The sequence below is a fragment of the Curtobacterium sp. P97 genome (assembly GCF_023712445.1).
Classification (GTDB): Bacteria; Actinomycetota; Actinomycetes; order Actinomycetales; family Microbacteriaceae; genus Curtobacterium.
On the sequence record NZ_JAMAYF010000010.1, the window covers coordinates 113754 to 170609 of the forward strand.

Annotated in this window: 54 protein-coding genes (2 of these 54 running past the window's edge); 17 read left to right on the forward strand and 37 right to left on the reverse strand. The window is 72.9% G+C overall.

What is annotated here, in order from left to right; genetic code table 11:
• Positions 1-1609: the 5' portion of a glycoside hydrolase family 65 protein gene (locus M3677_RS12165; RefSeq protein WP_066657193.1), read on the reverse strand. 902 nt of this gene lie to the left of the window's left edge; only the first 1609 of its 2511 coding nucleotides appear in the window; its start codon is at positions 1607-1609; its stop codon lies off the left edge, out of view.
• Positions 1610-1694: 85 nt separating this feature from the next.
• The gene (locus M3677_RS12170) at positions 1695-2456 is read right to left on the reverse strand and encodes an HAD family phosphatase (protein ID WP_081985144.1); all 762 of its coding nucleotides are present in this window, start codon (positions 2454-2456) and stop codon (positions 1695-1697) included.
• Between the two features lie 165 nt (positions 2457-2621).
• On the opposite strand from M3677_RS12170, the gene M3677_RS12175 reads away from it, so the two are divergent.
• Positions 2622-3971, forward strand: a complete 1350-nt coding sequence (locus M3677_RS12175) for an APC family permease (RefSeq protein WP_209684866.1) — start codon at positions 2622-2624, stop codon at positions 3969-3971.
• Positions 3972-4047: 76 nt separating this feature from the next.
• Here M3677_RS12175 and M3677_RS12180 read toward each other — a convergent pair whose 3' ends face one another.
• From M3677_RS12180 to M3677_RS12230, 11 genes are all read right to left on the reverse strand, one after another.
• On the reverse strand, positions 4048-4770 hold the full coding sequence (locus M3677_RS12180; protein WP_209684865.1) for an alpha/beta hydrolase: 723 nt from the start codon (positions 4768-4770) through the stop codon (positions 4048-4050).
• On the reverse strand, positions 4767-5897 hold the full coding sequence (locus tag M3677_RS12185) for a bifunctional GNAT family N-acetyltransferase/class I SAM-dependent methyltransferase (protein ID WP_251160670.1): 1131 nt from the start codon (positions 5895-5897) through the stop codon (positions 4767-4769). Before M3677_RS12185 ends, M3677_RS12180 begins: the two co-directional genes overlap by 4 nt.
• Positions 5898-5958: 61 nt before the next feature.
• Positions 5959-8094, reverse strand: a complete 2136-nt coding sequence (locus M3677_RS12190) for a glycosyltransferase family 39 protein (protein WP_251160671.1) — start codon at positions 8092-8094, stop codon at positions 5959-5961.
• A gap of 56 nt (positions 8095-8150) precedes the next feature.
• Complete coding sequence (locus tag M3677_RS12195) at positions 8151-8636, reverse strand: GNAT family N-acetyltransferase (protein ID WP_209684862.1); 486 nt, start codon at positions 8634-8636, stop codon at positions 8151-8153.
• The gene (locus M3677_RS12200; RefSeq protein ID WP_066657202.1) at positions 8623-9144 is read right to left on the reverse strand and encodes a helix-turn-helix domain-containing protein; all 522 of its coding nucleotides are present in this window, start codon (positions 9142-9144) and stop codon (positions 8623-8625) included. The genes M3677_RS12195 and M3677_RS12200 overlap by 14 nt, the downstream gene beginning before the upstream one ends.
• An 82-nt stretch (positions 9145-9226) precedes the next feature.
• Entirely contained in the window at positions 9227-9928 is a 702-nt protein-coding gene (locus tag M3677_RS12205; protein WP_209684860.1) for a response regulator transcription factor, read from the reverse strand.
• On the reverse strand, positions 9925-12417 hold the full coding sequence (locus M3677_RS12210; protein ID WP_251160672.1) for an ATP-binding protein: 2493 nt from the start codon (positions 12415-12417) through the stop codon (positions 9925-9927). Before M3677_RS12210 ends, M3677_RS12205 begins: the two co-directional genes overlap by 4 nt.
• A 204-nt stretch (positions 12418-12621) precedes the next feature.
• Complete coding sequence (kdpC, locus tag M3677_RS12215) at positions 12622-13227, reverse strand: potassium-transporting ATPase subunit KdpC (protein ID WP_251160673.1); 606 nt, start codon at positions 13225-13227, stop codon at positions 12622-12624.
• Between the two features lie 3 nt (positions 13228-13230).
• Complete coding sequence (kdpB, locus tag M3677_RS12220) at positions 13231-15360, reverse strand: potassium-transporting ATPase subunit KdpB (protein ID WP_251160674.1); 2130 nt, start codon at positions 15358-15360, stop codon at positions 13231-13233.
• A complete protein-coding gene (kdpA, locus tag M3677_RS12225; RefSeq protein WP_251160675.1) occupies positions 15360-17042 on the reverse strand; it encodes a potassium-transporting ATPase subunit KdpA in 1683 nt (560 codons plus the stop codon). Before kdpA ends, kdpB begins: the two co-directional genes overlap by 1 nt.
• A complete protein-coding gene (locus M3677_RS12230; protein ID WP_058729515.1) occupies positions 17042-17131 on the reverse strand; it encodes a potassium-transporting ATPase subunit F in 90 nt (29 codons plus the stop codon). The genes kdpA and M3677_RS12230 overlap by 1 nt, the downstream gene beginning before the upstream one ends.
• A gap of 359 nt (positions 17132-17490) precedes the next feature.
• On the opposite strand from M3677_RS12230, the gene M3677_RS12235 reads away from it, so the two are divergent.
• Entirely contained in the window at positions 17491-18495 is a 1005-nt protein-coding gene (locus tag M3677_RS12235; protein ID WP_251155159.1) for an Abi family protein, read from the forward strand.
• On the opposite strand, the gene M3677_RS12240 is transcribed toward M3677_RS12235, so the two are convergent.
• Positions 18485-19441, reverse strand: a complete 957-nt coding sequence (locus M3677_RS12240; protein ID WP_285844765.1) for a WYL domain-containing protein — start codon at positions 19439-19441, stop codon at positions 18485-18487. The genes M3677_RS12235 and M3677_RS12240 overlap by 11 nt on opposite strands.
• Before the next feature lie 53 nt (positions 19442-19494).
• Here M3677_RS12240 and M3677_RS12245 point away from each other — a divergent pair, with 53 nt between their 5' ends.
• A complete protein-coding gene (locus M3677_RS12245) occupies positions 19495-19914 on the forward strand; it encodes a VOC family protein (RefSeq protein ID WP_066657230.1) in 420 nt (139 codons plus the stop codon).
• A 38-nt stretch (positions 19915-19952) separates the two neighbouring features.
• Here the strand turns inward: M3677_RS12245 and M3677_RS12250 are convergent, their stop codons facing one another.
• A complete protein-coding gene (locus tag M3677_RS12250; protein ID WP_251160677.1) occupies positions 19953-20828 on the reverse strand; it encodes a putative RNA methyltransferase in 876 nt (291 codons plus the stop codon).
• 34 nt (positions 20829-20862) lie between these two features.
• Here M3677_RS12250 and M3677_RS12255 point away from each other — a divergent pair, with 34 nt between their 5' ends.
• The 5 genes from M3677_RS12255 to M3677_RS12275 all read left to right on the forward strand — a co-directional run bounded on the left by M3677_RS12255 (position 20863) and on the right by M3677_RS12275 (position 27543).
• Positions 20863-21618 (forward strand): SDR family NAD(P)-dependent oxidoreductase, encoded by a 756-nt coding sequence (locus M3677_RS12255; protein ID WP_251160678.1) that lies wholly within the window; start codon positions 20863-20865, stop codon positions 21616-21618.
• Positions 21619-21714: 96 nt separating this feature from the next.
• Complete coding sequence (locus M3677_RS12260; protein ID WP_251160679.1) at positions 21715-22326, forward strand: hypothetical protein; 612 nt, start codon at positions 21715-21717, stop codon at positions 22324-22326.
• A gap of 73 nt (positions 22327-22399) precedes the next feature.
• The gene (locus tag M3677_RS12265; protein WP_251160680.1) at positions 22400-23059 is read left to right on the forward strand and encodes a 4-phosphopantetheinyl transferase; all 660 of its coding nucleotides are present in this window, start codon (positions 22400-22402) and stop codon (positions 23057-23059) included.
• Between the two features lie 47 nt (positions 23060-23106).
• Positions 23107-26460 carry a carboxylic acid reductase gene (gene car, locus M3677_RS12270; RefSeq protein WP_251160681.1) on the forward strand — a complete coding sequence of 1118 codons (3354 nt, stop codon included), beginning with the start codon at positions 23107-23109 and terminating at the stop codon, positions 26458-26460.
• 144 nt (positions 26461-26604) lie between these two features.
• On the forward strand, positions 26605-27543 hold the full coding sequence (locus M3677_RS12275) for an aldo/keto reductase family oxidoreductase (protein WP_209684849.1): 939 nt from the start codon (positions 26605-26607) through the stop codon (positions 27541-27543).
• A 189-nt stretch (positions 27544-27732) separates the two neighbouring features.
• On the opposite strand, the gene M3677_RS12280 is transcribed toward M3677_RS12275, so the two are convergent.
• Entirely contained in the window at positions 27733-27936 is a 204-nt protein-coding gene (locus M3677_RS12280; protein ID WP_066657251.1) for a hypothetical protein, read from the reverse strand.
• Between the two features lie 154 nt (positions 27937-28090).
• Between M3677_RS12280 and M3677_RS12285 the strand changes: the two genes are divergently transcribed.
• Genes M3677_RS12285 through M3677_RS12295 form a run of 3 tightly spaced genes read left to right on the forward strand, consistent with a single transcriptional unit; the run spans position 28091 to position 32114 of the window.
• The gene (locus tag M3677_RS12285) at positions 28091-29356 is read left to right on the forward strand and encodes an ABC transporter ATP-binding protein (protein ID WP_251155583.1); all 1266 of its coding nucleotides are present in this window, start codon (positions 28091-28093) and stop codon (positions 29354-29356) included.
• Entirely contained in the window at positions 29353-30255 is a 903-nt protein-coding gene (locus M3677_RS12290) for a hypothetical protein (protein WP_209684848.1), read from the forward strand. The genes M3677_RS12285 and M3677_RS12290 overlap by 4 nt, the downstream gene beginning before the upstream one ends.
• Positions 30252-32114 carry a methyltransferase domain-containing protein gene (locus tag M3677_RS12295; RefSeq protein ID WP_251160682.1) on the forward strand — a complete coding sequence of 621 codons (1863 nt, stop codon included), beginning with the start codon at positions 30252-30254 and terminating at the stop codon, positions 32112-32114. The genes M3677_RS12290 and M3677_RS12295 overlap by 4 nt, the downstream gene beginning before the upstream one ends.
• 116 nt (positions 32115-32230) lie before the next feature.
• Here M3677_RS12295 and M3677_RS12300 read toward each other — a convergent pair whose 3' ends face one another.
• The 5 genes from M3677_RS12300 to M3677_RS12320 all read right to left on the reverse strand — a co-directional run bounded on the left by M3677_RS12300 (position 32231) and on the right by M3677_RS12320 (position 37285).
• Positions 32231-32422, reverse strand: coding sequence for a hypothetical protein (locus M3677_RS12300; RefSeq protein ID WP_066657254.1), 192 nt, complete (start codon positions 32420-32422; stop codon positions 32231-32233).
• A gap of 78 nt (positions 32423-32500) precedes the next feature.
• Positions 32501-34216 carry a serine/threonine-protein kinase gene (locus tag M3677_RS12305; RefSeq protein WP_251160683.1) on the reverse strand — a complete coding sequence of 572 codons (1716 nt, stop codon included), beginning with the start codon at positions 34214-34216 and terminating at the stop codon, positions 32501-32503.
• Between the two features lie 10 nt (positions 34217-34226).
• Positions 34227-35111, reverse strand: coding sequence for a phosphatase PAP2 family protein (locus M3677_RS12310; RefSeq protein ID WP_209684845.1), 885 nt, complete (start codon positions 35109-35111; stop codon positions 34227-34229).
• A gap of 138 nt (positions 35112-35249) precedes the next feature.
• Entirely contained in the window at positions 35250-36935 is a 1686-nt protein-coding gene (locus tag M3677_RS12315) for a bifunctional 3'-5' exonuclease/DNA polymerase (RefSeq protein ID WP_066657263.1), read from the reverse strand.
• A gap of 101 nt (positions 36936-37036) precedes the next feature.
• A complete protein-coding gene (locus M3677_RS12320) occupies positions 37037-37285 on the reverse strand; it encodes a hypothetical protein (RefSeq protein WP_251160684.1) in 249 nt (82 codons plus the stop codon).
• A 116-nt stretch (positions 37286-37401) separates the two neighbouring features.
• On the opposite strand from M3677_RS12320, the gene M3677_RS12325 reads away from it, so the two are divergent.
• Entirely contained in the window at positions 37402-37623 is a 222-nt protein-coding gene (locus M3677_RS12325) for a hypothetical protein (RefSeq protein ID WP_066657269.1), read from the forward strand.
• 55 nt (positions 37624-37678) lie between these two features.
• Here the strand turns inward: M3677_RS12325 and M3677_RS12330 are convergent, their stop codons facing one another.
• Complete coding sequence (locus M3677_RS12330; RefSeq protein ID WP_066657280.1) at positions 37679-39052, reverse strand: L-serine ammonia-lyase; 1374 nt, start codon at positions 39050-39052, stop codon at positions 37679-37681.
• Positions 39053-39139: 87 nt separating this feature from the next.
• Here M3677_RS12330 and M3677_RS12335 point away from each other — a divergent pair, with 87 nt between their 5' ends.
• Positions 39140-39958 carry a shikimate 5-dehydrogenase gene (locus tag M3677_RS12335; protein WP_251160685.1) on the forward strand — a complete coding sequence of 273 codons (819 nt, stop codon included), beginning with the start codon at positions 39140-39142 and terminating at the stop codon, positions 39956-39958.
• Between the two features lie 53 nt (positions 39959-40011).
• On the opposite strand, the gene M3677_RS12340 is transcribed toward M3677_RS12335, so the two are convergent.
• The 3 genes from M3677_RS12340 to M3677_RS12350 all read right to left on the reverse strand — a co-directional run bounded on the left by M3677_RS12340 (position 40012) and on the right by M3677_RS12350 (position 42803).
• Positions 40012-40455 (reverse strand): SRPBCC family protein, encoded by a 444-nt coding sequence (locus M3677_RS12340; protein ID WP_066657286.1) that lies wholly within the window; start codon positions 40453-40455, stop codon positions 40012-40014.
• A 3-nt stretch (positions 40456-40458) separates the two neighbouring features.
• Positions 40459-41904 (reverse strand): NAD(P)/FAD-dependent oxidoreductase, encoded by a 1446-nt coding sequence (locus tag M3677_RS12345; RefSeq protein WP_251160686.1) that lies wholly within the window; start codon positions 41902-41904, stop codon positions 40459-40461.
• A 212-nt stretch (positions 41905-42116) separates the two neighbouring features.
• Complete coding sequence (locus M3677_RS12350) at positions 42117-42803, reverse strand: hypothetical protein (protein WP_066657291.1); 687 nt, start codon at positions 42801-42803, stop codon at positions 42117-42119.
• A gap of 116 nt (positions 42804-42919) precedes the next feature.
• Between M3677_RS12350 and M3677_RS12355 the strand changes: the two genes are divergently transcribed.
• A complete protein-coding gene (locus M3677_RS12355) occupies positions 42920-43195 on the forward strand; it encodes a hypothetical protein (RefSeq protein WP_209684843.1) in 276 nt (91 codons plus the stop codon).
• Positions 43196-43243: 48 nt separating this feature from the next.
• Here the strand turns inward: M3677_RS12355 and M3677_RS12360 are convergent, their stop codons facing one another.
• From M3677_RS12360 to M3677_RS12395, 8 genes are all read right to left on the reverse strand, one after another.
• A complete protein-coding gene (locus M3677_RS12360) occupies positions 43244-43771 on the reverse strand; it encodes a GNAT family N-acetyltransferase (RefSeq protein ID WP_066657295.1) in 528 nt (175 codons plus the stop codon).
• A gap of 274 nt (positions 43772-44045) precedes the next feature.
• Positions 44046-45149 carry a glycine betaine ABC transporter substrate-binding protein gene (locus tag M3677_RS12365; RefSeq protein WP_251160687.1) on the reverse strand — a complete coding sequence of 368 codons (1104 nt, stop codon included), beginning with the start codon at positions 45147-45149 and terminating at the stop codon, positions 44046-44048.
• Positions 45146-45853, reverse strand: coding sequence for an ABC transporter permease (locus M3677_RS12370; RefSeq protein WP_066658832.1), 708 nt, complete (start codon positions 45851-45853; stop codon positions 45146-45148). The genes M3677_RS12365 and M3677_RS12370 overlap by 4 nt, the downstream gene beginning before the upstream one ends.
• 68 nt (positions 45854-45921) lie before the next feature.
• A complete protein-coding gene (locus M3677_RS12375; protein WP_066657297.1) occupies positions 45922-47199 on the reverse strand; it encodes an ATP-binding cassette domain-containing protein in 1278 nt (425 codons plus the stop codon).
• On the reverse strand, positions 47186-47833 hold the full coding sequence (locus M3677_RS12380; protein WP_251155594.1) for an ABC transporter permease: 648 nt from the start codon (positions 47831-47833) through the stop codon (positions 47186-47188). Before M3677_RS12380 ends, M3677_RS12375 begins: the two co-directional genes overlap by 14 nt.
• Positions 47834-48131: 298 nt before the next feature.
• A complete protein-coding gene (locus M3677_RS12385; protein WP_251155595.1) occupies positions 48132-48752 on the reverse strand; it encodes a hypothetical protein in 621 nt (206 codons plus the stop codon).
• A 57-nt stretch (positions 48753-48809) separates the two neighbouring features.
• Positions 48810-49688 (reverse strand): aminoglycoside phosphotransferase family protein, encoded by an 879-nt coding sequence (locus M3677_RS12390; RefSeq protein WP_251160688.1) that lies wholly within the window; start codon positions 49686-49688, stop codon positions 48810-48812.
• 115 nt (positions 49689-49803) lie between these two features.
• Complete coding sequence (locus M3677_RS12395; RefSeq protein WP_251160689.1) at positions 49804-50469, reverse strand: ScbR family autoregulator-binding transcription factor; 666 nt, start codon at positions 50467-50469, stop codon at positions 49804-49806.
• A 79-nt stretch (positions 50470-50548) separates the two neighbouring features.
• Between M3677_RS12395 and M3677_RS12400 the strand changes: the two genes are divergently transcribed.
• Entirely contained in the window at positions 50549-50980 is a 432-nt protein-coding gene (locus M3677_RS12400; protein ID WP_251155597.1) for a hypothetical protein, read from the forward strand.
• Positions 50981-51029: 49 nt separating this feature from the next.
• On the opposite strand, the gene M3677_RS12405 is transcribed toward M3677_RS12400, so the two are convergent.
• Positions 51030-52181, reverse strand: a complete 1152-nt coding sequence (locus M3677_RS12405) for a GAF domain-containing SpoIIE family protein phosphatase (protein ID WP_251160690.1) — start codon at positions 52179-52181, stop codon at positions 51030-51032.
• Positions 52178-52954, reverse strand: a complete 777-nt coding sequence (locus M3677_RS12410) for a ThuA domain-containing protein (protein WP_251160691.1) — start codon at positions 52952-52954, stop codon at positions 52178-52180. Before M3677_RS12410 ends, M3677_RS12405 begins: the two co-directional genes overlap by 4 nt.
• Positions 52955-53063: 109 nt before the next feature.
• On the opposite strand from M3677_RS12410, the gene M3677_RS12415 reads away from it, so the two are divergent.
• Entirely contained in the window at positions 53064-53516 is a 453-nt protein-coding gene (locus M3677_RS12415) for a DUF3817 domain-containing protein (RefSeq protein ID WP_251160692.1), read from the forward strand.
• A 192-nt stretch (positions 53517-53708) separates the two neighbouring features.
• Here the strand turns inward: M3677_RS12415 and M3677_RS12420 are convergent, their stop codons facing one another.
• Both M3677_RS12420 and M3677_RS12425 read right to left on the reverse strand, forming a co-directional pair.
• Complete coding sequence (locus M3677_RS12420; RefSeq protein ID WP_251160693.1) at positions 53709-55919, reverse strand: NADP-dependent isocitrate dehydrogenase; 2211 nt, start codon at positions 55917-55919, stop codon at positions 53709-53711.
• A gap of 113 nt (positions 55920-56032) precedes the next feature.
• Positions 56033-56521, reverse strand: a complete 489-nt coding sequence (locus M3677_RS12425; RefSeq protein ID WP_251160694.1) for a hypothetical protein — start codon at positions 56519-56521, stop codon at positions 56033-56035.
• A 162-nt stretch (positions 56522-56683) separates the two neighbouring features.
• Here M3677_RS12425 and M3677_RS18130 point away from each other — a divergent pair, with 162 nt between their 5' ends.
• On the forward strand, positions 56684-56856 hold the 5' portion of the coding sequence (locus M3677_RS18130; RefSeq protein WP_285844749.1) for a peptidoglycan DD-metalloendopeptidase family protein. Its footprint extends 910 nt past the window's final position; 173 of the gene's 1083 nt are visible here — the first part of the coding sequence; its start codon is at positions 56684-56686; its stop codon lies off the right edge, out of view.

A 56856-nucleotide genomic window follows, 5' to 3' on the forward strand; every position in this document is an offset into this window, starting at 1 on the left:
GCTGCCGGCAGGCGTTCACCGCGAACCACAGGTTGGCCCGCGCCATCACGTTCGTGTAGAGGTTGTCGTCGACGACCGTCGTGTACTCGTCGGGCCCGGTGACCCCGTCGATGTGGAACTTCCGGTCGCCGTTCGACCGCCAGAAGCCCAGGTCGGACCACAGGCGGGCGGTCTCGACCAGGATGTCGATCGCCCCGCGCTTCAGGAAGTCGGTGTCGCCCGAGGCCCGCACGTACTGCATGAGCGCATGGGCGATGTCCGCATCGATGTGGTACTGCGCGGTGCCGGCCGCGTAGTACGCGCTCGACTCCTCGCCGTTGATCGTCCGCCACGGGAAGAGCGCCCCGCGCTGGTTCAGCTCCCGCGCCCGCGACCGAGCGGCGTCGAGCATGTTGTAGCGGAAGCGCAGCGCGTTCCGCGCGACGATCGGCGCCGTGTACGACAGGAACGGCAGGACGTAGATCTCCATGTCCCAGAAGTAGTGACCGCCGTACCCGGAGCCCGTGACGCCCTTCGCCGCGATGCCGTGTCCGTCGGTGCGGGCGGTGGCCTGCGCGAGCATGAACAGGTTCCACCGGACCGCCTGCTGGATCGCGGGCTGCCCCGGGATCTCGACGTCGCTGCGCGTCCAGTAGTCGTCCATCCACGCACGCTGCTTGGCGAAGGTCTCCTCGACCGTCTCGGCGCGCGCACGGTCGAGCGTCCGCTCGCACCGGTCGGCGAGCTCCCGCGCCGGCACCCCGCGGGACGTGTGGTAGACCATGTGCTTCACGAGTCGGATCGGCACCCCGGCGCGGGCCTGCACGCGGTAGACGTGCTTCGCGAGGTCGTCCTCGATCGACGACGCCTCGTCCCACGAGTTCTCGGTCTCCAGGTGGTGCTCGACACCGACGCAGATCGTCATGCCCGAGCTCGACGCCTGGTAGCCGAGCAGCGAACGGCCGCCCGTGCTGCGCTTGAGCTTCGGCTCGAGCACCCGCTCGGTGAACGCCTCGGCCTTGCGGGGGTCGAAGGCGTTCGCCGCAGCCCGCATGCCCGCGTGGTACTCGTCCTGCACGTCCTGCCGGTTGAGGATCTGGCTCGACAGCAGGATCGAGGCGTCCCCGTCGAGCACGGTGACCTCGTAGTCGATGACGGCGAGGTGCCGGTCGGTGAAGGACACGAGTCGACGGGCACGGATGAGCACGCGCTTGCCGGACGGCGTCGACCACTCGGTCTCGCGGTACAGGTAGCCGCCGCGGAACTCGAGCCGACGGGTGTGCCGCAGGATGTCGGCCTCGGCCAGGACCAGCGGCTCGTCGTCGACGTACAACCGGATGACCTTGGCGTCGGGCGCGTTGATGATCGTCTGCCCGGTCTTGGCGAAGCCGAAGGCGTCCTCGGCGTGCCGGATCGGCCAGGTCTCGTGGAACCCGTTGACGTACGTGCCGTACTGCACGCCGCCGCGGCCCTCGTCGAGGTTGCCGCGCAGGCCGAGGTAGCCGTTGCCGACCGCGAAGTTCGTCTCCGCGACGCCCTGCTCGTCCGGGGCGTACTCGGTCTCGACGAGCGCCCACTCGTCGACCGGGTAGCGGACGCGGTCGAGGGGGTCGGAGGTGATGGGGTTCATGGCGTGTGCTCCGTGGGAGGGAGGAGTCGTGCGGTGGTCGGACGGTCTGGCCACGCCGTCGGGGCCGTTCCGGTGGGACGGGAGGCTAGCTGGTGCGCGGGGCCGGGAGCTGGTCGACGAGTTCGGCGAGGTCCTGGACCACGACGTCCGCGCCGTGCTCGCGCAGCGCGTCGGCTCCGGCGCCGCGGTCCACGCCGACGACGAGCCCGAAGGCGCCGTTCCGACCGGCCTCGACCCCGCTCGTGGCGTCCTCGACGACGACGCACTCGGCCGGGGCCAGCCCGAAGCGCCCGGCGGCGTCGAGGTAGGTGTCCGGCGCGGGCTTGCCGGCGAGGCCGTCCTGACGCGCGACCAGGCCGTCGACGACCACCGGGAAGTGGTCGAGGATGCCCGCCGTGCGCAGGACCTGCGTCGCGTTCGCCGAGCTCGACACGACGGCGACCTGCATGCCGGCGGCGATCGCGGCGACGAGGAACCGGAGCGACCCGGGGTACGGCTCGACGCCGTGCTCGGTCAGCTCGGCCGTGAACTCGGCGTTCTTGCGGTTGCCGAGCGCGCACACGGTGTCGCTCCCGGGGGCGTCGTCCGGCGCGCCCTGCGGGAGCTCGATGCCCCGGGACGCGAGCAACGAACGGACCCCGTCGTAGCGGGGCTTGCCGTCGATGTGGTCGAAGTAGTCCTGCTCCGTGTACGGCGCAGCGCCGTGCTCGGACAGGAACGACGTGAACAGGCGGCTCCACGCGCGCATGTGCACGTCGGCGGTGGGCGTCAGCACGCCGTCCAGGTCGAACAGGAGTGCCCGCGTGTCGGCGAGTCGTGCGGGCGTGCGCCGGTCCGGCATCGTCATCGGAGTTCCTCTGGTCTCGGTGGTCGGTTCGGCTCCGATCGAGTCTAGGACCGCCCCGGCTCGGACGCTCAGGCTCGGGAGGACCCGTGTCGACCGCGCCGAGCGGACCTTCCGGGAGCGCTCGGACCGCTCCCCGTCGAGGTTGGGCGTGACGGAAGGCACCACATGAGCACCACCACGACGGCCCAGGACGGCTCGGGCTCGAAGCTCAAGCAGGCGATCACCGGCCCGCTCCTGTTCCTCTTCATCCTCGGCGACGTGCTCGGCGCCGGCATCTACGCCCTCATGGGCACCCTGTCGAAGGACGTCGGCGGCGCGCTCTGGGCACCACTGGTCCTCGCGCTGCTCCTGGCCCTGCTGACCGCGGGCTCGTACGCCGAGCTCGTGACGAAGTACCCGAAGGCCGGTGGCGCCGCTGTGTTCGCCGAGCGGGCGTACCGGACGCCGATCGTGTCGTTCCTCGTCGGCTTCAGCATGCTCGCCGCCGGTGTCACGAGCGCCGCGGGGCTCTCGCTGGCGTTCGCGGGCGACTACCTCGGCACCTTCGTGGACCTGCCGCCGGTGCCGACGGCGATCGTGTTCCTCGCACTCGTCGCCTGCCTGAACGCCCGGGGCATCTCCGACTCGCTGCGCAGCAACGTCGTCATGACGATCATCGAGGTCTCCGGCCTGGTCATCGTCATCGTGGTCGTCGCGGTCATGCTGGGCGGTGGCGGCGGCGACGTCTCGCGCATCGGCGCCTTCCCCGCCGAGGCGAACCCCGCACTCGCGACCCTGAGCGCCGCGATCGTCGCCTACTACTCGTTCGTCGGCTTCGAGACCTCGGCGAACATCGCCGAGGAGGTCCGCGACGTCCGTCGCATCTACCCCCGCGCGCTGTTCGGGTCCCTCGCCGCCGCCGGCGTCGTCTACGTGCTCGTCGCGCTCGCGAGCTCGATCGCCCTGCCGGCCTCGGAGCTGTCCGGGTCGAGCGGCCCCCTGCTGGCCGTCGTGTCGGCGACCGGCGTGCCGATCCCCGACTGGGTGTTCAGCCTCATCGCCCTGGTCGCCGTCGCGAACGGCGCGCTCCTCACGATGATCATGGCGAGCCGCGTCACGTACGGCATGGCGGAGCAGCGGCTCCTGCCCGCCCTGCTCGCGAAGGTCCTGCCGAACCGGAAGACCCCGTGGGTCGCCATCGTCGCGACCACCGTCGTCGCGATGCTCCTGACGCTCGTCGGTGACGTCGGAACCCTCGCCGAGACCGTCGTGCTCCTGCTGCTGTTCGTCTTCATCAGCACGAACGTCGCCGTGCTGGTGCTGCGGAAGGACAGGGTCGAGCACGACCACTTCCGTGTGTGGACGTGGGTGCCGGTGCTCGGGGTGGCGTCCTGCATCCTGCTGCTCACGCAGCAGAGCGGGCAGGTCTGGCTGTACGCCGCCCTGCTGCTGGCCGTGGGCGTGGTGCTGTACTTCGTCGCCCGTGCGACGGGCCGCCGGACCGGTCGCGACCACGAGGCGGGCCGCATCCACTGATCACTCCCCGATCAGCCGACGGTCTGGAGGCTCGGTGCCGGCTGGCACCGAGCCTCCGGTCTGTCGTGTGGTCGCGTCAGCCCAGGGTGCGCACCCAGTCCTGGACGGCCGCGCTGATCTGCGCCCGCGCGTCCTCGCGTGAGATCGTCGCCGTGCGGTCGCCGGGCTGGTCGCCGTAGGCGCCGAAGTCGGCGTGGTTCGCACCCTCGATCTCGACCATCCGCGCCGTGGAGGGGAGCTCGTCGCGGGCAGCGGCGACCTTCTCCGGCGTCGAGAGGCCGTCGCGAGAGCCGGAAACGCTGAGGACCTGGACGTACGAACGAGCGATGTCGTTGGCGCAGTAGCTGCCGAGCAGCAGCAGACCGTCCGCGTCCTGCGCGAGCTGGCACGCGCGGACGCCGCCGAGCGAGTGGCCGCCGACCGCCCAGGTGCGGACACCGGGTGCGTGCGCCTCGAAGGTCGCCAACGGGCGGGTGTCGAAGAACGCCAGGTTCAGCGTCGGCTTCGTGATGACGACGGTGGTGCCCGAGGCGACGACCTGGCGGAAGGTCGCCAGGTACGCGTAGGGGTCGACCTTCGCGCCCGGGATGAAGACGATGCCCTTGCCGTCGTCGCTGCCCGTCGGGGTCATCACGACGCTGTCGCCCACGTCGCGCACGGCCACACGGTCGTCCCGCCAGACCTGCAGCGCAGCGCTCCTGGTGCCCTGCATGACGATGTTCGCGTACACGAGGAAGACCACCGCGAGCAGCACCACCACGGTGACGACCCAGGCGGTCCATCGGAGTGCTCGGTTCACGGTCGGTCCTCCTCGTCGGGCCGGTCCTCGTCGGGCTGGTCCTCCTCGGGCCGACGGGCCGTCACGGTCAGCCAGCGCTCCTCGGCGCCGGGGCGGGTGGTCTCACGGACCCGGACGTCGTGCCACCCGGCGGTCGTGACGGCTGCCGCGAGGGCGTCCTCGTCCCAGTAGGTGAACCAGCGGGGGTCGTCGAGCTTCCGGTCGCTCCAGCCGTCACCCTGGCCGTCACCGTCGCCCCGCTTCACCGTCGCCGCGAGGACGCCACCGGGGCGGACCGCCCGGCGCGCGCGCTCGAGCACGGCGGGGGTGTCCGACCGCGCGACGTGCAGGAGGACCGCGTTCGCGACGACGGCGTCGTACGGGCCGCCCCAGCCGTCGCGGCGGACGTCGAGCACGCGGGCCTCGTGGCCGGCGGCGCGGAGCCGGTCGACGAACGCCGTGGTGCCGTCGGTCCGGTCGACACGGAGGCCCGCTGCCTCGAGCGCGTCCGCGTCCCGACCTGGGCCGGAGCCGAGTTCCAGGACTTGGGCGCCGCCGGGCACGAGGCCGAGCAGGTCGTCGACGAGTCCCGCGCGGTGGCCGTCGGTCCGTTCCGTCCAGCGGTCGGCGCCGCGCTCGTACGCGAGGAGCGTGCGCTCGGCGCTGAGGTCGCGGCGCATCACGGTCTCGGTCCGGCCGTCCGGAAGCCGGTCACCGGGGGTGTCCGTCGCGCTGAACCCGATGCGCTCGTACGCCCGGCGTGCGCGGTCGTTGTCCGGCATCACCGAGAGCTCGAGGTGTTCGGTCCCCTGCACGACGAGCACGCGGGCGACCTCGTCGACGAGGCGTGCGACGAGCCCCCGACCGCGGGCGCCCGGCGCGACCCACATCGAGATCAGCTCGGCCAGCGCGAGGTCGTCCGGGTCGGGGACCCCGCTCGCCATCCCGACGGTGTCGCCCTCCTCGACCGCGAGCAGGTCGACCGCGCCCGGCAGCGACAACCGGGTGCGCCAGCGGTGTTCCGGAGCGTCCTGCCAGTCCTCGAGGCGGGAGCCGAACGCCTGCGGCGCGTCGGTGAGGGCGGCGAGGCGGACCGGGCGCCAGACGGCCCAGTCCTCGGCGGTCACCCGGCGCAGCTCGATGGTCACGGATCGACGGTACCGCCCGCTCGTGTCCGGGGGACGCGGGCGGTACCGGCGGTGTCCGTGGTCAGGACGCCGGCGTGAGGTCGTACATCGTCACGCCGTCGACCGTCGTCGGCTCGTAGTGCGCGGCGACCCACTCGGCGATCTCGGCTGCGGCATCGCTCCCGCTGCTGCTGGTGCTGGTGCTGGTGCTGCCACCGACGAACCAGTGCACCTTCCCCGCGGCGACGAGAGCCCGGAACTCCGCCAGGGTCGGGGCCGGGTCGGTGCCGTTGTAGCCGCCGATCGCCATCACGGGGTCGCCCGTCGCGAGCTGGTACGTGGCGGCGCTGTTCGACCCGACGGTCGCGGCGGCCCAGGTGTACTCGTCGGCGTCCGCGGACAGCGCGGCGACGACCTCGTCGGACACCTCGGTCGAACCGCCGAGCAGGTTCGTGCCGCCGCCGGGGGCGTTCGTGCGGCCGTCGGTGCCGCCTGCGGTCCCCGGGCCGTTCGCGTTCTGGCTCGTCCCGTTCTGGCGCGTCCCGTTCTGGCCGGTCGCGTTCTGGCCGGTCCCGTTCTGGCCGCCCGGTGCTCCGCCGGGGCCGCCCTGACCGCCGGGCGCTCCCTGACCGCCGGGCGCTCCCTGGCCGCCGGGGCCACCCTGACCACCGGGCGCGCCGCCGCGACCCCCGCCGAACCCGCTCGTCGTGACGCTCGGCCCGGCCGACGGGAGCGCACCCGTGTGCCCGACCGTGGTGGTCTGCACCGAGAACGCCGTCGGCCCGAGCAGCGCCGCGACGAGCACGGTCGCCACCGTCGCCCCCGCGAGGCCCCGACCGCGCGGCGGCAGCAGGACGAGGACGGTCCCGACGACGGCCGCGACGAGGACCACCCACCGGATCCACGGTTGCCACGACGACGCCTGGGACAGCAGCGCGGACGACCACGCTCCGGAGAGTGCGACGACGCCGGCGGCGACGGTGCGCCAGGCGAGCACCGCGCGGCGCTGCCACAGGAGCCCGGTGCCGATGCCGACCACGCCCGCGATGTACGGCGCGAGCGCCACCGTGTAGTACGGGTGGAAGATCCCGCCCATGAAGCTGAAGACCAGCCCGGTGACGAGCAACGAGCCGCCGAGCACCAGCACGGTCGCGAGCCGCGGGTCACGGCGGCGACGGACCCCGAGCGCCACGACGGACACGACGAGCAGCACGAGCGCGGTCGGCAGCAGCCAGGTCACCTGCGTGCCGAACTCCGAGCCGAACAGCCGGGTCAGGCCGGTCGAGCCCCACGACCCCGCCCCGGTCGTCCCGCCGGGCACGACGCTCCCCGTCTCGTCGCCCGTGACCCGGCCGAGCCCGTTGTAGCCGAAGGTCAGCTCGAGGAAGCTGTTCGTCTGCGACCCGCCGACGTACGGCCGAGCCGAGGCCGGCACGAGTTCGACGATCGCGACCCACCACCCGGCGGAGACCACCACGGCGAGCGCCGCCGCGGACAGGTGCCCGATCCGCCGGAGCACCGGGCGGGGCGACGCGAGGAGGTACACCCCGACCAGGGGCGGCAGCACGAGGAACGCCTGCAGCTGCTTCGTCAGGAAGCCGAGCCCGACGAGCACGCCGGCCCAGACGACCCACCGCATCCGCCCGGACTCGATCCCGCGCAGCGTCAGGGCGATCGCCCCGACGGTGAGCAGCACGAGCAGGGCGTCCGGGTTGTCGTAGCGGAACATGAGGGTCGCGACCGGGGTCGTGGCCAGGACCGCACCCGCGGTCAGGGCGGCACCGGCCGGGAACCGGCGCCGGACGATCCGGTACAGGACCGCCACCGACGCGACGCCCATCAACGCCTGCGGCACGAGGATCGACCACGAGTTCAGCCCGAACAACCGGACGGAGATGCCGATCACCCAGAGGAACGCCGGCGGCTTGTCGACCGTGATCGCGTTCGCTGCGTCGGAGGAGCCGTAGAAGAACGCCTCCCAGCTCTGGCTCCCCGCCTGCACCGCTGCCGAGTAGAACGCGTTCGCCCAGCCGTTCACGCCGAGGTTCACGACGTAGAGGACAGCGGTCACCAGCAGCAGCCCGAGGAACGCGGGGCGCTCCCACCGCGCGGTGTCCGCACGGCCGCGGACGAGACCGACCAGGCGGTCGCGGACGCCGTGCGGACGGATGGGTGGCGGGAGCAGGCGCGGGCGCTCGGCGGGGATCGTCTGGGTCATGCCCCCGAGGGTGCGATCCCGACGTGCGCGGATCGTCGGCGCAGCCTTGGACGCCCCTAAGGGACCGGTACGGGCGGGACCAGCAGCCGGCTCCACGCGACCTCGTCCCCGAGCTGCCCGGTTGCGCGGAACAGCTCGACCTGCGTCGTGCCGGCGAGCACGGTCGCGAGCTCCGCGCGATCGGCCGGCGCGAAGCCGAGGCCCTGCCAGAACGGCCCGGACCGCCGACTGAACAACCACGCCCGTCGCGCCCCGCCCGCCGTCGCCTCCGCCATCGCGAACCGAGCGAGCGCCGCACCGCGACCCGAGCCGCGCAGCGCCGGTCCGACGGCGACGCTGCGGAGGAGGGCGTGCCTCCCGTCCGGCCCGGTCTCGTACCCGGTGGTACCGACGACGGCGCCGCCCGGACCACGGAGCGCCCAGAGCCGGACGCCCGGGTCCGACAGCCCCGCGACCGTCAGGTCGCACGCCGACAGGAAGGCGTGCACCTCGTCGACGTCGTCCGGCCCGACGCGGACCGGCGTCGGCTCAGCGAGCGGCACGGACCGGCACGTCGGTCGCCGACGACAGCGGCCAGCGCCGGTCGAGCCAGGGGCCGAGCACCGAGTCGAGCAGGAACCGTCCGGCCAACCGCCCGACCGCCCAGTACGCCCCGACGAGCAGGAACACCAGCGGGGACCACACGTGCAGGACGAGGAGCAGGACCGCGAGGATCCCGAAGGCGATCCCGACCGCGGAGTACAGCGACCAGAACCCGCCGACGAACCGGTCACGCGCGGCCTGCTCCGACGCCGCCGCAGCCGCGGCGGCCTCGGTCCGCTCGTCGAGCCCGCGCACGCCCGGCTCCAGCTCCGCGGGGTCGTCCTGCGCGAAGAGCTCCCGCACCGGGACCTCGAGTGCACGGGCGATCGCGGACAGGGTCTCGAGGCTCGCGTCGTTCCCGCCCTCGAGTCGTTGCACGGTCCGGACGGCCACGCCGCTCGCCTCGGCCAGCCGTTCCTGGGTCCAGCCGCGCTCACGTCGGAGGGTGGCGATCCGCATCTCGTTCATGGTGCCGAGCCTAGGAACGCCCGGGGCGACAGCACCACGACACGGACACGACACGCACCCGCCAGTGCCCCGTCACGGCCCGTCAGACCCCGCTCGGGTCGAACCGGTACCCCATGCCCGACTCGGTCACGAGGAACCGCGGGTGCGACGGCTCGGGCTCGAGCTTCCGCCGCAGCTGCGCCATGTAGAGCCGCAGGTACCCGGAGTCGTTGCCGTGCGTCGGACCCCACACCTCGGTCAGGAGCATCTCGCGGGTCATCAGCCGCCCGGGGTTCGTGACGAGGACCTCGAGCAGCCGCCACTCGGTCGGGGTGAGCCGGATCGCGGGGCCGGTCGGCGGGGTGACCTGCTTCGCGACGAGGTCGACGACCAGATCGCCGATCGTCACCGTCGGCGTGACCCCCGCGGTCGCCGCGGCCGACGCCTGCCGCCGTCCGAGGGCTCGGAGTCGGGCGAGCAGCTCGTCCATCTGGAACGGCTTCGTCACGTAGTCGTCCGCTCCGGCGTCGAGCGCGTCGACCTTGTCCGACGAGTCGGTCCGCCCGGAGAGCACGAGCACCGGCACCTGCGACCACGCACGGATGCCCTCGAGCACCCCGATGCCGTCGAGTCGGGGCATGCCGAGGTCGAGCATGACGATGTCGGGGCGCTCGGTGATCACGGCGTCGATGGCGGCCCGACCGTCACGGGCGGTGGCGACGTCGTACCCGCGCGCGGCGAGCGTGACGGACAGGGCGCGGACGAGCTGTGCGTCGTCGTCGGCGATGAGGACCTTCGTGCTCACTTGACATCCACTCCCAGGTGTCCGGCGATCGGCAGCCGCACGACGACGGTGAGCCCGCCGCCCGGGGTGTCGTCGACCTCGATGGTGCCGCCCATGCCCTCGGTGAACCCGCGGGCGAGGGCCAGCCCGAGGCCGAGGCCGGTCTCGTTGTCGGTGTCCCCGAGCCGCTGGAAGGGCTGGAACACCTCGCCGCGGCGGTCCTCGGGGATGCCGGGTCCGTGGTCGGCGACACGCAGCTCGACCCCGCCGCCGAAGGCGCTGGCGGCGACCCGGACCCGGGTGCCCTCCGGCGCGTAGCGCTGCGCGTTCGCGAGCAGGTTGACGACGACGCGCTGCAGGAGCACCGGGTCGGCGAGGACCGGCGGCAGGTCGGCGGGCAGGTCGAGGTCGACGTCGCCCGGCCCGAGTTCGAGCTCGTCGAGCGCGGGGGCGACGACCGTCTCGAGCGCGGTGGGCAGCGGGGTGACGGCGAGCACCCCGGCCTGGACTCGGCTGACGTCGAGCAGGTCGGCCAGCAGGACCGCCAGCTGACCGAGGCTCTCGTCGGCGGTGGCGAGCAGTGCCTCCCGGTCGGGTGCCGACAGCTGGATGTCGGACGCCCGCAGCGTCTGCACGGCGGCGGAGGCCGCCGCGATCGGCCGGCGCACGTCGTGGCCGACGGCCGCGAGGATGGCGCTCCGTACCCGGTCGGCCGCCGCGATCCGCTCGGCGTCGACTGCGGTGCGGGTGAGTCGGCGGTGCTCGACCGCGGCGTCGAGCTGCTGCTCGACGACGCGCAGCAGCCGGCGCTGGGTCGGGTCGTCGGGAGCGCCGGAGAACTCCAGGACGGCGCCGGACGGGAGGCTCGTGGTCGCGTCCGGCCCGTCGGCGAACGTCCCCGACGTGGCCGGGACCTCGTCGCCCTGCCGGATCCGCACGCCGGTGAACCCGAACGCCTCGCGGGTGCGGTCGAGGAGCGCCTGCAGGGCGTCGTCGCCGCGGAGGACGCTGCCGGCGATCCCGACGAGCAGCCCGGACTCGGCCGCCGCGCGACGGGCGGCTCGACTGCGGCGGGCGGACCGGTCGACCACGAAGCTGACCAGGACGGCACTGATCACGTACATCACGAGGGCCACCAGGTGCCACGGTTGCTGGACGGTGACCATGTAGAGGGGTTGCACGAAGAAGTAGTCGAGGCTCAGGCCGGAGAGCACCGCGGTGAAGACCGCCGGCCACATCCCGCCGGTCAGGGCGACGACGAGCACGAGCAGTTGGTACGACAGCACGTCGACCGTGATCGAGTCGGGGTCGCTGCCGAGCGACAGCAGCCAGGTCAGCAGCGGGCCGAGCAGCAGCGAGACCGCGAACGCCGCGGCGATCCGGCCGCGCGAGAGGCTGCCGCCGAGCTTCGGCAGGGCGAACCCGCCGCCGGCGCGCTCGTGCGTGACGACGTGCACGTCGATGTCGCCGGACTCACGGACCACCGTGTTGCCGATGCCCGGCCCGGTCAGTGCGGCGGCGAGGCGGCTGCGACGGCTGACGCCGATCACGATCTGGGTCGCGTCGACCGACTTCGCGAAGCGCACGAGGGTGCTCGGCACGTCGTCGCCGACCACCTGGTGGTACGTCCCGCCGAGCTGCTCGAGCAGGGCGCGCTGCTTGCCGAGCGCGCCGGGGTGGCGCTCGCGCAGCCCGTCGTTCGTCGTGACGTGCACGGCCGCGAGCTCTCCACCGGCACTGCGGGCGGCGATGCGGGCACCGCGGCGCAGCAGGGTCTCGCCCTCGGGACCGCCGGTCAACGCGACGAGGACGCGCTCTCGGGTCTCCCACCGGTGGTCGATGCCGTGCTCGGCGCGGTAGGCCTTGAGCGCGTCGTCGACCTCGTCGGCGAGCCAGAGCAGGGCGATCTCGCGGAGCGCGGTGAGGTTGCCGAGGCGGAAGTAGTTCGAGAGCGCCGCGTCGATGCGAGCGGCCGGGTAGACCAGCCCGTCCGAGAGCCGTTCGCGCAGGGACGCCGGCGACAGGTCGACGACCTCGATCTGGTCGGCGGCGCGGACCACGGTGTCGGGGACGGTCTCGCGCTGCACCGTGCCGGTGATCTCGCGGACGACGTCGCCGAGGGACTGCATGTGCTGGATGTTCACGGTCGAGATGACGCTGATGCCGGCGGCGAGGAGCTCCTCGACGTCCTGCCAGCGCTTCTCGTTCGGGCTGCCCGGGGCGTTCGTGTGCGCGAGTTCGTCGACGAGGGCGACGTCGGGTGCCCGTGCCACGACCGCGTCGAGGTCCATGTCGTCGAGTGCGACGCCGCGGTGCTCGACGACGCGGCGGGGCACGAGCTCGAGACCGTCGACCAGGGCTGCGGTGGCGGCTCGCTCGTGGGTCTCGACGACGGCGACGACGACGTCCCGGCCCTCGGCACGCAGCCGGTGGCCCTCCTCGAGCATCGTGTACGTCTTGCCGACACCCGGAGCGGCGCCGAGCAGCACCCGGAGTTTCCCGCGCTTCACGTGCTCATCCTCCCGCGGTTCGGTGTGGTGTGGTGGTGGTGGTGCGTGGTGCGACGTGCTGCCGAACAACCGGAAGCACGTCGCACCACGCGGTTCCGCGGCGCGAGGTGCTTCCGGTTGTGCTGGCGGCTCCGCCCTCGGGCCGGACCGGGCCGGCCACGGCCAGGCCGAGCCTGACCGGCCGGACCGGCCGGCCGGCCGGCGTCAGCGTTCGGCGGCCAGGGCCAGGTTCAGCTCGAGGACGTTCACGACCGGCTCGCCGAGGAACCCGACCTGCCGGGACTCGGTGTGCTGCTCGACGAGCGTGCGGACCGTCGACTCCGACAGACCCCGGGCGTCGGCCACCCGGGCCGCCTGCTGCAGCGCGTACTCCGGGCTGATGTCCGGGTCGAGCCCCGAGCCCGAGGCGGTGACCGCGTCGGCGGGCACGTCGGCAGCGCTGACCCCGTCGGCCTCCGCCACGGCGGCCCGCCGCTCCTCGATGCTCTTGAGCAGGTCGGGGTTGTTCGGCCCGAGGTTCGAGCCGGACGAGGCGTTCGCGTCGTAGCCGTCCTCGCCCGCGGCACTCGGACGCGACTGGAACCAGCGGTCGGCCCGGGCCCCCGCGAAGGACTGCCCGATCAGGGACGAGCCGACGACCTTCCCGGAGGAGTCGGTGACCATCGAGCCGTTCGCCTGGTCGTGGAAGGCCGCCTGCCCGACGCCCCACACCGCGAGCGGGTAGGCGACGCCGAGGACGACGGTGGACAGCAGGGCGAGACGGATCGCCACACCGGTGGAACGGAGGAAGGAGCGTGATGAGGAAGCCATGGTCTAGAACCCCGGGATGAGACCGACCACGAGGTCGATCAGCTTGATACCGATGAAGGGGACGATGACGCCGCCCAGCCCGTACACGAGCAGGTTGCGTCCGAGGACGGACGATGCCGAGGCGGCGCGGTAGCGCACACCCCGCAGCGAGAGCGGGATGAGCGCCACGATGACGAGCGCGTTGAACACGACGGCCGACAGGATCGCCGACGCCGGGCTGTGCAGCCCCATGACGTTGAGCGCCGCGAGGCCGGGGAACGCCGCCTGGAACATCGCCGGGATGATCGCGAAGTACTTCGCGACGTCGTTGGCGATCGAGAACGTGGTGAGCGCTCCGCGGGTGATGAGCAGCTGCTTCCCGATCCGGACGACGTCGATGAGCTTCGTCGGGTCGGAGTCGAGGTCGACCATGTTGCCGGCCTCCTTCGCAGCGGTCGTGCCGGTGTTCATCGCGACGCCGACGTCGGCCTGTGCCAGGGCGGGGGCGTCGTTCGTGCCGTCACCGGTCATCGCGACGAGGTTCCCGCCCTCCTGTTCCTTCCGGATGTAGGCGAGCTTGTCCTCGGGCGTGGCTTCGGCGAGGAAGTCGTCGACGCCGGCCTCGGCGGCGATCGCGGCCGCGGTGCGGGGGTTGTCGCCGGTGATCATCACCGTGCGGATGCCCATCGACCGCAGCTCCGCGAAGCGCTCGGCCATGCCGTCCTTCACGACGTCCTTCAGGTGCACGACCCCGAGCAGGTCGACGGCGCCCGAGGCCGAGCGGCGGCCGACGACGAGCGGCGTCCCGCCCTGGTCGGAGATCTCGGCGACCGCGGTGTCGACCGCGGCGACCACGGCGGCGTCGGCAGACCCCGCCCAGGCGAGCACGGCGGCCGCTGCACCCTTGCGGATCTGCGATCCGTCGGCCAGGTCGAGCCCGGACATGCGGGTCTGCGCGGTGAAGGGCACCTCGAGCGCACCCGCCGGGGTGCCGGGCGTGATGCCGTCCTGCTCGGCGAGCGTGACGATGGAGCGGCCCTCCGGCGTGCTGTCCGCGGCGCTCGACAGGGCTGCGGCCTCCATGAGCGTCGCGACCGTGACGCCCGGGACGGGCACCACGCGCGATGCCTGCCGGTTGCCGTACGTGATCGTGCCGGTCTTGTCGAGGAGCAGCGTGGTGATGTCCCCGGCCGCCTCGACCGCGCGCCCGGACATCGCGAGCACGTTGTGCTGCACGAGCCGGTCCATGCCGGCGATCCCGATCGCCGAGAGCAGCGCGCCGATGGTGGTCGGGATGAGGCAGACGAGCAGGGCGATGAGCACCGGCACGCTGACGGTCGCACCGACCAAACCGGCGATCGGCTGCATCGTCAGGCAGACGATCACGAAGACGATCGACAGCGAGGCGAGCAGGATGTTCAGCGCGATCTCGTTCGGCGTCTTCTGCCGCGCGGCACCCTCGACGAGCCGGATCATCCGGTCGATGAAGGTCTCGCCGGGCGTCGAGGTGATGCGCACGACGATACGGTCGGACAGCACCCGCGTCCCACCGGTGACGGCGCTGCGGTCGCCACCGGACTCGCGGATGACGGGCGCCGACTCGCCCGTGACCGCGGACTCGTCGACGCTGGCGATGCCCTCGACCACGTCACCGTCGCCGGGGATGACCTCGCCGGCGACGACCACCACGACGTCGCCCTTCGCGAGGTCCACCGAGGCGACCTCCTCGGTGTCGTTCGACAGCGCGGCGGCGTCGGACGCATCCCATCGCAGCACCCGGCGGGCGCTGGTCGTCGAGCGGGTCTTCCGCAGGGTGTCGGCCTGCGCCTTGCCCCGGCCCTCGGCGACGGCCTCGGCCAGGTTCGCGAAGACGACGGTCAGCCAGAGCCACACCGCGATCGCGGCGGTGAACACCGACGGCTCGACGAACGCGGTCACGGTGGTGAGCGCGGCGCCGACCTCGACGATGAACATGACGGGGTTGCGCCACATCAGGCGCGGGTCGAGCTTGCGGAGGGCGCCCGGGAGGCCCGCCGCCAGTTGACGGGGACCGAACGCGGACGATCGGGTGACCGGCCGGGAGGCACTGCTCGCCTCCGGCGCGCTGGTCACGGTGGACGAGGGGGTCGGGGTGGACACGGGTTCGGTTCCCATCAGGAGAGGGCCTCCGCGAGCGGGCCCAGGGCGAGCACGGGGAAGTAGGTGAGTGCGGTGACGATCACGGCGACGGCACCGAGCAGGCCGATGAACAGCGGCCGGTGCGTCGGCAGGGTGCCGACGGTCGCGGGCACCTTGTCCTGTGCGGCCAGGGACCCGGCGAGCGCCAGCACGAGCGCGATCGGGATGAACCGGCCGAGCAGCATCACGACGCCGAGCGCCGAGTTCATCCACGTGGTGTTCGCGGTGAGACCGCCGAACGCCGAGCCGTTGTTGTTCGCGCCGGAGGTGAAGGCGTAGAGCAGCTCGGACAGCCCGTGGTTGCCGGGGTTGAAGATGCTCGTGCCGAGGACCTGCTCACGGACACCCGGGATCACCAGGGAGAGTCCGGTGCCGAGCAGCACCAGGGTCGGCGTGACGAGGATGTACAGCGCCGCGAAGGTCATCTCACGGGCGCGGATCTTCTTGCCGAGGTACTCCGGGGTCCGGCCGACGAGCAGTCCGCCGATGAACACCGTGATCACGGCGAGCACGAGCATGCCGTACAGGCCGGAGCCGACGCCGCCGGGGCTGATCTCGCCGAGCATCATGTTGAGGAGCGCCATCATCCCGCCGATCGGCGTGAAGCTGTCGAACATGCCGTTCACGGCGCCCGTCGACGTGGCGGTCGAGGTCGTTCCGAAGAGCGTCGTGCCGAGGATGCCGAAGCGCATCTCCTTGCCCTCCATCGCCGCACCGGCCGCCTGCGTGGCGCTGCCGCCTCCCGCCAGCTCGGCGATCGACATCACCGAGAGCGACACGAGGAAGATCGCGCCCATCACGGCGAGGATCGCGTACCCCTGGCGGTCGTCACCGACGAGCCGCCCGAACGTGCGGGGCAGCGAGAACGGGATGACGAGCATGAGGAAGACCTCGACGAGGTTCGTCCACGCCTGCGGGTTCTCGAACGGGTGCGCCGAGTTCGCGTTGAAGTAGCCGCCGCCGTTCGTGCCGAGCTCCTTGATCGCCTCCTGCGACGCGACGAAGCCGTCGGGGATGTGCTGGGTGCCACCCGCGAGCGTGGTGATGTCCGTGCCGCTGCCCCACGACTGCACGACGCCGCCGGCGACCAGGACGATCGCGAAGACGAACGCCCCGGGGAGCAGGAGCCGGCCGGTGCCGCGGACGACGTCGACCCAGACGTTGCCGAGCGTGCCGCTCCTCCGCCGTGCGAACCCGCGCACCAGGGCCACGGCGACCGCGAGCCCGACCGCGGCGGACAGGAAGTTCTGCACCGCGAGCCCTGCCATCTGCACGGAGTACCCCACGGTGGCGTCGGGCGAGTACGACTGCCAGTTGGTGTTCGCGACGAAGGACGCGGCGGTGTTGAACGCGAGCGACGGGCCGACGTTCGGCAGCCCGAGGTCACCGGGCAGCACGACCTGGATGCGCTGCAGCAGGTAGACGAGCAGCACGCCGACGGCGCTGAAGAGCAGCACGCCGCGTAGGTACGCGGGCCAGGACTGCTCGGCGTCGGGGTCCACACCGATCACGCGGTAGACGCCGCGCTCGATGCGGGCGTGCTCCGTGGGCGTGTAGACACGCGCCATCCAGTCACCGACCGGGCGGTACGCGACCACGAGGAGCAGGACGAGGGTGGCGACCTGGGCGATCCCGGCCCAGGTGTCGGCAGCGCTCATCAGAACCGCTCCGGGTGCACGAGCGCCCACACGAGGTAGACGACCGAGGCGATGCCGAGGACGGCGGCGGCGATGGTGACGACGATCACAGCCGCTCCACCCCCTTGGCGATGAGTGCCACGACACCGAACACGGCGAGGACACCGGCGACGACGAAGACGTCGAACACGAAGGACTCCGTTGGTTGCTGCGGGTCCGACGCCGGGCGGCGCGGACCGCACCACGTGTGGTGCGGTACCGATGCTGGTTCCGGCCGTGTGCCTCCAGGCCGGTCCTCACGGAATCCTCACGCCGTCCTGACGGACGCGTGCACCGCCCTAACGCGCAGGGCACGAGGGAGCTTCACCGTTGCCCGCCGTGGACGGCTCGGCTATCCTCGGAGCATCACGATCGGCCCGCTCGCCTCACGGCTCGGGCCGATTTTCTCGTCTCGGGGTGGGAGGACGAGGTGTCGTACGCGAAACCGTGGCTGTCGATCGACGAGCAGATCGCGTTGCTGCGCGAGCGGGGTCTGTCCATCGAGGACCACGACCGCGCGGCAGCAGCGCTCCGCGAGAGCGGCTACTACCGCCTGAGCGGCTACCTCCACCCGTTCCGTGTCTCCGGAACGGAGATCGACGAGAGCGGACGCCACACCACCGTCGTGCTCGAGCAGTACCGTCCCGGTGCCGACCTGGACGCAGCCTGCGAGCTGCTCACCTTCGATCGGTCACTGCGCCTGCTCGTCCTCGAGGCGGTCGAGCGCTTCGAGGTCGCCTTCCGGACGTGTCTTGCACACGTCCTCGGGGCGGTGTCTCCGTTCGCCCACGAGGATCCAGCGATCTTCAACACGGCCTTCTGCGCACCGCGGAACGGGGACGACCCGAGGAGCGAGCACGCTCGGTGGCTCGACCGCCTGGAGGACCGGAAGACCCGGTCGGACGAGTCGTTCGTCGCGCACTTCCGCGAACACTACGACGGTCGGATGCCCATCTGGGTGATCGTCGAGCTGCTCGAGCTCGGTCAGGTGTCACGCCTGTACGGAGGACTGCGGAACGACCTCGCGACGGAGGTCGCTGCATCCTTCGCCGTCCCGACGAAGCAGCTGATGCGGAGTTGGCTCGCCTCGGTCAACTACGTCCGCAACGTCGCGGCCCACCATTCGCGACTCTTCAACCGCAAGCTCGTCACCGCACCGAAGCGGGCGAGCGCAGAGCAGGTCCCAGCGCTCGCACACCTCGTGGTCGGCCGGGCACCGAAACGCTTCGGCGTGTACGAGGTCCTGGCAGTCCTGGCGTACCTGCTCGATTCCGTGCCGTCGAACGTCGACTGGCAGGTCCGTACCGCAGAACTCCTGTCCGCGTTCCCGGCGGTCGACGGGATCGACGTCGGTTCGATGGGTCTCGTCCCCGCCTGGCTCGACGAGCCGATCTGGAGCCGACGCCTGAGGGAGGACGGTCCGGTCAGTCCCTGAACGATCGGCGCAGTCGGGTGGCGAGCGCGTCGACAGCGGCGCGGAGTTCCTCCGGCCCCTCGACCACGAACGGCACCGTCAGCCCGGCGATCGCGCCGGCGAGACCGTCCCACGACCAGGACCCGAGCGTCAGCCGTCGACGGTCGTCGTCGGCATCCTCGAGCACGGCGTCCTCCGGCAGGAACGGGGCGACCCGCGCGGCGTCGGCAGCGGTCAGCGAGACCGACCCGGTGCACGGCCACGCGTCGTCGCGGTCGGACCCCTTGAAGCGGGCCGCCACGAAGGCTGCCACGTCCCCACCGGGTACGGGTCGCTGCACGAACGGCAGCCGCGTCCGCATCCGCGGGGTGATCCGGTCCACCCGGTAGGTCCGCCAGTCGTCGTGCTCGGGCTCCCACGCCAGCAGGTACCACCGACCGTGCCGGGCGACCACCGCGTGCGGTTCGACCCTGCGGGGACGGTCGTCCGTGCCGTACCCGAACCGGAACACCTCGTGGCGCTGCACGGCCTCGCTGACGGCCACCAGCACGTCCGGATCGACCCGCGGGGCGGACGATCCCACGACGGCATCCACCAGGTCCACCCGGTTCCGGAGCCGTTCGGGCATGACCTGTCGCACCGTCGCGAGCGCGCGGGTGGCGGCCTCGGCGATGTCGGCACCCGATGCCGGCGCCACCGCGAGGGCGAGGGCGATCGCCACCGCCTGGTCGTCGTCGAACAGCAGCGGCGGCAGGTCCGATCCGGCGGCGAGTCGGTAGCCGCCGGCCGGACCGCGGACGGAGTCGATGCGGTAGCCGAGGTCCCGGAGGCGGTCGACGTCGCGGCGGAGGGTGCGCGGACTCACGGTCAGGCGACCGGCGAGCTCGTCGCCCGTCCACTCCCGGTGCACCTGCAGCAGGGAGAGCAGCGCGAGCATGCGCGAGGAGGGTCCGGACACGTCGTCCATCCTCGTCGGAGAAGCGGTCACGATCTGACCGCAACGCTCGCGACACTCGATCCATGAGCATCGAGACCACGACCCACCTCAACTTCGACGGACAGGCCCGCGAGGCCCTGGACCACTACGCATCCGCGTTCGGCGGCACCGTGACCGCCGCCACCTACGGCCAGATGGGCGCGTCCCAGGACCCCGCCTGGGCGGACCGCATCGTGTTCGGTCAGGTCAACACCGAGGCCGGCTTCCGGATCATGGCGTTCGACGTCTGGCCGGACCAGCCGTACGACCAGGGCACGAACGCCTGCTACGTCTTCGTGCACGGCGACGACGCGGACGAGGTCACCCGGTACTGGGAGGCGCTGTCGGAGGGTGCCGAGGTGCGACAGCCGCTCGCGCCCTCGCCGTGGGCCCCGCTCGCCGGGCAGCTGCGCGACCGGTTCGGCGTCGTGTGGCAGTTCGACGTGGCGGTGCCGCAGGGCTGACACCCGACCCCGGCACGTGGACGGCCGACGGCAGCGCCTCAGTGCTGCCTGGCGACCGTCCACGTGCTCACGGTCACCGCGGCCGTCACGGCCGTCGGCGCGAACACCCGGTCCGGATCGACGTGGTGGTGGCTCGGGCCCATGTGCACCACGTCGTGCACGTCCTCCGCGGACAGCTCCATCGTCCACGTGAGGTCCTCGGACCCCTGCAGCGCGAACGTCGGCTCGAGCGACTCCCGCAGCCGCCGCTCCTTCTCCGGGTCCACCGCGATGGTCGCCTCGGCGAGCTCCGCCAGGTGTCCGGTCCGTGGCGTCACGACGACGAGCACGCCGTCCGGGTGGAGCACCCGCGCGTACTCCCGCTGGTTGCGCGGGGCGAAGACGTCCAGCACGACGGCCGCCGCGTCGTCGACGACCGGGAGGCGCTCGGTCACGTCCCCGACGACGGCGCCGGCCCGCGGGTGGACGCGTGCCGCCCGCCGGACGGCGACGGGTGACAGGTCCAGCGCGACCCCGAGGCGGGCAGCGACGGGGCCTGCCGGGGCCGAGCCGGGCCTCCCGGCCGACGCAGTCTCGTCCGGTCCGTCCGCGTCCAGCACGTGCGCGAGGTAGGTGCCGGGGCCGGAGCCGACGTCGAGGACGACGCCCGGGGCCTCCGTGGCGGCGACCACCGCGGCGAGCGCCCGCTCGACCGGTGCGTAGTGCCCCCGCCCGAGGAACCGGATCCGCGCGTCGACCATGTCCGGGGTGTCCGCGGTCAGGGCGCGGCGCTTCGCGGGCAGGAGCGTGAGGTGGCCCTGCTTCGCCTCGTCGAACCGGTGTCCGGTGGCGCAGCCGACCTGCCCGCCGTCGACACGGGCGAGGGGCTCGGCGCAGACGGGGCAGGCGAGCACGGGGAGCAGGTCGTCGCGCACCGACCCAGCGTACGGGCGTCGGTAGCCTGGCCCGATGGCACTGGAGCAGCTCTTCGGCCTCGACGGACGCCGTGCACTGGTCACCGGGGGCAGCTCCGGCATCGGTCGGGCGATCGCGCTCGCCCTCGCGGACGCGGGCGCCCACGTGCTGGTCGCGGCGCGCACGCGGGAGGCGATCGACGAGACCGTCGCGACGATCACCGCCGACGGCGGGTCGGCCGCCGGTGTCGTCGCGGACCTGTCGACCCGGGCGGGCGCCCACGCGCTCGCGGACGCCGTCGGCGAGGTGGACGTCCTCGTCAACTCGGCCGGCATCAACCTGCGACCGCCGATGCCGGACCTCGACGAGGGCACGTGGGACGCGACGATGGCCGTCAACCTCGACGCACCCTTCGTGCTCGGCCAGCGGCTCGCGCCCGGCATGGCCGCACGCGGGTACGGCCGGATCATCGGCATCAGTTCGCAGCAGGCCCACCGCCCCTTCGCCGCGAGCGGCGCGTACGGGGTGTCGAAGGCCGGCCTGGAGGCACTGGCACGCTCCCAGGCGGAGGCCTGGTCGGGCAGCGGGGTCACCTCGAACGTCCTGGTCCCCGGCTTCGTGCAGACCGCGCTCAACAGGCGACTGTCCGCCGACCCCGAGCGGGTCGCGGCGCTCGCCGCGCGCACGCTCGTCGGGCGCAACGGCGAGCCGTCGGACTTCGCGGCCGCGGCGGTGTTCCTGGCCGGACCGGGGTCCGCGTACGTCACGGGCCAGTCGATCGCGGTCGACGGCGGCTTCTCGGTGCACTGACCCCGTGCACTGACCTCCGCGCCCTGACCGCCGGGCACTGACCGCTGTGCGGCGGGCCGACGGTGGAAGCCGAGGTCTGCTCGGTAGCGTCGGTGCATGGCCGTCATCCACCGCGCAGAACTCCGACCGTCCAAGGCCGAGGCCCTCGCCGCCTGGCTGCCAGCGCAGCCGTGGAGCGGCCTCACCGCCGGTGCCGCCGTCGAGATCGTCACCCGCTTCCGGTTCGACGACCCCGAGGGCGAGGTCGGTGTCGAGGAGATCGTCGTGCGGACGCCCGAGGGACGGCTCCTGCACACGCCGCTGACCTACCGCGGCGCTCCGCTCGACGGCGCCCGGGGCTCCCTGGTGTGCGAGATGCACCACTCCGTGCTCGGGCAGCGCTGGGTGTACGACGCCGTCGCGGACCCGGTGTACGCCGACGTCCTGCGTCGTGCGATCGCCACCGGCGGGCACGAGGCGGAGCTCGAGCGCGCCGACGGCTCCGGACGGTTCGACAAGGAGGGCACGGCGGTCGGCAGCGGGTCGGCGCCGGACTCCCCCACGGTGACGTCGGCCACGGCCAGCACCGACGGGACCGAGACGACGGTGCGCACCGACCGCGGCGACCTCGTCGTGCTGCGGGTGATCGGGCTGCCCGTGCCGGACGGCGAGACGCTGACCGCGACCTGGAACGACCGCTCCGCCGTCGTCGCGGTCCTGCCCGCCTGACGGACCCGGTCGCGGCCGCTCCACGACGTGCCCCGTCCGGGGGACTCGGAGCTTCCGGGCGTCTGATTGCAATGTGCAACTTCAAGGCGGGACCGACTGGGTGGGGCTGCTCCCCGCCTCGGTGGTCGCCGCCGCTGCCGACCACGACCTGAGCGGCCCCCTCGCCGACGACGAACGCGTGGCGATCGCCCGTGCCGTCCCGGCGCGGCGTGCCGAGTTCCGGACCGGCCGCCTGCTCGCCCGCCGCGCCCTGACGGCGATCGGCGCGCCGGTCACGACGCTGCCCGTGGGTCGGAGCGGGGCTCCCCGCTGGCCCGACGGCGTGATCGGCACGATCACCCACTGCCCCGGCCTGCGCGCCTGCGCCGTCGCCCGGCGCGACGACCACGCCGGCATCGGCATCGACGCCACCCATGCCCTCCCCTTGCCGCCGGGAGTGCTCCGGCGCATCGCGGACGTCACGGACGACCGTGTCGCACGGGGTCTCGCCGCACTCCGGCGAACCGGGGTTGAGAGTCCGGACAGCGTCCTGCTCGCCGCGACCGAGGCCGTCGCCAAGGCCCGCTCGGCCGCGCACGACGGCTGGTTCGGCATCGACGGTGCCCACGTGGAGCTGCGCCCGGACGGGACCTTCACGGCGAGCGCGCGTCGCGGCCCGGCGTTCGCGGCGACAGGACGGTGGGCAGTGGACCGGGGGACGGCGCGTGCGGGCATCGTGCTCGCCGCGCGCTGAGAGGCCGCGCGCGGGGGCGCGTCGGACGAACGAGGAAGGGAACCACCATGGTGCAGCAGGACGAGGACACCTCCGTCGAGGCGGTGTTCGACCGGTACGCCGACCGAACGGCGATCCGACAGCGGGACGGCGAGGTCGTCACCGACACGAGCTTCCGGGAGCTCCAGGACCGTGCGCGGGCCCTCGCGGCGGTGCTCGGCGAGTCCGTGGCCCCGGGTGACCGGATCGCGGTGCTCGGTCCACCGAGCGCCGACGTCGTGACCCTCGAGCTCGCGTGCTCGGTGCTCGGCGCGGTGAGCGTGCCGCTGCAGACCAGCGCGGCCGTAGAGCAGCTCCGTGCGATCGTCGACGAGACGACACCGGTGTGGCTGGGCGTCACCGCCGACCAGGCCGCGACGGCCCGGGCGGTGACCGACGCGGCCGCCGCCGAGGTGCACACCGTCCTGCTCGACACGACGGGTGCGGCCGGCGGGGCGACCGGGGCCGAGGGCACCGACGGTGCGGCGGCGCTGCCGACGCTCGCCGACCTCGTGGCGCGGGGCCGCGACCTGCCCCAGCCGACCCCGTGGCGACCGGCGCCCGACGAGGACCCGCTCGCCCTGCTGCTGTACACCTCGGGCAGCACCGGGACCCCGAAGGGCGCGATGTACACGCGGTCCATGGTCGAGCGGCTCTGGCACGCACTCCCGCCGGACCACCCGGACGCCGTGACCGTCGGCTACGCCTACCTGCCGCTGAGCCACCTGACCGGTCGCGCGGCGCTGCTCGCCACGCTCGGCCGCGGTGGCACCGTGGCGCTCGCGACCTCGACCGACCTGTCGGCCCTGTTCGAGGACCTGCGGGTCTACGCACCGACCGAGCTCGTCCTCGTCCCGCGGATCGCCGAGATGGTCCGCCAGGAGGGCGCCCGCGAGGAGCAGCGCCGGCTCGCGGCCGGAGCCACCGACGCCCCGGCCGTGCGTGCTCAGGTGCAGGACGACCTCCGGACACGTGCCTTCGGTGGTCGCGTCGGGCAGGCCGTCTGCGCCAGCGCCCCGCTCACGCCCGAGCTCCGTACGTACCTCGAGGAGTGCCTCGGCGTCCCGCTGCACGACCTGTACGGCTCGACCGAGGCGGGCAGCATCCTGCGCGACGGCGTGGTGCAGCAGCCACCGGTCACCGAGCACAAGCTGGTGGACGTCCCCGAGCTCGGCTACCGCACCACCGACCGACCGCACCCGCGCGGCGAGCTGCTCGTGAAGAGCACCGCGGTGATCCCCGGGTACTTCCGCCGCCCGGACGTCACCGCCGCGGTGTTCGACGAGGACGGGTTCTACCGGACCGGCGACGTGATGGCGCAGACCGGTCCGGACACGTACGAGTACCTCGACCGCCGGAACAACGTCATCAAGCTCTCGCAGGGCGAGTTCGTCGCGGTCTCGGCCCTCGAGGCGACCTTCGGTGGGACGCCGGAGGTCCGGCAGATCGCCCTGCACGGGGACAGCAGGCACGCGTTCCTCGTCGCGGTCGTCGTGCCCGTCGACCCGGAGGCCACGGAGGGCGACCTGCTCGCCGCCCTCCAGCGCACCGCCCGCGCCCACGGGCTCGCGCCGTACGAGGTGCCCCGAGCGATCGTCGTCGAACCGGACCCCTTCACGGTCGACAACGGCATGCTCTCCGATGCCCGCAAGCTCCTCCGCCCCCGGGTCACCGCCCGCTACGGGGACCGGTTCGCCGCGCTCTACGACGCGGTCGCCGAGCAGCAGAGCGGCACCCTCGTCGCGACCCTGCGCGAGCACGTGGGTGACGAACCGACCGTCGACACCGTCGTCCGTGCCGCCCGTGACCTGCTCGGTGCCGAGGTCAGCACCGAGACCGCCTCGGCCGCCCGGTTCTCGGACCTCGGCGGTGACTCGCTGTCGGCCCTGACGTTCTCCGGCGTCCTCGAGGACGTCTTCGAGACCGAGGTGCCCGTCGGTGTCATCACCGACCCGACGAACGACCTCGCCGCCGTGGCCGCGTACGTCGAGCGTTCGGCCGCGGACGACCGGCCGACCGTCGCCCGCGTGCACGGCGCCGACCCGACGGTGCTGCGGGCGTCGGACCTGCGGGTGGACCGCCTGCTCGGTGCGGTCCCCGCGCCGGTGGCACGCGCACCCCGCCCCACCTCGGCCGGGCCGCGCACCGTCCTGCTCACCGGCGCGAACGGCTACCTCGGCCGCTTCACCGCGATGGACTGGCTCGAGCGGCTCGCACCGGTCGGCGGCACGCTGGTCTGCGTCGTGCGCGGGTCGGACGACGCCGCTGCCCGCCGTCGACTGGACGCCGCCTTCGCGGCCGATCCCGCGTTCGCCGACCGGTTCGCCGAGCTCTCGGGGTCGCTCGAGGTGGTCGCCGGGGACGTCAGCGAGCACCTGCTCGGCCTCGAGGAACCGCGGTGGGAGGACCTCGCCGCGCGGGTCGACCTCGTCACGCACGCCGCCGCCCTGGTGAACCACGTCCTGCCGTACACCGCGCTGTTCGGGCCCAACGTCGTCGGCACCGCCGAGGTCGTCCGGCTCGCGATCGCCGCCGGGAGCGTGCCCGTCACCTTCGTGTCGAGCGTCGCCGTCGCCGGTGGAGCCCGCCCGAGCGCGACCGAGGACGTCGCCCCCGGCGCCCCCGCGGCACTCGACGAGCGGGCGGACCTCCGGGCGACGATCCCCGAGTGGACGATCGCCGACGAGTACGCGAACGGGTACGGCGCGAGCAAGTGGGCGAGCGAGGTGCTGCTCCGCGAGGCGCACGAGCAGCACGGCGTCCCCGTCGCGGTGTTCCGCTCCGACATGGTGCTGGCGCACCCGCGCTGGCGCGGCCAGGTGAACCTGCCCGACGTGTTCACCCGTCTGGTCTGGAGCGTGCTCGCGACCGGGCTGGCACCCGTGTCCTTCGTGCAGCGGACCCCGGACGGCCGGGTGCAGCGCTCGCACTACGACGGCCTGCCCGCCGACTTCACGGCCGCCGCGGTCGACGCCATCGGCGCGTCGGTGGTCGACGGCCACCGGACGTTCAACGTCGTCAACCCGCACGACGACGGCGTCTCGCTGGACACCTTCGTCGACTGGCTGGTCGAGGACGGGTACGCGATCGAGCGGGTCGCGGACCACGCCGAGTGGGTCGAGCGCTTCCGGTCCGCACTCGAGGCGCTGCCGGACGAGGACCGTGCACGCTCGGTGCTGCCGCTGCTGCACGCGTTCGCGACCCCGGAGGTGCCGCACGCCGGGTCCGCGATCCCCGCGGACGCGTTCGCGGCCGCGGTCCGCTCGGTGCGTCCGCTCGGCTCACCGGACATCCCGTCGCTCGACCACGCGCTCGTCACCAAGGTGGCGGACGACCTGACGTTCCTCGGTCTGCTCGGCCCGGCCGCGTCGCCCACGCGCTGAGCACCGGACGGGAGGCGCGGTGCCGGTCCGGCACCGCGCCTCCCGTCCGTCACCCGGTCGCGTCGGGCGTGACTGCCGGGCGCGGCCCGACGGGCACCGGCAGGGCCTCTCTGCGCACGGCGAGCTGCTGGCAGGATCGAGCGCGTGAAGACACTGGAGTTGCCACAGACCGACCTCACCGCGTCCGACGTCGTCGTCGGCCTCATGCGGATCAACGACATGAGCGACGAGGACATCCGCGAGCTGTACACCGCCTCGCGCGACGCCGGCGTCACGATGTTCGACCACGCCGCCGTGTACGGCGTCTGGCACGGGTGCGAGCAGCGGTTCGGTTCCGCCGTCACCCTGTCGCCGTCCGAGCGCGCCGACATCCAGCTGCAGACCAAGGTCGGCATCCGCCCGACGCCGGACGGCGCGTACTTCGACTTCTCGTACGAGCACATCATCGAGTCCGTGCACGAGTCCCTCGAGGCGCTGCGGACCGACTACGTGGACGTGCTGCTCCTGCACCGTCCCGATGCCCTCGTCGAGCCCGAGGAGGTCGCCCGGGCGTTCGACGAGCTGCACGCCGCCGGCAAGGTGCACCACTTCGGTGTCTCGAACCACACCCCCGGTCAGGTCGAGCTGCTGAAGCGGTCGGTGCGGCAGCCGCTCGCGTTCAACCAGGTGCAGCTGAGCATCACGCACGCCAACGTGATCACGCAGGGCCTGACGGCGAACATGGCCGGGCTCGACCAGTCGATCGACCGCGACAACGACATCCTCAACCACGCCCGCCTGAACGACGTCACGCTGCAGGCCTGGTCGCCGTTCCAGAAGGGCTTCTTCGACGGCGTCTTCCTCGGCGACCGCGAGCAGTACGCCGAGCTCAACGACGTGCTCGAGGAGCTCGCCTCGGCACACGGCGTCACCCCGACGGGGATCGCGGTCGCGTGGATCACCCGACACCCCGCGCACTTCCAGGTCGTCCTGGGCACGACGAACCCGCAGCGGGTGCGGGACTCGGCCGCGGGTTCCGACGTCCGGCTCTCGCGCGAGGAGTGGTACCGCGTCCTGACGGCGGCGGGGCACACCGTCCCCTGACCGTGCTGCGGGGCTGGGCCTGAGCGTGCCGCGCTCCGGGGCTGGGCCCTGACCGTGCCGCGCTCCGCACAACGGGGAGCACGTCGCGCCACGGAAGTCCGTGGTGTCGCGTGCTCCCCGTTGTGCTGACGGACGTCGTGCCCCCAGGCTGCTCGGCTCGGCTCGGCTCGGGCGGGAGCGGGCGGGCGGTCAGTCGTCGGTGGTCGGTGCGCTCGGCACGCGCACGTCGACGGGTGAGACCCGTGACGGGTCGGCCGACGCGCCGCCGACGACGTCGAACGAGATGCCGAGCTCGGCGGCGGTGTCCTCGTCGAGCTCGAGTCCGTCCTCGGTGACCTGGTCCTCTGGGATGGCGCGACCCTTCGACGGGTCCCACGCGTTCGCGAACGACATGCGCACGAGCTTGCCGTCCCCGACCGACAGGACGCCGTGAGCGCCGTCGGCGGCACCGGCACCCCCTCCCCAGAGCGGGGGACACGCCTGACATTTCATCGTATCCGCATTACGATCCTCCTCGGTTTCGGAACGCAACACAGAGGAGTCCTGATTGGACGAGCGGCAGGGCAGCCGAGCAGCAGGACTCCGCGGACGGTCCGAGGAGGTCAGGGGCGGCCCCGGCGCACCCGTGGTCGTCTCCGTGCGGGACGTGTCGAAGCGGTTCACGATCCGCAAGGACAACTCGCTCAAGGAGCGGGTGGTCACCTTCGGCCGTGCAGGCCGCCGGCACAGCGAGGACTTCTGGGCGCTCCAGGGGGTCGACCTCGAGATCCCGGCCGGCAGCACGGTCGGCCTCATCGGACCGAACGGTTCCGGCAAGTCGACGCTGCTGAAGATGATCGGCGGCATCCTCGAGCCCACGACCGGCGTCGTCGAGCGCCGCGGTCGCCTCGCCGCCCTCATCGAGCTCGGCGCCGGGATGCACCCCGACCTGACCGGCCGCGAGAACGTCTACCTGAACGCCTCGGTGCTCGGCATCCCCCGCGACGAGGTCGACGCCCGGTTCGAGGCGATCCTCCAGTTCTCCGGCATCGGTGACTTCATCGACACGCAGGTGAAGTTCTACTCGTCGGGCATGTACGTCCGGCTCGCCTTCGCCGTCGCGATCAACACCGACCCCGACGTGCTGCTGGTGGACGAGGTGCTGGCCGTCGGCGACGAGCAGTTCCAGAAGAAGTGCATCGACAAGATCAAGGAGTTCCAGGCGCAGGGCCGCACGATCGTGCTCGTGTCGCACTCGCTCGGCCAGGTCCAGGAACTCTGCGACACCGCGGTCGTCCTCCACCACGGTGAGGTCAAGTACCACGGGCCCGCCCGCGAGGCGGTGCAGAACTTCCGCGAGATCCTCGAGGGCCGCCGACTCGCCGAGGCCGAGGCCGAGGACCCCGACCAGGACCCCACGCCGGGCAGGGTCACGGACGTCGACGTCCGCGTCCCAGGACGCGAGCCGCAGGAGATCGTCCGCCCGGGAGACCCGCTGCGCATCACGGTCCGCTACGAGCACGCGACGCCGCTCGACCGCTGGAACGCCGGGTTCCTCATCGAGAACTCGCTCGGCAACCTCGTGTACGGCACCGACACGGGTCGCGTGGAGAAGGTCCTCTCGCCGCTCGACGGCTCCGCGACGGTCAGGTTCGACCTGGACGCCGTCGTGTTCGGGAACGGACCGCACTTCGTGCACGCCTTCCTGTCGGACGAGCGCGGTGAGTACATCGCCCTCCGACGCGACGCCGCCCGGTTCGTCATGGAGGACGACCCGACCCACCTCGGCACCCACCGCATCCCGACCCTGATCAGCGAGGACCACACCGCATGACCCGACCGATGGTGACCATCCAGTCGGTGCTCTACCACTCCGACACGGAGCGGGTGGAGCGCGCACTCGAGAGCCTCGACAACGCCGCACGCTGGGCACGGTTCGACGACCGCGTCGCCGGGGTCCGCGTGCGCTACGGCGACTGCTCACCGGCGGCGACCGTCGACCCGGCCCTGCTCGAGCGCTGGCGCCGGGCGACGCCGAACCTCGCCTCGCTCGACTACGTGTCCTTCGGCGAGAACCTCGGGCACGGCGGCGCGCAGAACCGCCTCGCGGCCGAGGACGACTCCGAGCTGCGCATCATGGCGAACCCCGACGTGATCATCACCGGGGACACGCTCAGCCAGTTGGTCGAGCGCATGGACGACACCACGATCGGCGCGGTCGAGGCGAAGCAGCTCCCCCTCGAGCACCCCAAGGACTACGACGTCCGGAGCGGCATCACCTCGTGGGTCGCCGGTGCCTTCTGCATGGTCCGCTCCGCGCTCTTCGACGAGCTCGGCGGGTACGACCACGAGTCGTTCTTCATGTACTGCGACGACGTCGACCTGTCCTGGCGCATCCGGGAGCGCGGCTTCGGCGTGGCGATCGTCCCCGCAGCCCTCGCGTTCCACGACAAGCGCATCGGGTCGACGAGCGGCGTCCTCGAGCCGACGTCCGCCGAACGGTACTACTCCGTGGAGTCCGCCCTGCTGCTCGCCGACAAGTGGTCCCGGCCCGACATCAGCGAGGACATCCTGCGGTTCTTCGACGCGAACCCGGAGCCGGAGGCCACGCGTGCGTGCGCCGAGTACCGGCGCCGGCGCGACGACGGTCTGCTCGCGGACCGCCACGACCCCGACCACACGACCGCCGAATTCACCGGCGGCAACTACGCGGAACACCGGTACGGACTGTGAACGACGAGGCACGCTACGACAACGCCTACTCCGAGGAGAACACCTACGGGGCCGTCCTCCGCCTCCTGCGACGCTCCGTGGTCACGTCGGGCGAGCCGGCGGTCCTCCTCGACCTCGCCTGCGGCTACGGGGCCATCGCCGCGGCGGTCGAGGACCAGCTCGGCGCGACGTACGTCGGGGTCGACGTCGACGCGGACGCCGTGACGGCGCTGCGCGACGGTGGCTTCGAGGCCCACGTCGGCGACGTCGGCGATCCCGAGGCGGTGCGCGTGCTGCTGCGCGACGTCGTCGGCGACCGCCGCGTGCTCGGGGTCACCATGCTCGACGGGCTCGAGCACCTGCCCGCCGGACGGGCCGTGCTCGCCGAGGTGTCGACGTTCCTCCGCGACCACAGCGCTCCGCTCGTGCTCAGCGTGCCGAACAACACCCACCGCGACGTCGGGTTCAAGCTGGCGTTCGGCGCATGGGAGTACACCGACACCGGGCTGCTGGACGACACCCACGTCCACCTCTACAGCGAGCCCGAGCTCGAGCGCACGCTCCGTGCCGCCGGTCTGCACCGCACGGACCGCGAGGACTTCCTGCTGAGCAAGAGCGACCAGCACTTCCCGCTCGACCACCCGGCGCTCATGCGTGGCACCACCGTCAACCAGTGGATGAACGCGCTGCGCGACCAGGCCGCGCCGAACGCCCGCGTGAACCAGTTCGTCTGGGCCTGCCTGCCCGGGCCGGTCCCCGCCGCCGCGGTCACCCGGACGTCGACCGAGGACGACCCGTTCCTCACGGTCGTGATCCGGACGCAGGGGCGTCGTCCGCAGCAGCTCGCCGAGGTGTTCTCCTGCCTGGCGGGCCAGACGGACCAGGACTTCGAGGTGCTCATCATCGGCCACCACGTCGACGTCGCGACGCAGATCGTGCTCGAGCGGTTGATCGAACGCCAGCCGCCGTCGATCGCCGGCCGCACGCGCTTCGTCAAGGTCGACCACGGCTCGCGCGCCACGCTCCTCAACGAGGGCTTCCGACTGGCGACCGGGCAGTACGTCGTGGCGCTGGACGACGACGACCTGGTCTTCGCGCACTGGGTCTCGGCCTTCCGGGACGTGCACCGCAAGCACCCGGGGATGGTGCTCCGCAGCGTCGGGTCCCTGCAGGCGGCCGACGTCGTCAGCACGAGCGGCCACTGGGGCGTCCGTACCGAGGGGCCGATCACCCGGCCCTACGACGCCGAGTTCTCGATGGTGAAGCACCTCGTGCTGAACCAGACGCCGTTCATGACGGCGGCGTTCCCCCGCGGGCTCTTCACGAACCTCGGACTGCGCTTCGACGAATCGCTGACCACGACCGAGGACTGGGACTACCTGCTCCGTGCCGCGTCGCTCGTCGGTGTCGCGGACTCCCTGCAGCTCACCGCGATCTACCACACGTGGGTGTCGCAGGACGGCTCGCGCACCGACCACGACATCGCGGAGTGGCTGCTGAACCAGTACTCCGTCGACCGCAAGATCGACGCCCTGCCGATCCTGCTGCCGGCCGGCGAGACGCGGCGCATCCGCGAGCTGGTGAAGCTCGCCGAGCAGCCGGCTCCGCCCCCCGCACCCGTGGCGCAGGAGTCGGCCGTCGACCACGGTGAGCGCTTCGCACTGGCGCAGCGACTCATCTCCCTGCTGGAGTCGCGGTCGTGGCGCGTGAGCGCTCCGCTCCGAGCCGTCTCACGCCTCCGCGGGACGAGCGGCCCCGTGCGGGCATCGGCCTTCGTCGACCCGGCCACCGACGAGCAGATCCTGCGCGACGCGATCGACGCGGTGCTGCGGTCGCGGTCGTGGCGGTCGACCCGTTGGCTCCGGCGCGGCGGCGTCTGAGCCGCAGCACCACGACGGGCCGCCCCTGGATCGTCCGGGGGTAGCCCGTCGTCGCGTCAGCGGTCGTCAGCGGGCCCCAGTGGGCCGTCCGGGCGAGGTCGGTCAGCCGTCTCGGGTCACCGGGCGACCGGGCCCCCACCGGCCTCGTCTTCGTCCTCGTGCGGGGCCGGCGAGACCGACGGGTCGACCGAGTCCGGGCCGACGTCGGCGCCGCGGTCCTCCTCGACCTCGATCTCGGTCTGGTCGTCGCCGTCCACGGGGAGGTCGGCGCCGGGCTGCTGCGGATCGAACGGTGTGCTCATCGACATGCTCCGAGCGTGCTCCCGCGACGGTGGGCGTCGGCTCGACGCTGTCCGTCCACCGCGCCGGGGTCAGCAGCGACCGCGTCAGCCGCGGCCGGGGCCCGTCGCCGGCCCCTGGGTGAGCGACCCGACGGTGGTGTCGACCGTCGTGTCCGCCGCACCGGATCCCTTGCCCTTGCCGCTGTTGCTCCCGGGACCGTTGCCGTTGCCGTTGTTGCCCGCGCCGCCCTGCGGGGCCTCGACGGGGTTGGACGCCGGACCGCCCGGTCGGGGGCCGACGCTCGGGTCGTCGGCGGGCTGGCTCGGTTCCTGCGCGGGCTCGCTCGGCTGCTGCTGCTCCTGGCTGGGCTCCTGCGCCGGCTCGCTCGGCTCCTGCGCGGGTTCGCTCGGCTGCTGCTCCTCCTGGCTGGGCTGCTGCTCCGGCTCGCTCGTCTGCTGCTCCGTCGGCGACGAGGGCTCGCTGGAGTCGGTCGGCGCGGGCGTCGAGTCGTCTCCTCCGCCCAGCGCGATCAGCGCGACGCCGATCCCCGCGAGGACGAGGATCCCGACGACCACCGCGGTGATGATCCCCGCACGCCGTCGCTTCGGTCCGTCCGTACCGGGACCGCCCCGTCCGGCAGCCCCCGCTGGACCACCGGCTCCTCGCGACGCGGCACCACCCGCCACCGCACCACCGCCAGCAGCAGCGGCGGCGCCCGCTCCACCGGCGCCCCGCTGCGCACCGAGGACCGTCGTCGCGACGTCGTCCTGCGCACCCGTCCGGTCGTACGCCCGGGTCGCGGCGTCGGCACCGCCGGCGGTCGGCATCGCCCGCGTGGCCTGGTCGCCGTCCGCAGCGCCCGGCACGGCCTGGGTGGCCTGGTCGGCGTGGGCTGCGTCCGGTCCGCCGGCACCGAGCGCGGCACCGGCGAGACCGGCTCCGGCACCGGCCGCTCCGCCGGCAGCACGGGTGAGCGTGCCGGGTCCGCCCGGGAGCAGCTGGGTCGCCGGTGCCGTCCCGTCGCGTTCGAGGGCACGGAGACGTCGGGCCGCCTCGGCCGCGGTCGGGCGCTCGGCCGGGTCCTGCGCCGTCATCACGTGGAGCAGCGTCCGCCACGCGGTGGGCAGGTGCTGGTCGATGTCGGGGCCCCGCGTGAGCCGCGCGGTGGCGGACTCGACGGCGGTGCCGGGGAACGGTCGTGCACCCGTCAGGCACTGCAGCAGGACGAGCCCGAGGGCGTAGACGTCGGCCTGACCGGTGACCTCGCGCCCGAGGACCTGCTCCGGTGAGATGTAGGCGGCGGTGCCGATGACGGTGCCGGTCCCGGTCACGCGGGCGGCGTCCCGGAGCAGCGCGATGCCGAAGTCGGCGAGCTTGACGTGCTGGCCGTCGCTCTCGAGCAGCACGTTGGCGGGCTTCACGTCACGGTGCACGATGCCCTGCGCGTGCACGGCGGCGAGTCCCTCGGCGACCTGGGCGCCGGTGCGCGCGGTCGTCGTGGTGTCGAGCGGGCCCTCGCGCAGCCGGGTGTCCAGGTCGCTGCCGGGGACGAGCTCCATCACGAGGTACGAGTCGCCGTTGCCGTCGTCGAGTGCGGCGTCGTAGAGCGTGACGAGCGAGGGGCTGCGGAGCGCGGCCAGCGTGTGCATCTCGGCCTCGGCGCGCGCACGTTCGCCGTGGTCGACCGCGCCGATCCGGAAGACCTTGACGGCCACCTCGCGGCCGAGCTGCTCGTCGACGGCGCGGTAGACGGAGGCCATGCCGCCGTGACCGAGCGTGCCGGTGACGCGGTACCTGCCGCCGAAGACCCGTTCTTCCATGCGGGTGAACCTACCGTGACGACCTGACCGGGCGTGCCGGTCCGCGGCCGCGCACGACCGGGTCGGCACCCCGGTGGAGGGCGGTCAGGTACAGCCGGTGCGCCGTGATCACGAGCGCCAGCCACGCAAGACCGAGGGCCCACGCGGCGAGCACGTCCGTCGTCCAGTGGTGGCCCAGGAACACCCGCGAGACGCCGATCGACAGCACGAAGAGCGTGCCGACGACGATCGTCCACACCCGGGTGACCGTGCGTGACTGCCGCAGGATGAGCAGGTACACGATCGTGCCGACGACGACCGTGGCGTTGAGCGTGTGGCCGGACGGGAACGACGGCGAGTGCTCGTACGGCGGCACCGCGTCGGACAGCGGCGGTCGGGCACGGCCGATCAGGTCCTTGCCTGCGATCGTCATGAGGAGCGAGCCGCCGCTCGCTGCGACGAGCAGCACGAGCGGGGTCCAGGCGCGGCGCTGCACCGTGAAGCCGATCAGGAAGCAGACCGCGACGATCGGCATCCCGATCGTCCCGGCGATGTCGGTCCACCACGTGACCGCCTGGTCGGCGAACGGGGAACGCAGGGTGAGCATCCAGTCGAGGACGGGGCGGTCGAGCACCGCGACGTCGTCGGACGCCCGCACCGCGTCGTACACCTCCGATGCCGCCCAGGTCGCGGTCGCGGCGATGCCGACACCGACTGCCAGCGTCAGGACGAGCAGGGGGAGGGCGCCGTAGCGACGGCCGAGTGTCGCCCAGCCCTCGGCGACCGTGTGGCCGGCCCGGGACCGCCACGTCGTGAGGTCGAGGTCGCCGACGCGCCGGTCCTCGACGACCGCCGCCTGCTCCGCACGGTCGACCCGACCGGCAGCCGAGGGGTCCTCGTCGTGGTGTCGCTCCATCGACCCACCCTGCCCGTCCCAGGCTGCGAGCGCGCACGCGCCTGCACGGACGCAGTCCTCACCGCGGGCGAGCACCCGCCCGTACCGGCCCGGACGCAGTCCTCACGGCGGGCGAGCACCCGCACGCGCCGGCCCGGCTCAGTCCTTCGCTGCCCCGTAGTCGCGCACCGTCGACACCGTCAGGGGGAAGACCACCGGGAAGTCCCGGAAGAGCAGCCGTCCGGCGTCGACCGCCGCGGCCCGGACCTGCTCCGCCACGAACGCGGCGTGCTCGACGGGCGTGTGCACCACGATCTCGTCGTGCACGAAGAACACCAGGTGCGGCCCGGCCGTCAGCGGGCCGGGGAACCGGGTCGCGAGCCGGGTCCGGAGCGATCCCATCCACGCCAGTGCCCACTCGGCCGCGGTGCCCTGCACCACGAAGTTCCGCGTGAAGCGCCCCCAGCTGCGGGCACGCCCCTCGACCGCCCGCTGCTGCGCCGGCGTGCCGTCCACCGACCAGGCGCGGTTGCGCGCGGCGAACCAGGCCTCGTCGGGGACGGGCGACGTCCGGCCGAGCAGCGTCGTCACGGGCTCGCCGCGCTCGCCCGCCCGGGCCGCCCGGTCGACGAGCCCCAGCGCCGCCGGGAACGCCCTCGCCAGCCGCGGGACGAGCCGTCCAGCGTCACCCTGGGTCGCGCCGTACATCGCGCCGAGCATCGCGCCCTTCGCCTGCTGCCGCGTCTCGACCGCGCCCGAGGCGACCACCCCGTCGTACAGGTCCCGCCCGTCGCCCGCGGTCGCCATCGCCCGGTCGCCGGCCATCGCCGCGAGCACCCGCGGTTCGAGCTGCGCCGCGTCCGCCACCACGAAGGCCCAGCCGTCGTCGGCGACCACCGCACTGCGGACCGTCCTCGGCAGCTGCATGGCACCGCCGCCGTCCGCCGCCCAGCGCCCGGTGACGACCCCGCCGACGACGTACTTCGGGTGGAAACGCCCGTCCTGCACCCACTCGTCGAGCCATGCCCAGCCGTTCGCGGTGAGCAGGCGGGACAGGCGCTTGTACTCGAGCAGCGGCGCGATGACCGGGTGCTCGAGCTCCTGCAGCTCCCACTTGCGCGTCGACGTCACCATCAGCCCGACCGCCCGGAGCGACCGCAGGACGTCGGCGGGCGAGTCGGGGTTGAGTGCGGGGTCGCCGAGGTGGGCGCGGATCTCCCCCGCGAGCTCCTCGAGCCGGCGCGGCCGTACCCCGGCGGGCACCCGGGGGCCGAGTTCCTCCTCGAGCAGGCGCTCGTGCACGTCCGGACGCCAGGGCAGACCCGCGGACAGGATCTCGGCCGCGACGAGGGCTCCCGCCGACTCGGCGGTGGTGAGCAGGCGCAGTGCGCCCGGCGTCGTCGACGTGGCGACCGCGTCGAGCTGGCGGCGGAACTCGGCGACCGGATCGGCTGCGTCGTCGGCCGGTGCGACGGTGAAGAGCGCGTCGTCGAACAGCCGGGCCTGCGTCGGGCGGGTGGGGCGGGCCTCCTGGCCGGGGTCGTCCCACGTGTCAGGTGGTGCCGTCGCGAGGGCCGTCCCCCGTGCGGCGAGCGCGCCGCGCAGGATGCGACGGCACAGGCGGAGGTCGACGCAGCGGCCGACGCGTCCTCCGGCCGCCAGGACGGCCGGGTACCAGCGGGCGGTGTCGTCCCAGACCCAGCGCACGTCGGGTGCGTCGTGCGCGGCGACGAAGGCCGGGAGGCCCGGCTCGTCCAGGCGCGTCGGCTCGCCGGCCGGCTCCCCCGCGTCGGTCAGGGGCGTCGCGGTGACGCCGCCGTCGACGCGGTGGAGGACGAGGTGCACCCGACGATCATCCTCCTTCCCGCGGGACGCACCGTCGGCGGGTGCTCGCAGCGGTACCGCGGTGCGAGGTGTCGCCGGGGTCGCGTCGTGCGAGGGAGGGCTCAGTCGGCGGGGTGGGGGTCCTGCGTCGCGTCGGTCCGGGGGTCGGTGCCGTCGGCGTCCCCCGGGCGGACGGCCGCGGAGTCCGCGACGTCGATGCGCACGTCCCCGTCCTCGGCGCGGGAGACCTCGACGCGCGGATCGGCGTCGTGCTCGTCCGACCCGGACATCCTGCGGAGGGTGTCCTGTCGGCGTTCCTCGAAGGACATGTCGACGCCGTCGCCGAGGCGGTCGTGGTCCGTGTCGCTCATGCGTCCGACCGTACCCGCGGCGGCCGGAGTGCCTCCCGGCAGTGCACGTGAGCAGCGTTCAGCGATTTGGTGCGCGAATCGGACAGACGCCATGGTGGAGTGATGGAGGTGGAGTGATGGAGACGGAGCGCGCACGAGCACCACGGTGGCGACCGGTCCCCGCCGACGACGTCCCGATCCACGCGGTGGTCCGCTACCGCGACCGCGGGCGACTCGTCGCCGGGACGGCGGTGGACGTCCTCGACACCCCGGGGCGTCCCGCACTCATCGTCCGCACCGACGACGGGCAGCACCACGTCGCACCGCGCGCGATCCCGCTGGAGATGCAGGTCCACTGACCGGCCCGGGCGGTCGTACCGGGGCCGTCGCCACGACGCAGCGCGCTGCGGCCGCTCAGCAGAGGGGGACGTTGACCGCCAGTCCGCCCATCGCGGTCTCCTTGTACTTCGTCGACATGTCCGCACCGGTCTGCCGCATCGTCTCGACGACCTGGTCGAGGGACACGTGGTGCACACCGTCCCCGCGCAGCGCCATCCGGGCCGCGTTGATCGCCTTGTTCGCCGCGATCGCGTTCCGCTCGATGCAGGGGATCTGCACGAGGCCGCCGATCGGGTCGCAGGTCAGCCCGAGGTTGTGCTCCATCGCGATCTCGGCGGCGTTCTCGACCTGTTCGGGGGTCCCACCGAGGACCTCGGCCAACCCGGCCGCCGCCATCGACGCGGCGGAGCCGACCTCGCCCTGGCAGCCGACCTCGGCGCCCGAGATCGACGCCCGCTCCTTGTAGATCGAGCCGATGGCCCCGGCCGTGAGCAGGAAGCGGACCACGGCGTCGTCGCGGTCCTCCGGGAGGACCTCGGAGACGTAGGTCAGGGCGTAGTACAGCACCGCGGGGATGATCCCGGCGGCACCGTTCGTGGGGGCGGTGACGACCCGGCCACCCGTGGCGTTCTCCTCGTTGACCGCCATCGCGGTGAGGTTCACCCACTCCATCGCGAAGAGCGGGTCGTGGTGCGGGTCGTCGCGGGTGAGCTGCTCGTGCCAGTTCGCCGCGCGACGCCGGACCGTCAGGCCGCCGGGCAGCGTGCCGGTGCGGCGGATGCTGCGGTCGACGCTCTCGCGCATGACGTCGTGCACGTGCAGGAGTCCGGCGCGGACCTCGGCACCGGTCCGTGTCGCGGTCTCGTTCGCCATCGCGACGCCGCTGACGGGCAGGCCGGTCGCGGCGCACGCGGCGAGGAGTTCGGCGCCGCTCGAGAACGGGTGCGGGACGGCGTCGTCGACGGGGATCGCGGCCTCGGCCACGGCACCCTCGGTGTCGCTCGTGATGAACCCGCCACCGATCGAGTAGTAGGTCTCCTCGGCGAGGACCGCCCCCGAGGCACCGGTCGCCCGCAGCCGCATCGCGTTCGGGTGGCGGGGCAGCATGGTGAGCGGGTGCAGCACGATGTCGGCCTGGCGGAACGGCACCGTCGCCCCGCCCGCGAGCCGCAGCACACCGGTGCGTTCGAGGTCGTCCAGGGCCGCTGCCATCGCGTCCGGGTCGACCGTCTCGGGGTCGGAGCCCATCAGCCCGGCGAGCACCGCACCGAGCGTGCCGTGTCCCTGCCCGGTCGAGGCGAGCGAGCCGTACAGGTGGACGTCGAGCCCGGTCACGGGGGCGTCGGCGAGCCCGGCCGCGAAGGCCGCGCCGGCACGCATGGGCCCGACGGTGTGGGAACTCGACGGGCCGATCCCGACGCTGAACAGATCGAAGACGGAGACCGGCATCCCGCCACACTAACCCGTCCGGACGGCACTGCTGTCGGGTACCGGGAGTGGACCGCTCCATCGGCACGGGCGTGGGAGACTCGTGCCATGCCCATCCTCCACAAGGACATGCAGGTCTGCATCTCGCTCGCGGCCCGACCGAGCAACATCGGCACGCGCTTCCACAACTTCCTCTACGACGAGCTCGGGCTGGACTTCGTCTACAAGGCGTTCACCACGACCGACCTGCCCGGCGCGGTCACCGGGATCCGCGCGCTCGGCATCCGGGGCTGCTCGGTGTCGATGCCCTTCAAGGAGGCGATCATCCCCCTCGTCGACGTGGTCGAGGAGTCCGCGGCCGCCATCCGGTCGATCAACACCGTGGTGAACGACGACGGTGTGCTCACCGCGTCGAACACCGACTACGAAGCCGTCGCGTCCCTGCTCCGCACGCACGATGTCGACCCGACGGCCCGCGTGGTGCTCCGTGGCTCCGGCGGGATGGCCAAGGCGGTCACGGCGGCGTTCCGCGGTGCGGGCTTCGAGCAGCTCACCGTCGTCGCGCGCAACGCGGAGACCGGTCCTGCCCTGGCCGAGCAGTACGGCTTCGACTGGGTCGCGAGCGTGCAGGAGGCGCCCGAGGCCGACGTCCTGGTCAACGTCACCCCGCTCGGCATGCGCGGTGCGGACGAGGACGCCCTCGCCTTCGCGCAGGACCGTGTCGAGGCCGCGTCGACCGTCTTCGACGTGGTCGCGTTCCCCGCCGAGACCCCGCTGGTCCGCGCCGGTCGCGCCGCGGGTGCGCACGTGATCACCGGCGCCGAGGTCATCGCACTGCAGGCAGCCCGCCAGTTCGAGCGGTACACGGGCGTCGCCCTGACGGACGACCAGGTGCGTCGAGCGAGCGAGTTCAGTCGCGCGGAGTGACCAGGTGGCGGCACGGAGGCTCGTGGCGGTGCCGCCACGAGCCTCCAGACCGTCTACTGGGCGCCCGCGCGCCCCTCCGCGACCCAGCGGAGCCGCCGGATGCTCTCGTTGTTGCGGATCCAGATGCCGGGCTGCGCGATGAACCCGGGCACGAGTGATCCGGGACCCCGGACGGGGTTCTCGCGGAGCGTCACCCGGCTCCCCCGCGGGTGCGGTTCCACCTCGACCTCGACCCGGGCCTCGCCGACCGGCCAGCCCTTCGCCTGGATGACGAGCCGCCGGGGCTCGTCGACCTCGAGCGAGATCGTCGTGTCGTTGATCAGGAACGGCCAGATGCCGAACGAGTGGTGCAGCTCCGTACCGACGGCGGGCCACCCCGGGTCCTGACCGCGCATGCGCGAGGCGCCGACCACCCAGGTCGGGTAGAGCCAGCCGTCCCGGAGCACGTCGAAGACGGCCTCCGGGCTGCAGTGCACGATGCGGACGTTCTTCGCCATGGTTCAGTCCTCCGGTGCGAGGTCGACGTGCTCGGACAGGCCGAAGGTGTGCCGCAGGGCGCTGCGGGCCGCGTGCCAGCCCGCCATGCCGTGCACACCCGGGCCGGGCGCGGACGCCTCCGAGCACAGGTACATGCCGCCGCCCATCCGCCACGGATCGGACGACAGGACGGGCCGCTTGACGAGCTGCCAGAAGCTCGCGGCCCCGGCGGCGATGTCGCCGCCGACGTAGTTCGGGTTGTACTCGCCCATCTGGACGGCCGTGCGGCTGCTCGACTGCAGGACGGTGTCGCGGAACCCGGGCGCGAAGCGCTCGACCTGCCGGACGATCGCGTCGGTCGGGTCGACGTCGGAGCCCGCGGGCACGTGTGCGTACGCCCAGAAGACGTGCTTGCCGCGCGGGGCCCGGCTCGGGTCGACCACGGTCGGCTCGCTCCCGAGGACGTACGGGCGTTCGGCGTGCCGACCCTGTGCCACGGCGTGCTCGGCCTCGGCGATCTCCGCACGGGTGCCGCCGATGTGCACGGTGCCGGCCTTCCGCAGCTCGGTGTTCGTCCACGGCACCGGGTCGGACAGCGCGAAGTCGACCTTCGCCGCCGCGTTGCCGAACCGGAAGCGGCGCAGCGCCCCGCGCTTCGGGGTGGGGATCTGCTTCCCGGCGATGTGCAGCATGCCCGGGACGCTCGTGTCGAAGAGGACGGCCTTCGCCGGGGTCAGGTCGGCGAGGGACCGGACCTCGCGCCCGGTCTCGATGGTGCCGCCGTGGGCGACGAGGTCGGCGGCGAGCGCGTCGACGATCGCCTGGCTGCCCCCGATCGGCACGGGCCAACCGCGGGCGTGGGCGTAGGAGCCGAGCGACAGCGCGGCCGCGGCGGTCGACAGGGACGGCATGTGCTGGATCGAGTGCGCCGCGACGCCGGAGACCATCGCCGGTGCGACCTCGTCGCGGAACCGGGCGTTCCAGGCGGCGCTGCCCTGCTCGAGGGCGCGGAGACCGAACCGCAGGACGGTGAGCGGGTGTCGCGGGACGTGCAGCAACGCGTCGGTGGCGAAGTCCGCGACCCGGTCGGCGCTGCCGGACAGGGGCGCCATGAGGTTCCGGAAGGCGCGGCCGTCGATGCCCAGGCCCTCGGCGGTGCGCTCGAGGTCGCGGTAGGCGATGCCGGCGCGGCCACGGTCGAGGGGGTGGCCGTACTGCACCTCGGGCAGCCGGAGCTCGATACGGTCCTCCATGCGGAAGAGCCGGAAGAACTCGGACTGCAGCGCCATGGGGTGCACCGCGGAGCAGACGTCGTGGTGGAACCCGGGCAGCGTGAGCTGTGCCGTGCGGGCGCCACCGCCGATCGTGTCGTTCCGCTCGACGACCTCGACCGACAGCCCGGCCCGCGCGAGCGTCACCGCCGCCGCGAGTCCGTTCGGTCCGGCACCGACGACCACCGCATCAACCATGTACCCGAGCCTAGGGACGCGCGCCCCCGCGGGCGGTCAGCCGTGCCCGGCTCCCGCACTTGCCCGCCCGCACGCGCCCGTTCCTTCCCATCACGCGCGCTGTCCCTGGCGGGAACGGGCGTACCGGGTGGTCCGGCGGGACCAGGTACGCCCGATCCCGCCCGGTACGCCCGGAACGACCAGGCACCTGCAGGACCTCGCAGGGTCCGTCGTCAGGGGCGTGCGGTGTCCGCGTCGGCGGGATCCGTACCGTCCTCGGCGGCGTCGCCCTCGTCGGGCTCGTCCGCATCGGCCGGCGTCGCGACCGGGGCCTCGGCGCCCGCCGGGTGCTCCGCGAGCAGCGCCGCGAAGTCCTCGTCGAGCATCTGCTGCAGACGTTCGTCGCGGCCGATCTCGTAGTCCTCGGTCGGGCGCTGCGCCCACCCGAGACGTCCGACGACGGTCGTGCCGATGTCATCCCACGCCCGGGCACGGGCCTGCAGCACGATGCGGTCGACGAAGCCCTGGTCGTCGCGCCGCCGGTCGAGCATGGCGGCGAGCTGCTCGTAGGTGGCCTCGCGCGTGCGGAGCTTCAGGTCGTCGCCGCGCTTGTAGTCGTGCTGGTGCTGCGAGCGCCCCCGCTTGTTGCTCGACGTGGACCGGATCTCCCGCATGCGGGCGGCGTCCCCGCGCTGCTCCTCGGCCATGCGGTGCAGTTCCTCGCGGGTGGCCTCGGCGATGACGGCGTGGTCGAAGTACCCCTGGTCGCGGAGGGCGTTCGTGATGATCCGGTTCGCCACCGCGACGGTGACGGCGGCCCTGGCGATGAGGAAGCCCTCGTCGACGGCCCGCTTCAGCTCCACCTGGCTGACCGGGCGGTCGCGAACGTCGTTCCTGGGGCGTCGTCCGAACAGGGCCATGCTCCGACGATACCGGCGTGCGGCCGTCCGTCCGCAGGAGATCCGTCCCCGGGAGGACCCGCGGTCACACCACCGGGGGACGCGCCGCGGCAGCAGGACCCCGTAGCGTCGGGGACATGACCACCGTGCAGCACACCCCTCGGACCGGCCTCGGCACCGCGAGCCTCGTGCTCGGGGTCTGCTCGCTGCTCGCCGGGTGGACCTTCTTCGCCCCCGTCGTCGGCCTGTGCCTCGGGATCGCCTCCCGCAGTCGTGAGCCGATGGCCCGTGGCCGAGCGGGGTGGGGCATCCTCCTCAACCTCGTCGCGCTGGCGGTCTGGATCGTGGTCGGCGTGCTGCTCCTGCTCGGCGGCGCGTTCGCCGTGTGGGCGGGCGTGTCCCAGGGCCGCTGACGCAGCGTTCGTCTCGCCGGGGGCCCGGCGGAGCGCCGCCGACGACCGTCAGGTCAGCAGCCCGTACACCGCCACGTCGACCCGTCGGGGCCCGAGCGGCAGCGCGCTGCGCAGCGTCCCCTCGTGCACGAACCCGAGCCGCTCGGCCAGCGCCCGGCTCCGGGCGTTGTCGACGCCGGTGCGGACCTCCACCCGGGCACTCCCCCGCTCGCGCGCGACCTCGAGCAGTGCAGAAGCGGCCCGTCGGACGATGCCGCGCCCCTCGTACCGCTCGTCGATCCAGTAGCCGAGCGACGCCTGGCCCAGGTACGGGTCGAGCGCGAGCGACACCGAGCCGACGATGCTCCCGTCCACCCGGACGACGCACGGCACCGCCCGGTCCATCGCGTACTGCCCGAGCAGCTGCTCCGTGTGCAGGACGAGCGAGTCCCGGGAGACCGGCGCCCAGGCCCACGGTTCCGCGGCCCGGAGGCGTGCGAGGTTGGCCTGCACCAGGTCGTGGACGGCGTCGACGGTGCTCAGGTCGCGCAGCGTGAGCGTGCACCCGTCGCCGAGGTCCCGTCCCGAAGCCGCCACGTGTCCGAGACTATGCACGCGGCGTGCGCGCCGTCCGGAGCCGGCCGCGCGGACACGCAGACACGCGAACACGCAGCGACGCGGCCACGCGGCCACGCGGCCACGCGGCCACGCGGCCACGCGGCCACGCGGCCACGCGCTCGACGCGATGCAGCCCGTCCGGAGCTCGGGAGCAGCGACGCGACCCCGCGGACGACGGGAGGCGCGGTGCCCACCGGCACCGCGCCTCCCGTCCGACAGGTCACCCGGTTCGCCCGGACGACCGAGTCACCCGTCAGGGCGCCGTGATGAAGCCCTTGTCCACCATCCAGTCGAAGGCGACGTCCGCCGGCTCGCGGCCCTCGACGTCGACCTGGCGGTTCAGCTCCTGCAGCGCCTCGTCGGTGAGCTCCGGCGAGATCTGGTCGTACACGTCACGGAGCTGCGGGTACTCCTCGAGCGTCTCGGAGTCGATCACGGGTGCGACGTTGTACGCCGGGAAGAACCCGCGGTCGTCCTCGAGCACGGTCAGGCCGAGCGACTTGATGCGGCCGTCGGTCGTGAAGACCTCGCCGAAGTTGCACTTGCCCCGGTCGGTCGCGGTGTAGACCGTGCCGGTGTCGAGGATGCTGACGTTCGACGTCGGCACGCCGTTCTCGCCGGACCCGCCGAGCTCCAGGCCGTACTTCTCGAGCATCGGCTTGAAGCCGTCCGCACGCGAGTTGAACTCCGACTCGACGCAGAACGTCCGCTGGTCGACCGGCAGCTTCGTGATGTCCGACAGCGTCTTCACGTCGTCGAGCTCGGACACCGCCTCGTCGCGCACGGCGAACGCGTAGGTGTTGTTCATCGGCGCCGGTTCGAGCCAGGTCAGCCCGTTGCCGGCGTCCTCGTCCTTGACCGCCTGCCACTGCTCGGTCTTGTCGGGGATCCCCTGCTCGTGCGCCATGAACGTGAGCCAGGCGGTGCCCGTGTACTCGTACGTGAAGTCCGCGCCGTGCGAGGTCATCAGCTCGCGCACCGCGACGGACCCCGGCACGTTCGTCTCGTCGGTGACGTCGAACCCCGCCGCCTTGGCGGCGAGGACGGCGATCTTGCCGAGGACGAGCTGCTCCGTGAAGTTCTTCGACGTCACGGTCAGCTTCGCGTCGTCCGGCAGGTCGTCGATCCGCTGGATCGATCCCGGCGCGGCACCCGGCACGAAGGACGCGGCCGGCTGCAGGCCGCAGCCGGTCAGGACGAGGGCACTCGCCCCCGCGACGGCGGCGGCGGCCACCCAGCGGCGACCGGTGGACGGACGGGAGGCGCGGCGGGCGCCCGTCCCGTCGGTGCGGCGGGCGCGACGTGCGCCCTGCTCGCGGGTCGTCTCGTCGGCGTGCGTCGTGTCGTCGGGCGTCATCGGAGTCCCTTCGGTCGTGCGACCGTCTCGACCACGCGGCCGATCCAGTCGATGGTCAGGGCGAGGAGCGCCACCAGGAGCGCCCCGGAGACGAGCACCTTCGGCAGGAACAGGGTCACGCCCGTGGTGATGAGGAGGCCGAGGCCGCCCGCGCCGACGAAGGTCGCCAGGCTCGCGGTGCCGACGAGCAGCACCAGGGCCGTCCGGATGCCGGAGAGCATGACCGGGACCGCCAGCGGCAGTTCGACCTTGAGCAGCACGCTGAGGGCGCTCATGCCCATGCCGCGGCCGGCCTCGACGAGCCGGTCGTCGACGCTCTGCACACCGAGCATGGTGTTCCGGAGCACCGGCAGGATCGCGTAGAGCACGAGGGCGACGACCGCCGACCAGCTGTTCAGGCCGAGCCAGGCCGCGAGCAGCACGATGAGCCCGACCGCGGGGGCCGCCTGTCCGAAGTTCGCGACGGCGATGACCGTGGTGCTCGCCCGCCGGAAGGGCCCGCGGGTGAGCAGGACCCCGAGCGGGATGCCGATCACGAGCACGAGCACGGTGGCCTGGAGCGTCAGGACGAGGTGCTGTCCGGTGAGCTCGAGGATGCCCGACGGGTTGAGGGTCGAACGCTCGGTGGCACTGAGGTCCGCGGTGTTCAGCCAGAGGACCCAGGCGGCCAGGACCACCAGGATCGCGATCGGCTGGACGAGCAGGCCCTTCCAGGGGGTGCGCTGCGCGGTGCCCGGGCCGGCTGCGGCGGGCGCGTCGGTCGCGACGGCGGTCACAGGTCCTCCCCGGACGTCGCGACCGTCGGGGCCACGGGCGAGGACGGCAGGGTCTCGATCGGGTTCGTGTTCGTACCGACCGGCGTGTACGCCTGCTCGTCCGCGGCAGCCGCACGGGACCGGGTGATGGCCTCCATGACGGTCTCGACGGTGATGACGCCGCGGAAGGCGTCACGGCGCCCCGTGACGAGCGCGGCACCGGCGCTCGAGACGAGCATGGTGTCGAGCGCGTCGTTGAGCGTCGCCCCCTCGCCCACGACGGGCAGGGCGGGGTCGATGCCCTCCGGGATGCGGTCGAGGCGTTCGAGCTGCCGCCGGGACGGCCACCCGATCGGGCGCTGACGGCGGTCGACCACGACGGCGTGCCCGTGCCGTCCGGCCTCGTCCATGCGCTGCAGGACGGCCTTCGCCTCCTCGCCCGGCGAGCAGGTCACGGCGTCGACGACGTCGACGTCCCGCACGCGGTTGAGGGTCAGCTGCTTGAGGCCGGCGCCGGAGCCGATGAAGTTCTCCACGAACTCGTTCGCCGGTTCGGCCAGGATCCGCTCCGGGGTGTCGTACTGCACGATGTGCGCACCCTCGGTGAAGATCACGATCCAGTCGCCCAGCTTCACGGCCTCGTCGAAGTCGTGGCTGACGATGACGATCGTCTTGTGCAGTTCCTCCTGGATGCGCAGCAGCTCGTCCTGCAGGCGCTGCCGGGTGATCGGGTCGACGGCGCCGAACGGCTCGTCCATGAGCAGGACGGGCGGGTCCGCGGCGAGCGCCCGGGCGACACCGACGCGCTGCTGCTGGCCGCCGGAGAGCTCGCGGGGGAAGCGGTCGCGGTAGGTGGCCGGGTCGAGCGAGACCAGGTCGAGGAGCTCGTCGACGCGGGCGGCGATCTTCTCCTTCGACCAGCCGAGCATCTTCGGGACGATCCCGATGTTCGCCGCGACGGTCATGTGCGGGAAGAGGCCGCCGGCCTGGATGACGTAGCCCATGCGTCGGCGGAGCTCGTCGGCGTCGATGCCGGTGACGTCCTCGTCCCCGACGACGATGCGGCCCTCGGTGGGTTCGATGAGCCGGTTGATCATCTTCAGCGTGGTGGTCTTGCCGCAGCCGGACGGGCCGACGAGCATGACGATCTTGCCGGCCGGGATCTCGAGCGTGATGCCGTCGACGGCGGGCTTCTGCTGGCCCGGGTACCGCTTGGTGACCTCGTCGAGCAGGATGCTGCGGCCGGTGACGTCGCCCTCGGGGGCGGTGGTGGTGGCGGAGTCAGTGCTGGACACGGATACCTCTCGGGGTGGTCAGGCGGCCGAGGCCGATGAGGAGCAGGTCGAGGACGAAGGCGAGCAGGACGACCCCGACCACCCCGACGACGACGGAGTTCAGGGCGTTGGCGCCGCCGAGGCGGGACAGGCCGGAGAAGATGAAGCCACCGAGGCCGGGGCCGAGCGCGTAGGCGGCGATCGCGGCGATGCCCATCACCATCTGCGCGGACACCCGCACGCCGCTCAGGATGATCGGCCACGCCATCGGCAGTTCGACCTGCAGCAGGGTGCGCATCCGGCTCATGCCGATCCCCCGCGCCGACTCGACGACCGTCGGCGGGATCTCGGCGAGGCCGACCACCGCGTTCCGCAGGATCGGCAGCGTGGCGAAGAACACGACCGTGACGACGGACGGCACGACGCCGAACCCGAGCGGCACGATGAGCAGACCGATCACGGCGAACGACGGCAGGGTCAGCCCGACGGCGGACACCCCGTTCGCGATCGAGGTCAGCTGCGGACTGCGGTAGACGAGTGCTGCGAGCACCACGGCGATGAGCGTGGCGAGCACGGTGCACTGGACGACCAGTGAGAAGTGCTGCCACGACGAGAACCAGATCTGGTCCCATCGCTCCACGACGTACTGGAACACGGTTGGGCGCCCCTCCCTGGTCGGCCGAACGCCCCACCGGACGGGGCACGAACTCGACCGACCGTACGCAGGGGTCGGGGTACTTGACCAACGGCAAACGTCCGATCCGTGCAGTTCCTGCAATTTCGCGCAGGAAGAAACCCCAGTTCAGCGGGCGAGGGAGCGGTGTCACCTGGGAGAACGGTAACGATGTCGAGCAGCGGTCGGCTACTGCGGGATCCTGCCCGCAGCGAGGACGACCCGCCGCACGGGGTACGACGGGTCGTCCGGTGGGACCCGGGACGGTCCGGCTCCCCGATCAGGCCGGCAGGGGGACGCGTCGGGCGGCGACCCGCTCGGCCTCGTGCACGGCGACCCGCTCCGCGGTGAGGAGCAGCGACGCGACCTCGGCAGCGCTCCGCCCGGGCCGGTCGTTCCAGGTGGTGAGGTCGCGGACCCGGGCCATCCGGACGTCCGGCGCCGGGCACCAGACCACCGGTCGCCCCTCGTCGGCGGCCAGGGCGTGCCACACCAGGTCGAGGGCCCGCTGCACCGGCTGCGAGTGCACGACCTGCGGGCCACCCGCCGCCGAGACGACGGCCCCCACCAGGCAGGCGGCGACGAGCGGTCGGCCCTGGGCGGCGAGCGCCGCAGCACTCGACGCCTTGCGCAGGCGTCCGTGCTCGTCGAGGTAGGCGAACCAGGAGTGTTGGATCCACCCCTGCTCGACGACGCCCCGTGCGCCGCTGAGCAGCCGTTGCAGGTCGTCGAGCTCGTGCAGGTGGGCGACCAGCCGTCGGTCGCGGGCTGCCGCGCGCCGGACGGCCAGGCGGTCGAGCAGACCGCGGAGACCGGTGCGACGGACGGCGTCGGGTCGGGCGGACGGGGCGGGAGAGGCGTCGGTGTCGACGTCGTGCGGGACGCGGAACTCGAGGGTCATCAGGCCCCTCCGATCTCCAGTGCACGGACAGGTGAGGGAACGGTAACCCCTGCGGGCTCAGCCGTCCAGCACCGCGTCGATCGCCCGGGCCGCGACCGTCCGGAACGCGTCGTCGTCCGTCACGGCGAGCGCCGACGCGATCGACACGGCCCACCCGCGCGCCCGGGTCCAGGTGGCGGGGTCCGCGTCGACGAGCGACGCGAACGTCCGCCCGCCGGCGTCGTCGAGCGTCAACCACCGGGTGGCGAGGTCGACCGCCGGGTCGCCCGCGGTCAGGTCACCGAAGTCGACCACGGCCGACAGGCGTCGGTCACCGAGCGGCGTCGGCTCGACGAGCAGGTTGAACGGGTGCAGGTCGCCGTGCACCCAGACGGGAGGCCCGACGTGCGTCGGCGCACCGGCAGCGGTCCGCCAGAGCGTGGCCAGCTCCACGGCGCGGGGCACGTCGTCCGTCGCCAGTCGCGTCGTCACGGCCCCGCTCCGCGTCGCGAGCGGGACGGCGCGGACCGGGTTCGCGGGGGCGTCCGCCGGTGCCGGCACGTGCAGGCGGGTCACGACGGCGGCGAGGTCCCGTGCCACCCGGACGCCCTGGGCCTGCTCACCCGCCGGTCGCCCGGGCAACCACGGCACGATGCTCCACGCCCAGGGGTAGCCGAGCGCGGGACGGCCGGTGCGGACGGGCTCCGGGACGGGTGCGGCGTCCCCCACCAGCGCAGCGATCGTCGGCAGCCACCGCTGCTCGTGCTCGACGAGGGTGGCGGCCGCGGCGCGGCGGGGCAGCCGCACGGCCAGGGCGTCACCGGCACGGACCACGACGTTGTCCCACCCGCTCGCCACGACCCGCAGGGGCAGGTCGGCGAGGTCCGGGTGCTGGTCACGGAGCAGTGCGACGACCAGCTCGACGTCGACGTGGAACTCGGCCGCCGGGGTGCCCATCGGGCCAGGGTACGACGTCGTCGTCATCCCCGCGAAGTGGGGCTGCTGCGGAAACGTACTCCTTGGTATCCTCCAAGAGAAGCGACGTGGGTGTCCCTGGGGGGACCCGCGTCGCTCAGACCTCCCCGGGGCACTCCGGCCGGATGATCGCCACGAGTCGAGGCACCTCGGCCCGGGTCCGTTCGGTCGCCATCGCCGACAGCAGCATCGTCCAGAGCTCCTGCAGCCGGTCGTACAGGTCCGCCCGGTCGTGCAGCATGTCCGACACCATCTGCACACCGGCGACGGCGGGGCTCACGACGTGCCCGACGAGCTCCGGGTCCCACGACGGGTCGACCTCGCCGACCTCGATCGCCCGACGGATGATGTCGGCCGTGTGGTCCACCCAGCGGCCGAACGGGTGCTCGCGCGGGATCTCCCGGGCGTTCGGGTCCGCGGCGAGCCGGAGCCCGGCACGGACCACGACCTCCCGCGTCATCTGCGTCGCCACGCCCTGCGACATCCACATCAGGGACTCCAGCGGCGATGCCGAACGCGTGGCGGCGACCTCCGCGTAGTGCCGGGAGATCTCGTCCTGCCGAGCGATCACCGCGCTGGCGATGTCGGCCTTCGACCGGAAGTGGAAGTACAGCGCCCCCTTGGTCATGCCGGCACGCTCGGCGACGCCGTCCATCGACGCCCCGAGGTAGCCGCGCTCGTCGAACTCGGCCGCCGCGGCCTCGATGAGGGCCGCGCGCGTCGCCACCGCCCGCTCCTGCCTGATCCGGCCGTCCTGCGCCATGTGCTCGATGGTAACCAGCCGGCCCTGCCCGGAGGAGGCCCTCAGGGGACCCCCCGAGCGCTGCCGTACCGTGACCGGCATGGACGGATGGCGGGACCCGCGGCGCTGGGTACGGGTGGGACGGTGGCTGCTGCTGCCGATCGCCGTGCTCGACTGGGTGGCCCTCACCCCGCAACCGGTCGTCGTCATCGCCTTCCTGCTCGCCGTGGCCGGCATGGCCGGCATGGCGGCAGCCCTCGTCGTGCGGATGCTGCACCGGTCCCGTGGCGCGATGGCGGGCCTCGGCGTGGTGCTGCTCCTCGGGGGACTCGTGGTCCTCGGGCTCGACCCCTTCCCCGGCACGGTGCCGTTCCTCGACCCGTGGTGGCCGGACGCGATCACGCAGCCGCAGGTCGTCGGCAGCGCCTACTGGAAGACCGCCGGCCTCGGGGTCGAGCTCGCCGGCTTCGCGCTCCTGGCCACGCTGCTCGTCGCGGCCGCCACCGGACGACCGGCGCCCCGCGGCCACTGACGCCGCAGCACGTCCACCCGGAGGGGCACCCGTCCCCGACTCCGCGCGGTCAGGTGCGGGTGAGCACCACGACGGCGACGTCCGCGCCGTCGCCACCGACGGGGACGAGCGATCGGACGTGCGCGACGAGGTCCTCGGGGTGCGCCACCGCCAGCGCTCCGAGCCCCTGCACGTCCCCGACACCGTCGAGCGCCAGCGCGCCGTCGGTCGCCAGCACCACGCGGTCCCCCGGCCCGAGGTCCAGCGCGCCGACCGTGCGCGGCACGGTGTCCGGCTGCAGGCCGATCGGCAGGTCCGACGACCGCAGCGCGGCCACCGTCCCGTCGGCCCGCACGAGCAGCGCCGGACCGTGCCCGGCGTCGACCCACTCGGTGTGACCCGTCGTCGGGTCGAGGCGCACGTGCAGGAGCGACCCGACGGCACCGCCGGCCGACAGGTCGGGGGCGAGCTGCGCCTCCAGGCCGGCGAGCGCGTCGTGCAGCGGCAGGTCCGTGCGGGCGACGACGGCGGCACGGACCGACGCCGCGAGGAGCGCCGAGGCCCGACCGCCCGCGGTGACCGTGCCGATCGTGGCCTGGACGGACCCGTCCGCGGCGGTGCGCCAGTCGACCAGGTCGCCCCCGTCCTCGTCCGGCTCGAGGAACCCGTCGACCGCGGCTCCCCCGGTCGTGACCGGGTCGGGCACGAGCCCGGTGAGGACACGTCGTACCCGGCCCCGCTCGATCGAGTGGCCGAGCTCGCGCTCCGCCCACCGGGCGAGGTCCCCGAGGAGCGCGAGGTCCTCGTCGGAGAACACCCGCGGCTGCGCGTCCATCACACACAGCGTCCCGACCCGCGTGCCGTCGGACATCGTCAGCGGTGCGCCGGCGTAGAACCGGACCCCGTACTCGGTCACGGCGGGCGTGTCGGCGAAGCGGAGGTCGAGGAGCGTGTCCGGGACGACCATCGGCTCGGGGGTGAGCACCGTCGTCGCGCAGAACTGCCCGGTCGCCGGCACGCTCGTGCCCTGCTGGAACCCGAACGTCGACTGCGTGGTGACGAGGTCGTGGTGGACGAGGTTGAGGAAGGTCAGCGGGACGCCGAACGCCTCGTGCGTCATGCGGGTGATGCGGTCGAAGCGCTCCTCGGGCCCTGATCCGAGTACCTCGAGCGCCTCGATCACCGCAGTGCGGCGGGCCGCACCGTCGAGATGGTTGGTCACCCCTCCTGTGTACCCGCACCACCGGCGAGGAACCAGTCCCGCGGGTGGGGGTCAGCCGTCAGCTCGCGTCGCTCGGACACCGGGGCCGCCCAGGCCGCCGCGTTCGCGAGCACCCGCTGGATGTCCGGGTGGTGGTAGACGGGGTACTCCTGGTCGCCCGGCGAGAAGTAGAAGACCCGGCCGAGACCCCGGCGGTAGGCGACACCGGAGCGGAAGACCTCGCCGCCGGCGAAGGTCGACAGGAAGACCTCCTCGTCGGGGCGCGGGATGTCGAAGTACTCGCCGTACATCTCCTGGCGGTCGATGACGATCGGGTGCGGGACGCCGGCGGCGATCGGGTGCTCGGGTGCGGTCGTCCAGACGAGCTCACGCTCACCGTCGTTCCGCCACTTCAGCGAGCACGTCGTGCCCATCAGGCGCGTGAACGGCTTCGAGTAGTGCCCCGAGTGCAGGACGACCAGGCCCATCCCGGCGTGCACGGCCTCGACCACGCGGGTGACGATCTCGTCCGACACGTCCTGGTGCGCGACGTGTCCCCACCAGAACAGCACGTCCGTCTCCGCCAGGCGCTCGGCGGTCAGACCGTGCTCGGGCTGCTGCAGCGTGGCGGTGCCCACCGATGCCTCGGGGTGGTGCTCCCGGAGCGCGGCGGCGATCACGGTGTGCATGCCGTCGGGGTAGTGCCCGAGCACGGTCGCGTCACCGCGGCTCTCGTGCACGTTCTCGTTCCAGACGACGATGTTCAGGGGACGGCTCTCGGTCGGCGCTGACATGCCCCCGACGCTACCCGCTCCCCTGGTCGAATCGATACGACCGGCGGTGTGTCGGGGGTGTCGGGGGGGTGTCGGGGGTTCTCCCGGACGGGTGCGCGACCATGTCGGCATGACCCCTCGCTCCCTGTTCCGTGCCGCCGCGGTGGCCGAACTCGTGACCTGGACACTGCTGATCGCCGGGATGGTGCTGAAGTACGGGCTGGACGCCGGCGACCTGGGCGTGCGCATCGGCGGGAGCATCCACGGGTTCGTGTTCCTGGCGTACCTCGTGGTGACGACGGTCGTCGCGGTGAACCAGCGCTGGTCGGTCGGGGCGCTCGTGCTCGGGTGGGCGAGCGCCGTCGTGCCGTACGCGACCGTGCCGTTCGAGGTCGCGGTCGCCCGGCGCGGCATGCTCGCGGGCCCCTGGCGACGGACCGCCGACGAGCGGTCCGGGGTCTGGGACCGCCTGCTCTTCTTCGTGGTGCGTCGGCCCGGGGTGTCGGTGGCGATCGGGGTCGTGGCGGTCGCGCTGGTGTTCTCGGCGCTGCTGGTCGTCGGTCCCCCGGTCCCCAAGGGCTGACGCGGCGCCGCCCTCGGCCGACCCGGTCGCACGACTTGCCGCCCGCGATCGTCCCGGTCGCACGACTTGCCGCTCACGTCCGGCGGCGACGGCATGTCCTGCGACCAAGACAGGGTCTGTGCGCGACCGCGTGACGGACGGGAGGCGCGGTGCCAGCCGGCACCGCGCCTCCCGTCCGTCGTCGGTGCGCGCCTAGAGCGCGGCCAGCGCCTCGTTGAGGGTGGCCGACGGACGCATCACGGCGTTCGTCTTCGCCGCGTCCGGGCGGTAGTAGCCGCCGATGTCGGCCGGCTTGCCCTGGACCGCCACCAGCTCGTCGACGATCGTCTGCTCGTGCTCGTCGAGCTGCGCCGCCAGGCCCTGGAACGCCGCTGCGAGCTCGGTGTCCTCGGTCTGCCGGGCGAGCTCGTCGGCCCAGTACTTCGCCAGGTAGAAGTGGCTGCCGCGGTTGTCGATCGACCCGAGCTTGCGGCCGGGCGACTTGTCCTCGTCGAGGAACGTCCCCGTGGCACGGTCGAGCGTGTCCGCCAGCACCTTCGCCCGTGCGTTGCCCGTCACACCCGCGAGGTGCTCGAGCGACACTGCGAGCGCGAGGAACTCACCCAGGGAGTCCCAGCGCAGGTAGTCCTGCTCGACCAGCTGCTGCACGTGCTTCGGGGCCGAGCCGCCGGCACCGGTCTCGAACAGCCCGCCGCCGCCCAGGAGCGGGACGACGGAGAGCATCTTCGCCGAGGTGCCGAGCTCCATGATCGGGAACAGGTCGGTGAGGTAGTCGCGGAGCACGTTGCCCGTGACCGAGATGGTGTCCTCGCCGCGACGGATGCGCTCGAGCGAGAAGCGCATGGCGTCCTCGGGTGCCATGACCTCGATCTGCAGCCCGTCGGTGTCGTGCTCGCCGAGGTACTGCCGGACCAGCCCGATCAGGTTCGCGTCGTGCGCACGCGTCTCGTCCAGCCAGAACACGGCGGGCGACCCGGTGGCACGGGCGCGCGTGACGGCGAGCTTCACCCAGTCGCGGATCGCCACGTCCTTCGTCTGGCAGGCACGCCAGATGTCGCCCTGCTCGACCTCGTGCTCGATGACCGTCTCACCGGAGCTCGTGACGACGCGGACCTTCCCGTCACCGGGGAGCTCGAAGGTCTTGTCGTGCGAGCCGTACTCCTCGGCCTTCTGCGCCATGAGCCCGACGTTCGGCACGGAGCCCATGGTCGACGGGTCGAAGGCGCCGTTCGCGCGGCAGTCCTCGATGACGGCCTGGTAGATGCCGGCGTAGCTCGAGTCGGGGATGACCGCGAGGGTGTCGTGCTCCTCGCCGTCCGGGCCCCACATGTGGCCGGAGGTGCGGATCATCGCGGGCATCGAGGCGTCGACGATGACGTCGCTCGGCACGTGCAGGTTGGTGATGCCCTTGTCCGAGTCGACCATCGCGAGCTCGGGGCCGGCGTCGATCCCGTCGGCGAACGCCTGCGTGATCTCCGCGCCGTTCGGCACGCTGTCGAGCCCGGCGAGGATCGAGCCGAGGCCGTCGTTCGGGTTGAGTCCGGCGGCGGCGAGGTCGGCCCCGAAGCGCTCGAACACGGTCGGGAAGAACGCCCGGATGACGTGGCCGAAGATGATCGGGTCCGAGACCTTCATCATCGTGGCCTTGAGGTGCACCGAGAACAGGACGCCCTGGTCCTGCGCGGCACGGATCTGGTCCTGCAGGAACGCCTCGAGCGCGCGGACGTGCAGGACGGTGCCGTCGACGACCTCGCCCGCGAGGACGGGGATCGACTGCTTGAGCACGGTGGTGTCGCCGTCGGCGGCCACGAACTCGATCGTCAGGGTGTCGTCGGCGGGGGCGATCCACGACTGCTCGTTCGAGCGGAAGTCGTCCTTGCCCATCGTCACGACGTTGGTCCGCGACTCGTGGCTCCAGGCGCCCATGCGGTGCGGGTGCTTGCGGGCGTAGTTCTTCACCGACAGCGGCGCGCGGCGGTCGGAGTTGCCCTCGCGCAGGACCGGGTTGACGGCGCTGCCCTTGACGCGGTCGTAGCGGGCCCGGACGTCGCGCTCCTCGTCGGTGGTGGGCTCGTCGGGGTAGGCGGGCAGGTCGTAGCCCTGCGCCTGGAGCTCCTTGACCGCCGCCTTGAGCTGCGGGATCGACGCCGAGATGTTCGGCAGCTTGATGATGTTCGCCTCGGGCGTCCCCGCGAGCTCACCGAGCTCGGCCAGGGCGTCGTCCAGGCGCTGCTCGTCGGTGAGCCGCTCCGGGAACTGGGCGATGATCCGACCGGAGAGCGAGATGTCGCGGGTCTCGACGTCGACCCCCGCGGTGCGCGCGAACGCCTCGACGACCGGCAGGAACGAGTGGGTGGCGAGGAACGGTGCCTCGTCCGTGAGCGTGTAGATGATCTTGGCCATGCTGGCGGGTACTCCCTTGTTCGACCGTGCCGGACCTCGGTCCGTCCACGGTACTCGCGGCGCGGTTTCTCTCGACGTCAAGATACCCGGTCGGGCCCTGCCGTGGGGTCGGGTCAGACGGTGATCCGGAACACCCGCACCCCGGCGGCCCGCAGTCCGGCGGTGCCGAGGCGGGTTCGCATGCTCCGGAAGGGGCGCTTGAAGCCCGAGCGGGCCGAGGCCACGCCGATCTGGTGGAGCACCTCGGACGTCAGCGTCCGCTCGACCTTCGGGGCGAGCCGGGTCACCCCCGAGACCGTGATGACGATGCGCACGGCGTTCGGCGCGAGCAGCGGCGCGATGAGCTCCGCGGCCTCCTGTGCCCGGTGGAACGCGGGGTCGTCGCCCGGTCGGCGGATCGCGATCACCGCGAGGTCGGCGTCGGCGTGCTCGTGGGGATCGGGGAGGTCGTCCACCCCGACGACCCGCATCCTGGCGGCGTCGACGCCCGCACGGACGGCCGACGCCCGGAGGACGGGGAGCAGTTCCTGGGTGCCGGCGAGCACGACCTCGGCGGTCGCGAGGTCGATGGGTTCGTGGCGTTCCCGCGGCGTTCGGGCCATGGCGCAGGTCCTTCCGGTCGCTGGTCTCGGACACTACCGACGCGACGTCCAGCGGGCACGCAACCGCGGTGACACGTCAGCGGACTGCCAGCCGTTCGGTAACGGGAAGATCACGATCACCCCTGTACAAAGCGACAGACTCGTGCAGAATGGTCTGCGGCCATGACGACGACACACGACACCGACCAGCAGCAGCCGGAGACCCCGGTCGTGCACCTGTCCCGTCGCGCTGCCCTCGAGGCCGAGCGCGCAGCGGCCGGCAAGGCAGCGCGTCGCACCCGCGCTCCCCGCCCGTCCCGCTCGGACGCGGCCCGGACGGTCGCGACCGTCTCCCC

Excerpts from the sequence above, each read along its gene's own strand:
- M3677_RS12170 (WP_081985144.1), bottom strand. The coding sequence starts at position 2,456 with ATGACGATGCCGGACCGGCGCACGCCCGCACGACTCGCCGACACGCGG.
- M3677_RS12175 (WP_209684866.1), top strand. The coding sequence starts at position 2,622 with ATGAGCACCACCACGACGGCCCAGGACGGCTCGGGCTCGAAGCTCAAG.
- M3677_RS12190 (WP_251160671.1), bottom strand. The coding sequence starts at position 8,094 with ATGACCCAGACGATCCCCGCCGAGCGCCCGCGCCTGCTCCCGCCACCC.
- M3677_RS12200 (WP_066657202.1), bottom strand. The coding sequence starts at position 9,144 with ATGAACGAGATGCGGATCGCCACCCTCCGACGTGAGCGCGGCTGGACC.
- kdpC (WP_251160673.1), bottom strand. The coding sequence starts at position 13,227 with ATGGCTTCCTCATCACGCTCCTTCCTCCGTTCCACCGGTGTGGCGATC.
- kdpB (WP_251160674.1), bottom strand. The coding sequence starts at position 15,360 with ATGGGAACCGAACCCGTGTCCACCCCGACCCCCTCGTCCACCGTGACC.
- kdpA (WP_251160675.1), bottom strand. The coding sequence starts at position 17,042 with ATGAGCGCTGCCGACACCTGGGCCGGGATCGCCCAGGTCGCCACCCTC.
- M3677_RS12240 (WP_285844765.1), bottom strand. The coding sequence starts at position 19,441 with ATGGACGACGTGTCCGGACCCTCCTCGCGCATGCTCGCGCTGCTCTCC.
- M3677_RS12245 (WP_066657230.1), top strand. The coding sequence starts at position 19,495 with ATGAGCATCGAGACCACGACCCACCTCAACTTCGACGGACAGGCCCGC.
- M3677_RS12255 (WP_251160678.1), top strand. The coding sequence starts at position 20,863 with ATGGCACTGGAGCAGCTCTTCGGCCTCGACGGACGCCGTGCACTGGTC.
- M3677_RS12260 (WP_251160679.1), top strand. The coding sequence starts at position 21,715 with ATGGCCGTCATCCACCGCGCAGAACTCCGACCGTCCAAGGCCGAGGCC.
- car (WP_251160681.1), top strand. The coding sequence starts at position 23,107 with ATGGTGCAGCAGGACGAGGACACCTCCGTCGAGGCGGTGTTCGACCGG.
- M3677_RS12280 (WP_066657251.1), bottom strand. The coding sequence starts at position 27,936 with ATGTCGTTCGCGAACGCGTGGGACCCGTCGAAGGGTCGCGCCATCCCA.
- M3677_RS12290 (WP_209684848.1), top strand. The coding sequence starts at position 29,353 with ATGACCCGACCGATGGTGACCATCCAGTCGGTGCTCTACCACTCCGAC.
- M3677_RS12300 (WP_066657254.1), bottom strand. The coding sequence starts at position 32,422 with ATGTCGATGAGCACACCGTTCGATCCGCAGCAGCCCGGCGCCGACCTC.
- M3677_RS12305 (WP_251160683.1), bottom strand. The coding sequence starts at position 34,216 with ATGGAAGAACGGGTCTTCGGCGGCAGGTACCGCGTCACCGGCACGCTC.
- M3677_RS12310 (WP_209684845.1), bottom strand. The coding sequence starts at position 35,111 with ATGGAGCGACACCACGACGAGGACCCCTCGGCTGCCGGTCGGGTCGAC.
- M3677_RS12320 (WP_251160684.1), bottom strand. The coding sequence starts at position 37,285 with ATGAGCGACACGGACCACGACCGCCTCGGCGACGGCGTCGACATGTCC.
- M3677_RS12325 (WP_066657269.1), top strand. The coding sequence starts at position 37,402 with ATGGAGACGGAGCGCGCACGAGCACCACGGTGGCGACCGGTCCCCGCC.
- M3677_RS12330 (WP_066657280.1), bottom strand. The coding sequence starts at position 39,052 with ATGCCGGTCTCCGTCTTCGATCTGTTCAGCGTCGGGATCGGCCCGTCG.
- M3677_RS12335 (WP_251160685.1), top strand. The coding sequence starts at position 39,140 with ATGCCCATCCTCCACAAGGACATGCAGGTCTGCATCTCGCTCGCGGCC.
- M3677_RS12340 (WP_066657286.1), bottom strand. The coding sequence starts at position 40,455 with ATGGCGAAGAACGTCCGCATCGTGCACTGCAGCCCGGAGGCCGTCTTC.
- M3677_RS12345 (WP_251160686.1), bottom strand. The coding sequence starts at position 41,904 with ATGGTTGATGCGGTGGTCGTCGGTGCCGGACCGAACGGACTCGCGGCG.
- M3677_RS12350 (WP_066657291.1), bottom strand. The coding sequence starts at position 42,803 with ATGGCCCTGTTCGGACGACGCCCCAGGAACGACGTTCGCGACCGCCCG.
- M3677_RS12355 (WP_209684843.1), top strand. The coding sequence starts at position 42,920 with ATGACCACCGTGCAGCACACCCCTCGGACCGGCCTCGGCACCGCGAGC.
- M3677_RS12365 (WP_251160687.1), bottom strand. The coding sequence starts at position 45,149 with ATGACGCCCGACGACACGACGCACGCCGACGAGACGACCCGCGAGCAG.
- M3677_RS12385 (WP_251155595.1), bottom strand. The coding sequence starts at position 48,752 with ATGACCCTCGAGTTCCGCGTCCCGCACGACGTCGACACCGACGCCTCT.
- M3677_RS12390 (WP_251160688.1), bottom strand. The coding sequence starts at position 49,688 with ATGGGCACCCCGGCGGCCGAGTTCCACGTCGACGTCGAGCTGGTCGTC.
- M3677_RS12395 (WP_251160689.1), bottom strand. The coding sequence starts at position 50,469 with ATGGCGCAGGACGGCCGGATCAGGCAGGAGCGGGCGGTGGCGACGCGC.
- M3677_RS12400 (WP_251155597.1), top strand. The coding sequence starts at position 50,549 with ATGGACGGATGGCGGGACCCGCGGCGCTGGGTACGGGTGGGACGGTGG.
- M3677_RS12410 (WP_251160691.1), bottom strand. The coding sequence starts at position 52,954 with ATGTCAGCGCCGACCGAGAGCCGTCCCCTGAACATCGTCGTCTGGAAC.
- M3677_RS12415 (WP_251160692.1), top strand. The coding sequence starts at position 53,064 with ATGACCCCTCGCTCCCTGTTCCGTGCCGCCGCGGTGGCCGAACTCGTG.
- M3677_RS12420 (WP_251160693.1), bottom strand. The coding sequence starts at position 55,919 with ATGGCCAAGATCATCTACACGCTCACGGACGAGGCACCGTTCCTCGCC.
- M3677_RS12425 (WP_251160694.1), bottom strand. The coding sequence starts at position 56,521 with ATGGCCCGAACGCCGCGGGAACGCCACGAACCCATCGACCTCGCGACC.